We start from the raw sequence: 57,671 nt of genomic DNA, 5'->3' as shown, positions 1-57,671 counted from the left end.
CTGGCCCACACATTGGTGGATGCCCATCCCGAAGCCGACGTGGCCCGACGGATCGCGGTGCAGGTCGAAGGCATAGGGATCGGTCCAGCGACGGGGATCGCGATTGGCCGCACCGAGGAACATCAGGATCTTCTCGCCGTCCGGGATGATCGTCTCCCCGATCCGGACGTCGCTGGTGGCGGTGCGGAAGAAGGTCTGTACCGGCGACTCCCAGCGCACCGCCTCGTCGAATGCGGTCCGCGCGCGGGTCGGGTCGGCGCGCACCCGTTGCCACTGGTCCGGATGGGCGGCGAAGGCGTAGAGGACTGCGGCCAGACCGTTCACGGTCGTGTCGACGCCGGCGGTCAGCAGCGATCGGACGATGAGCGGCGCCTGCTCGGGCGTGATGTCGCCGCGGTCGCTCGCCGCCCAGATCTGGGCACCGAATCCGTCGTCGGTCAGCATGGTGCGCGCGCACTGGGCGTTCACCCAGCCCGAGAGCTCGGCAACCCGGGCCTGTCCCGCCTCGACCAGCGAGTTGTGCGGCCCGAAGGCGTTGAACGTGTGGTTTCCGTAGGGCAGCAGGTTCTCTCGGCCCTCCTGCTGGAGGCCCACGGCATCGGGAAAGACACGCAGCGGGAAGGCCTGCGCGAGCGCTGGGACCGCGTCGACGGTGTTCGACGTCGCGAGAACGTCGTCCACCAGCCGGTCCGCGTCCTCGATCCACTTCTCCCGAAGCCTCGTCAAGGCGCGTGGACCGAGCACCTTGGTCAGCACGCGGCGCGGTGCGTCGTGATGGGGCGGATCGGCCTCGAGGAGAAGACTCCGTGGGCGCCAGGGCTTTTCGAAACGAAAGTTGCTCAAACCCACGCCGGCAGCGGATTGAAAGGATTGCCAGTCGGTCAGGGCGGCATGGACCTGCTCGTATCCGGCCATGCCGTAGACACCCAGGGAGTCGAGGTAGACCACGGGTCCGGCGTCGCGGAGCTGTCGATGGAACGCGTGCGGGTCGGCCAGGATGTCCAGGGCGAACGGATCGGACCGGTTGATCGGAGTGGCCACGTGATCGGCGGCGAGAGTTGACATGTGAAGGTTTCCCAATCTGTCAGAGGTCCAGGACCAGACGATCCGAGAGCGAGCGGGAGACGCAGACGAACATGCAATCACCGGCTGCGCGTTCGTGATCGTCGAGGATCGAGTCGCGATGATCGGGCTCGCCGTCGAGCACCGTGATCTCGCACGTGCCGCAGACGCCTTCGCGACATGAGGTCAGCACGCTGACGCCCTGGGCGCCGAGTGCGTCGAGAATGCTCTCATCCGGTGCGATCGACACCACCCGCTTCGATCGTGCCAACTCGACGTCGAACGGCTCGGTGCGCGCCGGCCGCAGGGCGTCGGTCGCGGAGAAGCGTTCCATCCGCAGTCGCCCCGCGGGCCACCGACCCGCATACCGGGCCAGATCGTCGAGCAGACCTTGCGGCCCGCAGGCATAGACGCGGGTGCGGTCGTCGACCGCGGAGACACAGGCGCCGATGTCGGCGCGACCGCCCTGGTCGCTGGTCACCACGGTCACCCGCTCGCCGTGTCCGGACAGCTCCTCGAGGAAGGGCATCGTCTCGCGATGGCGACCGAGATACAACAGATTCCAGTCCGCTCCGAGCATCTCGGCCTGAGTGATCATCGGGATGATCGGCGTGATGCCGATCCCGCCGGCGATGAACAGGTATCGATCGGCCGGCACCATCGGAAAATTGTTGCGCGGCCCGCCGATCGGCAGCCGGTCACCAACCCGAAGGTGATCGTGGATGTAGGCCGATCCACCGCGGCCGTCGGCCTCGCGCCGTACCGCGATCCGATAGGTCGTCGCATCCCAGCGATCTCCACACAGTGAGTACTGGCGGCCCAGTCCGTTCGGCAGCATCACGTCGATGTGCGCGCCGGGCGCCCAGTCGGCGAGCCTGCGCCCGTCCGGATGTCCGAGGGTGAGGGCCACCACCGTGGGGGACACCCATTCCTTGCGTCGGACGGAGAGCAGGTTGCCCTCGGTGTTCGGATCGTTCATGTTCCATCCTTGCTCGGCGAATGGATACACACTCCATCCGCGGCAAGGACGACGGATACGGCATTCTCAATGATTGAGAGACAAACCGTGGTTCAGATCACTTCGATGCGGCGTCATCTCGTGCCATCACACGCGAGATACCGCGCGCCGCCGCCCGCAACGCCGGAATCCGTCCGAACGCGGACTCATCGTTCGGAACGATCAGACCCAATGCCGCCACCACCGCACCGTCGCGCCCCCGGATCGGCGCCGCAATCCCCGTCGTCTGCGGATGAATGTGACCGGCGCACAACGCATAGCCCTCGCGGCGCACATGCGCGAGCGCCACTCGCAGCTGGTCGGGCGTCCTGATGGTCTGCGGCGTGTACGTCGTCAACGGCTCGGCCGTCACCACGGCTTCGAGCTCTGGCCCCGCGTAGGCGAGCAGCACCAGCCCCGACGACGATGCGTGGAGCGGGAGGCGACCGGCGATCCGCGAATAGTTGACGACCGGACTCGGCGATGTCAGCCGCTCCAGGATCAGGACCTCGACCCCTTCGCGCACCGCCAGCTGGATGTCGTTGCCGATGACGTGGCGAAGGTCCTCCATGAACGGCATCGCGGCCTCACGAAGCCCGACGGCCGGTGATGCACGGGAGGCGAGCTCCCAGAACCGGACACCGATACGAACCGACCCGTGGTCTCGCTCCAGCCACCCGGCGCCGACCAACTCACCGATCAGCCGGGATGCCGTGGCGACATGCAGCCCCGATCGACGAGCGATCTCCCCCACCGTCAACGCGTCGTCGTCGATGCCGAAGGCCTCCACGATCCGCACGACGCGCGCGAAGACCGACTCGCCAGTACTGACCCGGGGCATGTTTCCACCATAGCCAGCAGGTGTCCGGTCACCGCCCCGTCGTCGGACGACGCCAGTTCGGGCCGTGAATCGTTGTCCCGCTTGACCCCGGGCGCAGGTGAACGAGTATGAACCCGGGGAAGGGGAACGCTCATGGCGCATCGAGGACCCGACCGACCAGAAGCCCGTCCCGGCATCACCGCCGGGACCCTGTGTCGACGGTCACCGCAACCACGCACCCCAGCCGGCGCCGTGACCACCACTTCTTAAGCCACACTGAGAACTTCCTGTCAGCGATGCGGTCGGCCTCCGATCTCCGTGATAGACATTCAGCCGTTAAGTAAGGCTAAGCTTTCCCGTTGGGATGGCTATGCTCCGCGCAGGAGAGAGGTCCCTTGTTGTTACGCAGGAAATTGTTCGCGCCGGTACTCCTCGCCGGGCTCACGCTCGGTGTGATCACAGCGTGTGGCGCGTCCGAAGAGGTGCACGACAAGGCCACAAATGCCACCGGCGAGGGTACGACGACCTATCCCCTGACGATCGACAACTGCGGTGTCACAGAGACTTTCGATGCGGCACCGGATCGAGTGGTCTCCCTCGACCAGGGTTCCACCGAGATCCTGCTGTCACTGGGCCTGGCCGACCGGATGGTCGGCACCGCGTCCTGGACCGACCCGATTCGGGAGAACCTCGCGCAGGCCAACTCCACGGTTCCCCGACTGGCCGACAATGCGCCCGGCTTCGCGGCCGTCATGGACACCGATCCCGATTTCGTGACCGCCTCGTTCGGTCGGCATTTCAAGAAGGAGGGCGGCGTCGCCGAGCGTGCCCGATTCGCCGAGAGCTCGGTTCCCACTTACCTTTCCCCCACCGACTGTGACGGCGACATCTCGGTCAATGCCAACGGAGGCAAGCGCACCAAGCCATTTGCCATCGACTCGCTGTACGAGGAGATCACCCAGCTGGCCGCGATCTTCGACGTGCCCAGCCGCGGCGAGACGCTGGTGAACGACATCAAGAAGCGCATCGCCGACGCACAGGCCACTGCGAACGGCGACGGCCGCACCATCGCATTCTGGTTCGCCGACACCAAGACCCCGTATGTCGGTGGTGGCATGGGTTCGGTCCAGTACATGTCCGACCTGCTCGGCCTGAAGAACGTCTACGCCGACCTCACCGACGACTGGCCTGCGACGACGTGGACCTCGGTGGTCGAACGCAATCCGGACATCCTGGGCCTCGGCGACCTCGCCCGTAACCGGTTCCCGGGCGACAAACTCGCCGACAAGGAAGAGTTCCTGGCGACCGACCCGGTCACCAAGGCGATGCCGGTGGTCACGCAGAAGCGCTACATCCCACTGCACGGTGCGGAGATGAATCCGTCGATCCGGATGATCGACGGCATCGAGAAGATGTCGGCCTGGCTGGCTCAGAACCCGCAGTGACGACGGTCCATCGGTGAACCAGAACATCGCGGAAGCACCACCGGTCTCCGGGGCACACGACGCGCCCTCGCAAGGCCGCTCCGCCCTGACCCTTGTCGCCCTGATCGTCGGCGGGATCATCGTGCTCCTGGCGTCGATCGTGGCGGCAGCATGCATCGGCGGCGAGAGCATCAGCCTCGTCAACGTGCGTGACATCCTGAGCAATCACCTGCACCTGACCGATATCCGGGTGCTGCCGTACAAAGAGGTGATCGTCTGGGAGGACCGTGTCCCCCGGTCGGTCGTCGCCGCCGCCGTCGGCGGTGGGCTGGCGATCTGCGGTGTGATCCTGCAGTCGCTGCTCCGCAACCCACTCGCCGATCCGTTCCTCCTCGGGATCTCGTCGGGCGCCTCCACCGGGGCCGTCGTGATCGGAATCCTCGGCCTCGGCAGTTTGGCGATCGGCCTGTCGGGCGGTGCGTTCATCGGAGCACTGGTCTCCTTCGGTGCGGTACTGCTGCTGTCGTATCTGGCCGGCGGCAGCACCGACCGGGTGATCCTCGCGGGTATCGCGATGACACAACTCTTCTCGGCCCTGACGTCGTTCGTGATCTTCGCCTTCGCCGATTCCGACGAGACCCGCGGCGTGATGTTCTGGCTGCTCGGCTCGCTGGACGGGGTCCGGTGGAACGACGCGCAACTCACCGTCGTGGTGACCGTCGCCGGACTCCTGTTGTGCTGGGCCGCGGCACGCGCCTTGGACGCGTTCACCTTTGGCGACGAGGTCGCCTCGTCGTTGGGGATCGACGTCACCCGGGTGCGAGGTGCACTGCTCGTGCTGACCGCACTGATCACCGCCGCACTCGTCAGCGTCGCGGGCGCGGTGGGCTTTGTGGGACTACTGATCCCGCACGCCGCCCGGTTCCTCGTGGGCCCCGGGCATGTGCGGCTGCTGCCCGTGAGTGCGATCTCGGGTGCGGTGTTCCTGGTCTGGGTGGATGCGATCTCGCGTCAGGCATTCCATCCCACGCCGCTTCCGCTGGGTGTGGGAACGGCGCTGATCGGTGTTCCCGCCTTTGTGCTGATCATGTTCTCGAGGAGGGCACGGGCATGAGCCTCTGCGCAGACCGTGTCACCTGGAACCGCAGCGGCAACCTCGTGGTGGACGGTGTCAGTGTGTCTCCCGAGCCCGGGCAGACCATCGGCCTGCTGGGTCCGAACGGGTCGGGCAAGTCGTCGCTGCTGCGCCTGCTGTCGGGATTCGTCAAGCCCACTGCGGGTGTGGTGACCCTCGACGGCGACGTCATCTCCGAGCTGAAGCGCCGTGACGTCGCCCGCAAGGTGGCCGTCGTCGCACAGCAGGTCGACACCGACGTGGATGTGTCGGTGCGGTCGGTGGTGAGCCTGGGTCGGCTTCCCCATCGAGGCGCATTCGGCTCGGACCCTGGCGCCGACCACGGTGCGATCGTCGATGCGCTCGCCCAGACCGGTCTCACCGACAAGGCCGACCGGCTGTGGCATCACCTGTCGGGCGGGGAGAAGCAACGCGTCCAGATCGCACGGGCACTGGCCCAGCAACCGCGAGAACTACTGCTCGACGAACCGACCAACCACCTCGACATCCATCACCAGATCGAACTCATGTCGCTGGTGTCGCGGCTGCCGATCACCTCGATCATCGCCATCCACGACCTGAATCTCGCGGCGATGTTCTGCGACCAGCTGATGGTGCTGCAGAACGGCCGGGTCGTCGCCGCAGGCACTCCGGGGTCGGTGCTCACCGAAGAGTTGATCGCGGAGGTCTATCGGGTGCAGGCGGTCATCACCGATACCTCCGAGGGGATGAACATCCGATTCGTTCCGACTGTCCGGGAAGCCGATTGAGCAGTCGGACCACCAGGACCGGAGGCCTCGTCACCGGGTTCGCACGCGCGAACCCGGTGGTTCGGCTTCTCGTCCTGACCCAGTTGGCGTTCAACGTCGGGTTCTTCATGGTGCTGCCCTACCTGTCGGTGCATCTCACCTCCGACCTGGGGCAGGCGGCCGCGGTGGTCGGTGCGATCCTCGGGCTGCGGACGGTGGCCCAGCAGGGGATGTTCTTTGTCGGCGGCACCATCGCCGACCGGATCGGCACCCGGCGGACGGTGCTGGTGGGCTGCGCGGTCCGCGTGTCCGGACTCGTGTGCCTCGGGATCAGTACCTCCGTCCTCGGCGCTGCAATCGGTGCAGTGCTCACCGGGTTCGCCGGCGCACTCTTCTCCCCCGCCGTGGAGGCCGAACTCGCCCGCAGCTCGGACACCGACGACGCCTCCCACGCGCGGATCGACGCCTTCGCGCTGTTCAACGCGTTCGGCCAGATCGGCGCGTTCACCGGACCGCTTCTCGGCGCCCTGCTACTCAATGTCGACTTCCGCACCGTGGCGTTCACCGGTGCCGCGGTGTTCGTGCTGATCGGCGCCGCACAGTGGCGATGGCTACCCGCGCACCGTCCGCCCCCGACGCGCGGCTCGGTCCTGTCCGGCTGGCGCGACATCGCGAGAAACCGTGTGTTCCTGTGTTTCTCCCTGGCGGTCGGCGTCTCGCTGGTCGCCTACAACCAGCTGTACCTGCTCGTGCCCATCGAACTCGACCGCGGTTGGGGCGACCAGGAACCCCTCGGTGTCCTGCTCGCCGCCTCGTCGCTGGTCGTGGTGATCGCGCAGATGCGGGTCACGGCCTGGGCCCGTCGACGATCTCCCACACGCGCGATGACTCTCGGCCTCGGCAGCGTCGCCCTGGGGCTGGTCGCCGTCGGTACCGCAGCTGCCGTCGGCTCCCGGCCGGCCACACTCATCGGTGCACTGCTGTTCGTGCTGCTCCTCGCGATGGGGCAGATGATCACCGGTCCGACGGCGCGAGCGGCGATTCCCGGCTTCGCACGCGAGCAGCATCTCGGCTCCTATTACGGCGTGTACGCGTCTATCGGCGGAATCCTCGTACTGCCCGCGTCGGCGGCGGTGGGTGCCGTGGTCGACGCCGTGCCCGACACCGCCCTGGGACGGGCCGCGCCCTGGGGTCTGCTGGCCGGGCTGGTGCTCGTCGCCGCGGCGTCACTGGGACCGATCATGCGACGGCAGGACCGACGCGGACAGACCGCCGCCCACCCCTGACCCCGGCCCGGAACCCGGCCGGGTGCCTCACACCGTCACGCCGGCGCGATCTGGTGCTGGGGCCAGAACACGTCGGCGAGCAACGTGGGCTGGACCGACTGCTCCGGCGAGGCCGACCAGCACACTCACCGCAGATGGTTTCGAACACTCGGTATGCATGCCATGATCGGATTCATGGCTCAGGACTGGTTGTCGGTGACGGTGGAGCTACTCGGGGGCCCTCGCGAGGATGTGTGGCCGCGCCCGGCGAGAGTGCTCGCCGTCAGCCCATCACACACATTCGCCGAACTGGCGACCGCCATCAGTGTCGGCTTCGGAAGGTGGTCCACGCCGCAGCCCGGTGGCTTCACGTTGCCCGACGGGCGGACCCAGGACGTCGACCACTCCGCCGTCGCCGAGCTGCTCTCGCGCGGCGCGGTCTTTCGTTTCGTCGACTCCGCCGGGGGCTGGACGCACGCGTGCACCATCGCGGACCTACCGATCGATCCTCGCGATGTGCTCGGCGGCGAACCGGATACTCCGACCCCCTATCAGGGATGGGGCACGATCCCCGACCCCTTCGGTCGCAGGTGGCTGGACTACGAGGAAACCATCGAGATGCCACCCCGGCTCGCCGGCACGCACCCGATGCTCCGTCCGGACTGGCCGGCTGTGGACACCTCCGATCCGGTCGATCACCGCGAGGTCCGGGGAGCGGTGTACATGAAAGACATCGACCGGTTTCTCGCCGCCGTGCTCGGCCGCGACGTGACCCCGGCGCTGCAGCACGTGGGGTCGGGGGTCGTCTTGGCGTTGCGGGCGGGACGAGACGCGGCCGAACCGATCGCCCGCGCGGTCATCGACGGACTGACTGACCGCGAGGGCCCCGGTGACGCGATCCTCGCCGAGGATCTGCAAGCACTCCTGCGTGGCGAACCACTCCCCGGGAAGGTGGTGCCGGTCCAGCTCGACGAACTCGAATACACACTCCACAGCAACAGCAGGGAGTGGACTTACGGATTCATCGACCTCCAAACCGGCGCGGTGCGCGACGGCGGTGCCACCGACCCGGGAATGGTCGGCGAAGATGCCGCGATCGATGTCGACGAGGACATCGACCGCTGGTTGATGTTCGACAAGGTGTCCTCGCGTGAGGGCTGGAAAGACATGGCCGCCTTTGCCGAGCAACAGCGTGACGCGGACGTGCGCCAACGCATGGAACGTGCACTCGAGGGCCGCGGCGCATTCCGCAGATTCAGGGACCTTGTCTCCGACGAGGGGCTGCTCGACGAATGGCGTACCTTCTCCGACGAACGCAAGATCGGACACGCCCGAGAGTTTCTCGCCTACAAGGGAATCCGAGTCGGCTGACGCGGGCACCGGCAGGCGCCCGCCGCCGCCTCTTGACACACCGAACTCCGCGGGGATTCACTGAAAAAGCTCGTGCTCGTCCACTCGACCTCGATGAGGCGCCCCATGCGACACATGGCCTCCCCGGAACCGGCTCGTCGACCACGACTGCGAGAACCGCGGCGCCGGCGCTCCGCCGGTGTGGTCGTGATGGTCGTCGCGCTGGTGGGGCTGACGCTGTCGACGTCGGCGACAGCGGTGGCCGCCCCCGGCGGATCGGCCACCGGATTCGCCCAACCGTTCGCGGGTGCACCTGCTTTCGAGGCTGTGGCGCCGCAAGAGATGACGAGCCCAGCACAGCTGAACCAGCCACTCGGCCAGGCTGCGACCGAGCGGATCGCCGCAGCAATCGGACTCTCACCCCGAGATGCCCTGTCCGAACAGCAGTATCGGGCACTGCTCAGCGGGGGCGGCGTGGGCGGTGATCGCGATGCCGCGAAGACCATCGACGCCTGCCTGATCATCCTCACCAACACCGTCGGCCGGCCGATGTACGGCGGCTCGGTACTCGGCAGCTACGGCCTCTACGTCGACAGCCACGGTATGTTGCAGAGTCCGGCCAACGCGAGTGCGCCGACCCGACAGGTCAACACGCTGCTCGCACCGGGCGCCTACATCGGCACATGGATGCGCAACAACGGTGCGACGCACAGCCTGCTGGCGCTGTACCGCTCGGCCTATTCCGTTCAGGTTCCCTTCGGCTTTGCCTCACAGCAGATCTCAGGAACCGCACAATTGGTCACCAACACCCGGGGCGGGATCACGACGACGGTCGGGATGTCGATGGCACCACCGCTGTGGGTGGTGAACTTCGCCCTCATCTACATCGTGAGGCCGGCGCTCGCCGCCACGATGCCCGCCTACTGGGCGCCGATCCCCCAGACGGTGGTGAACGCGATCGAGGCCAGCCCTTCCGGCCAGGTTCCCTACCATCAGTTCGCCTCGTACTTCGACTGAGATCGACTGCGTTTCAAGCGAATCACCGCACAACGACCGACCACCTCGCGGTGGGCGGGACGTGACCGTCCCAGTGCCGACGCTTGCGTGAACACCGATCGCATGCCATTCTTGGCAACCGTGATGACATTCCCCATCGGAAAGGCGCACTCCGCCACCATCAGGTGACCGCGGTGCGCACACGAGCGACCTCAGGTCGCCAACCCCTCATCGAATCCACCGAGCATCGTGTCGATCAGGCATGGCAGCTCTGCACGTTGCGTGACGGCTGGCTCGCGCACGGGTTACAGACCGCATCGTCCGACCGGGCAAACGCCGAAGATGCGGTGGCCGAACTCTATCGGCGTATCGGGCAGGCTCCCCCGGCCTTCCTCTGGGCAGACTCGCCCGCCGCCGCCCACGCCATCATCGACGCAGAGAACCACCGGTACTCGGACTCGACCGCGAACCTCGTCGACGAGGCATCCGGTCGGATCGCCGACCTGTTCCGGACGTCACGAAACCGCCTGCACCGCCGGAGTCGTCGGCCGCATCCCACGTCGTTCGCCCAGACCTGGAGACACTTCCAACCGCCACCCGAGGCCGCGGCCGACGGCGTCGAGCTCTCCGAACTCGTCTGGCAGACGATGTGGAACTCGTTACGTACCAGCATGGTCGACGGTGTGGTGGCCGCAATCCGCGCACAGCTGCTGCCACTGCCCACCGTGATCACCTGGTTCGGCCAGCAGGACGCCTACCGGGTCGGCACCGACGACGCATTCATCCAACTCGGATTGACCAGGTGCGGAGCCGACGACGCCGCTCTCCTCGACATCCGGTCGAGATTGGTGCAGTCGACCGGATGGTGGTGGGCCTTCGACGGTCTCTGTGTTCTGGCCGAACGCCCCGTTGAATTGTTCACCGAGCCGATCCCCGGCGGTGTCCATCACGAACGACGACTCCACCACGACCACCGTCCGGCGATAGAATTCGCCGACGGCACAAGTACTTTCGTGCTCCACGGCACTGTCGTCCCCGAGTGGGTGATCGATGATCCCACCGTCGCACGCATCGATGCCGAACGTAACGTGGAGATCCGTCGATGTGCCATCGAACGACTCGGATGGGACCAGTACCTCGACGCCGCAGGACTCGACCCCGTCGACCGCACCGACGACCCCGGCAACCCGGGCTGTGTGCTCGAGTTGTACAGCTCCCCGTCACAGTGGCGTACCAGCAAACGAATCCTGTTGACCACCAACGGCTCGACAGAGCGGGATGGCACTCGCCGGCGGTACGCCATCGGTGTCCCCGGATTCGACTCCGCGCTCGAGGCCGCCGGCTGGACCTATGGTCTCACCGGCGCCGACTACGCCCGGCTCGGACGGCGCACATGAGCCACGCCGATCCCGTTGCCACCACATCCTGTCCAGCCCTACGACCCCACAGGTGATCCCATGTCCTCAGCGATGACCCTCGACCGACTCACGACGCTTTCGGGTCTCTCCGTGCTCGACCATCTCGACCGGTCGGTGTCGATCCCGATCCTCGACGGACCACAGGCACAGGGCGATCTCATCGTCCTCCCCCGTGATCTCACACCCGATGTCCATTGCCATGCCCAGTACTTCACCCGCCCTGTTCCGACCACCGGACTGGAGCTTCTCCGCAGCACCGGCGGGGGCAACCCGCACACCCTGGTCGCCGAGGGCCCCGGATGCAGGTGGGGACGATTTGTCATCGATCCCACCGGACTCGCACTCGGGATCGTCGAGACCACCACGGTGGCGTATCTGATCCACCCCGAGCACGGTGCCACCGGCATCGCGCCGGGAAGCTATGTCATCCGGCGCCAGCGTGAGCACGGCGTGGGCGGTCCCCGGTTCGGTACGACGCAGTTCGTCGTCGACTAGAGCCTGTCTCCTCAAAGCTGTAGCCACCCGAGGATGGGGTTGAGGCCGCCGTCTCCACTGTGCTGGACCTCGTACGACAGGCACGACCGATCGTCGTCACCACGCCGGGCGACGCACGGTTGCCGGTCAGTCCAGGCAGAACTCGTTGCCTTCGGGGTCAGCCATCACGATGTGGCCACCCTCGAGGGGCGGCGCGGGTTCGATGCGGGTGAGCCGGGTGGCGCCGAGCCCCACGAGCCGCTCGCCCTCGACCTCGAGTGCGTTCATCCGCGCATCGCCCTGCAATCCCGGCGCGGCACGAACGTCGAGATGCAGACGGTTCTTGACCGACTTGCCTTCAGGGACCTTCTGGAAGAACAACTTCGGCCCACGACCCGCCGGGTCGATGATCCCCGAGGCATCGTTGCGACGATCTTCGGGAACGCCGAAGGCGACCAACGCCGCCTCCCACGTGTCGAACCCCGGGGGCGGATCGAGGAGTCGGTATCCGAGCACCTGAGCCCAGAACTCCGACAGTCCAGCCGGATCGGCACAGTCGATGGTCACCTGGAATTCCGCTGCCATGACAAAGGTCCTTTCGTGGTCGACGAGTACCCACAGGATGCACCCGATCGCGGACAGGCGGGGTCCGCAATCACCGTGCCGGGACCAGCATCGGGACCACGCGCACGTAGATCACCATCCCGATCACCTCCACGAGCGTCTGGGTGACCACGACCGCCGCGGCGAGTTCGAAGCCGGCCGGCAGAGCAAGCGCCAGCGGCAGCACGACCAGCGAGTTCCGGGTCGCCCCGGAGAACACCACCGACCGCCGGGCAGGCACATCCAGGGCGAAAAGCCGACCCACGAGCAGCCCGACGATCGGCATCACGACGAGGAACACCACGTAGATCGGAACCACCCGGAACACCGAGCCGAACCCGTCGTCGATGGCGGGCACCTGCGAGGCGACCACGAGCCCCAACACCGCCATCATCAACGGCACCATGGCCGCCGAGACCACACCCGAGAACTGCTCACCAGATCGGTGTCTTGACGACCACCACTGAGTGAGCCACGCCAACGCCAGAGGGATGACGATGAGCTTGACGAACGCCGAGATGAACGGCTGCACATCGACGACGTCGACAAGATCGGAGCCGAGGAAGACGAACAGGAACACGGGAAGCGTCAGGAACTGCAGCAGGAGCAGAACCGGCGTCGCCGCGAGCAGGCGGCGACTGTCCCCACCGGCAAGACCGGAGAACACGATCACGTAATCCACACACGGACACAGCAATACGAGCAAGATCCCGATTTGCACCGCCTGATCGGCCGGCGCAAAGAGAAAGAGGACGGCGACCACGACGGGTACTGCGACGAAGTTCACCAGGACCACCGAGCCGAGAAACCGGACGTCCCTCACAGCGCGGAGCAATGCCGACGCCGGAACCTGGAGGAACGTGACGTACAGCAAGGCACCGAGCACCGGATCGATTCCGCGCGCAAGCCCCGGGCCGGCGCCCGGGGCACTCAGTCCGACGAGCAGGCCCACCACGATGGCCACCAGGTACAGGACGACCTGATGACGTTCGAGACGGTCGGCTACCGCATTCATCATGGTGGGAGTCAATCACACGGCAAGAACCCGGCCGAGACGGCGACGGCTCCTGACCTCGCGTCGGGTCACGCTGGAGGTGACCCGGTTGCGATTCGAGGTCGGCCGGCGGAGATTTCGACACGTCTCGTCGCTCCGCTCCTCGTCGGCTCAATCACCGTGCCACGCGCGCCCCACAATCTGCCCGACTCAATTGCCGTGCCGCACAAGCCGCACAATCTGCCCGGCTCAATTACCTTGCCGCGCACGCCGAACACGCCGGACGGTTCCGTCGTCGCCGTGGTTACCTCTCGAAGTCGGCCGGCGGAGATTTCGACACGCCTCGTCGCTCCGCTCCTCATCGGCTCAATCACCGTGCCGCGCAAGCCGCACGATCTGCCCGGCTCAGTTGCCTTGCCGCGCACGCCGAGCGTGCCGGAGGCTTCCGTCGTCAGCCGTGGTTACGTCTCGAAGTCGGCCGGCGGAGATTTCGACACGCCTCGTCGCTCCGCTCCTCATCGGCTCAATCACCGTGCCACGCGCGCCCCACAATCTGTGCGGCTCAATCACCGTGCCACACACGCCGCACGATCTGCTCGGCTCAATTGCCTTGCCGCGCACGCCGGGAGGCTTCCGTCGTCAGCCGTGGTCACCTCTCGAAGTCGGCCGGCGGAGATTTCGACACGCCTCGTCGCTCCGCTCCTCATCGGCTCAACCTGAATCCACCGATCCAGATGGAAAAACCTGGGCCCGAAACGGCGTGGGAAACACGAAATGCCCTGTCCGAGTGTGAGAATCAGACTTATCGAAGGTTCGACCCACACACAAAGAAAGGGCATCTCGCAGATGCGATCCTGCCACACCTTGCCGGTAAAGTCAGCATCATTCGATGACCACAACCTGATCGGGCCGGCCGGGGTGGTACCGGTGATGCGTCTGGCCCAAACGTGTGGCCTGCAAGAACTCGGCGATCAATGGTTGACCATCCCCACCGATACCGGCGCCAACGCCGGCCGGAAACTCTCAGCAATCGTGATGGGCATGGTGATGGGCGCCGACACCATCGACGGATTGTCGATCATCGGCCACGGCGGGATGGGCACGATCTACGGCCACACCCACGCCCCGTCCACCCTGGGCACGTTTCTGCGGGCCTGTACCCGCGGCACGGTCGCCCAGTACGAGGCGATCGCCACCCGCCTGTTGGCCGGCCTGATCGAACACACCCACCTCCTCAACCCTGCAGGTGAACGGGTACTGGTCGATCTCGACGACACCATCAACCAGTGTTACGGCCACCAGAAACAAGGCGCGAAATACGGCTACAGCGGGGTCCGTGGGATCAACGCCCTCATGGTGACGGCCACCACCGCCGATCGGGCCCCGATCATCCTCGGTCACCGCCTGCGGGGCGGGTCGTGTAACTCGGTGCGCGGAGCCGCCGACCTGTTGACCCGATCGTTGAACACCCTGCGTCGGGCGTGGCCGGCCGGACGAGAGGTGCCGGTGTTGGTTCGGGGTGATTCCGCGTTCTACTCCCACGACCTGGTCGCCGCAGCCCACCGGGCCGGGGCACAGGTGTCGTTGACGGTGCGGTTGTACAGCAACGTGACCACCGCGATCTCCACGATCGATGACTCGGCATGGACCACGATCACCCTGGCCAACCCCACCCAGGTTGGTACAGACGGGCAGCTGGTGCGTACCGCCGAGGTGGCCGAGGTTCCCTTCGACGGGTTCGTCGGTAAACCCTCCACACCGGTCAAACCCGGGCGTACCCGGGCCCCGATTCCGGGTCGGTTGATCGTGCGGCGGGTCCTGGCCCTCAATCCTGATGGTGACTCGTTGTTCGATGTGTATCGTCACCATGCGTTCTTCACCACCGACATGACCACCGACAAAGTCGTCGCTGATCGTGTGCACCGTCATCACGCGATCATCGAGCAGGTCCATGCCGATCTGAAGGCCTCGGCGATGGCCCACATGCCCTCGGGGAAGTTCTCTGCCAACGCCGCGTGGTTGGCGTGTGCGGTGATGGCGTTCAACCTCACCCGGGCAGCGGCCACCGTGGCCGGTGGATCATTGATGCGTGCGACCACGACCACGATCCGGCGTGCGTTGATCGGGGTACCGGCGCGGACTTCGTCGTCGGCACGTCGTTTGTCGTTACATCTACCGGCTGGGTGGCCCTGGGAAGTGGAGTGGAATCGGTTGTATGCCAATACTGTTCATTGAAATCCTGGTGTTTGACCTGACCATTCGGCCGTGTGTGGCCCTGATCTGAAACCTGGTGAAACAGGCCGACGTTGGAGATCGGCGGTACACACACGTCTTTATCGGGTTGGTATCGGGGTCAAGGGCTCCAACATCATTCATCCGACCGTTGAAACCGGATCGGTGGATTCAGGCTCAATCACCGTGCCACGCGCGCCCCACAATCTGTGCGGCTCAATCACCGTGCCACGCGCGCCCCACAATCTGTGCGGCTCAATCACCGTGCCACACACGCCGCACGATCTGCTCGGCTCAATTGCCTTGCCGCGCAAGTCGAGCACGCCGGGAAGGTTCCGTCGTCAGCCGTGGTTACGTCTCGAGCTCGGGCTGCGGAGATTTCGACACGCCTCGTCGCTCCGCTCCTCGTCGGCTCAATCACCGTGCCACGCGCGCCACACGATCTGTCCGGCTCAATCACCGTGCCACACACGCCGCACGATCTGCTCGGATCGATCACCGTGCGTGGCACGCACGGTGATCGACGATCGAACTCAGATGACGCCGAGTGCGAGCATCGCGTCGGCGACCTGGGTGAAGCCCGCGATATTGGCGCCGAGCACGTAGTCACCCGGGGCGCCGTACTCGTCGGCGGTCTGCAGGCAGGTGTTGTGGATGCCCCGCATGATCTTCTGCAGTCGCTGTTCGGTGTGCTCGAAGCTCCAGGAGTCGCGGGAAGCGTTCTGCTGCATCTCGAGTGCGCTGGTGGCCACACCGCCGGCGTTGGCCGCCTTACCCGGCGCGAACAGCACGCCGGCCTGCGCGAAGGCCTTGATGGCATCCGGGGTGGCGGGCATGTTGGCGCCCTCGGCGACCGCGCGGCAACCATTGCTGATCAGGAACTTCGCATCCTGGTCGTTGAGCTCGTTCTGGGTCGCGCACGGCAGCGCGACATCGGTGGGCACCTGCCAGATCGAGGAACCGGGCTCACCGAGGTGTGCGCTGGACCGGGCATCGGCGTACTCGCCGATCCGGCCGCGGCGGACGTCCTTGATCTCCTTGAGGAGCTCCAGATCGATGCCGGCCTCGTCGACGACGTAGCCACCGGAGTCGGAGCAGGCCACCACGGTGCCACCGAGCTGATGAATCTTGTCGATGGCATGGATGGCGACATTGCCCGAGCCGGAGACCACGACGCGCTTGCCCTCGACGGACTCACCGGCAGCGGTCAGCATCTCCTGGACGAAGAACACCGCACCGTAGCCGGTGGCCTCCGGACGCACCTGCGATCCGCCCCACGACAGCCCCTTGCCGGTCAGCACGCCCGACTCGTAGCGGTTGGTGATCCGCTTGTACTGGCCGAACAGGTAACCGATCTCACGACCGCCCACACCGATGTCGCCGGCGGGGACGTCGGTGTACTCACCGATGTGGCGGTACAACTCGGTCATGAAGGACTGACAGAACCGCATGATCTCGCCCTCGGAGCGGCCCTTGGGGTCGAAGTCCGACCCGCCCTTGCCGCCACCGATCGGCAGTCCGGTCAGCGCGTTCTTGAAGATCTGCTCGAAACCGAGGAACTTCACCACACCGAGGTAGACGCTCGGATGGAACCGCAGACCACCCTTGTAGGGCCCGAGCGCCGAGTTGAACTCGACACGGAAGCCGCGGTTGATCCGGACCTGTCCGTTGTCGTCGACCCACGGCACCCGGAAGATGATCTGGCGTTCGGGCTCGCAAAGCCGCTCGATGATGCCGGCGTCGGCATAGTGCGGGTACTTGGCCAGAACCAGGCCAAGACTGTCGAACACCTCGCGTGCAGCCTGGTGGAACTCCACCTCACCGGGATTGCGCGCGACCACCTCTTCGTAGAGGTCCTGCACCTTCTCATCGAGCACCGACACCTGGCCCGTCCTTCCCCTTGCGACCGCACCGCGCGGCCGGATGCCCCCACACAGTCGTGGCGGGTCCGGCCGCCAGCCTATCGCTCGACAGAAACGACGGGAATGCCGGATACCTGATGACCGATCCGGAGTGCCGCCGGGGATCGGCGTTCTCAGACCGAGATCGGCACCGAAGCGGTCAGGTCGAGGCACGGATGGACGCGGGCCAGGCGACGCCGGGTCACATCGTCGACGCTCGTGGTCAACGTGAGAATCCACGGCACGACCTCGGCGCCGGGTCCCGGGTCGGCCTCGACGTCGGCGAGGATGTCGCGCGAGAGACTCTCCAGCCGCGCCGGGGTTAGCCATCCGGATCCGGTGAATGCGACGTCGACGTCGAAACTCCCCGGCGACCGCTTCGACCCTGCCGCCGCACGGTTGGCCGCTGCCCATTGCCTGGCCAGCAGCACCGAATCCACGGGTTCGACGACGATCGAATACCGCACCGGTACAGGGATGGCGTCCGTCACCACCCGACGCGCATTCTCGACGAAACGACGGACTCGGTCCTCGCTCGCACACACCCGTATACGACATTCCATGACAACCGCTTTCACGGCGCACTCACTCCTTTGTGAACACTCGTTTGGAAACGATGTGCCATGGACTGTAGCCCAAAAGAAAAAATAGTCCAGTCGCGCTGGTCAAGCGCATCCGCAGTTCCGAAATATATTCCGGAGAAAGAAATTTCACGCCCGTCGTACGCCCGGAGTTTTTCGGTCCGATGCGCCCTCGACACGACCCACGTGGCCGCACAGAAAAATCAGGGAACCGGCGAATTGGCCGGCGCAGAAAAGACGTGTAATACAGATCAGCGCAAAGCGGCACCGTACACGTGGGTGATCGCCAGGCTCATCAGCACCCGACGATCGGCGACCATCACGCCGCGGTACTCCGCCCAGTCCGGGTGCTCTCCGGCGCCGAGCCGGTAGTAGTCGACCAGCGCGTCCGCCTCCGGACCGTTCGGGTCGGTGGCCGGGCCGACCAATGTGGCCGTTCCCTCGGCGGTGGCCCAGGTGTAGCCGTCCGGCGAGGTGAACTCGATGGCCGCCCGCGGATCGCGGCGCAGGTTGGCGGTCTTCGCACGGCCCTCGGTCATCGAGACGTGGATGACGTCGGCGTCGGCGTCGTAGACGGCGGTCACCGGAGACAGTTGCGGCAGACCGCTCGCCCTGATCGTGGCGAGGATGCCGATGCGGGACGACGCGATGAGTGTGCGGGGGTCGAAGGCGGTGTCGCTCATGCGTCCGACAACCACCTGCTGTTCGTCAGAATTCCCGATCGATCCACGGCCCGGACCCCCCGTGGCCCCGTAGGGTCGTCGGTGATCGACACCGACGACGACGGAGGCCGCAACCGACATGGGTGATCGCAGGCTCGGCCGCGGAGAGAACACGACGCTGTCGGCCGAGGTGCTGACCGTCGCCGTCGCCGGACCGGCTGTGGATGTGGTGGCCTTCGTCTTGCGTCCGGACCGCACGGTGCGCACCGATGCGGACTTCGTGTTCTACAACAATCCGCAGAGCCCGTCCGGCGAGGTGACCCTCACCGGTCCGGCGACGCTGACCGTCGATCTGCGGCGGATCCCGGCCGAGATCGAGCGCATCGCCGTCGGGATCTCGATCGACCCACCGGCAACCCTCGGTGGCGCACGCATCGACACCACGGTGACCGCCGGTGACACCACGATCATCGCCCCTGCCGAGGGTCTGACCGTCGAGCGTGCCGCCGTCCTGGTCGAGATCTACCGCCGGGGTGGCGACTGGAAGCTGCGCAGCGAATCCGCCGGGTGGGAAGCAGGTTTCGCGGCGCTCGTCCGGGAACACGGTGTGGCCGTCGACGACGAACCCGCTGCGGTCGGGTCCCCGGCGTCTGCCCCGACTCCCCCGCCGGCCGCCACCGCACCCGCCACTCCCGGAATCCGGATGGTCAAGGGTGAGGAGAAGCTGTCGCTGGAGAAGCGTCAGAAGCTCGACCTCCGCAAGGAGCAGGTACACAAGGTCCTGCTCACCAAGGGGGCTGCGGGAGCGGTGGCCCGGGTGATCATGGTGATCGACAAGACCCTGTCGATGCGCCGTCTGTTCAAGGAGAAGACCGTGCACCGCGTGGTGGAACGGATGATCCCGGTGGCCACCCAGCTCGACAGCGACGGCAACCTCGAGGCCTATCTCTACGGCAGCAGCTATGCGCAGCTGCCGGATGTGACCGTCGCCGCCGCCGAGGAATGGATGGACACCTACATCCATCTCAAGGGCAGACATGGCGCCCCACTGGGACCGCAGATCGACTACGACCGGCAGATCGGCGGGGTCAACGAGGAACTCCCGATCATGAACGCCATCCTCGAGGCCGTCGCCGAGGCCGGCGACAGGCAACCGGTGTTGGTGCTGTTCTTCACCGACGGCGGTTTCCACAGCAAGGTGCCGCAGATCCGCCGGCTCATCCACGATGCGGCGGCACAGCCGATCTTCTGGCAGTTCATCGGACTGGGCCGCAACCGATTCGGAGTTCTCACCGAACTCGACACCCTGTCGGGTCGGGTCGTCGACAATGCGGGGTTCTTCCCCATCGACGACATCGACACCGTTGCCGACGGGGCCCTGTACGAACACCTGTTGTCGGAGTTCCCGGACTGGCTGCGTGAGGCCATCCGACTCGGGATCGTCGACGCACGATTCGGAGGACGCTGACATGACCGACACCGTCGACGAGGTCCACCCCGATCTGCGGCTCGCGGCGCGCGTGCTGCCCCGCAATGCCGTGATGTCGGCGACCGTCCCGGTGCTGCAGAAGATCACCGGTCTGGCCGCGATGCGTACGCCCGCCGGCGTCGAGGTCCACGATCTCGGTGACGGGGTGACGGTCCGACTGCATCGTCCGCCGGTTCCGTCGACGTCCGGGCATGCGATGCTCTGGATTCACGGCGGCGGCTACGTGATCGGGTCGGCAGCCCAGGACGACAAGCTCTGCGCCGGGTTCGCCCGGCGCCTCGGGATCACCGTGGCCGCCGTCGACTATCGACTCGCCCCGAAACACCCCTATCCGGTGCCGCTGCAGGATTGCCACCGCGCACTGGAATGGCTTGCTCGACAACCAGATGTGTCGGCAGATCGGTTAATCATCGGCGGCGCCAGCGCCGGTGGCGGACTCACCGCCGCACTCGCGTTGCGATGCCGCGACATGGGCGATCTGTCGCCGGTGTTCCAGCTGCTGGTGTATCCGATGCTCGACGACCGGTCGAGCAATGCCGGCCACGATGACCAGAACCATCGGGTGTGGAGCATCCGCTCGAACCGTGTGGGCTGGTCGGCCTATCTCGGTGACGCCGACCGGGATCTCGCGGTCCCGGCCCGCCGCCACGATCTCGCGGGGCTGCCGCCCGCCTGGATCGGCGTGGGCACCCACGACCTGTTCCACGACGAGGATCTCGAGTACGCCCGACGTCTTCGGGAGTCGGGGGTGGCGGTGACCGTGGACACCGTTCCCGGGGCATTCCACGGCTTCGACCTCGTACTGCCGCGTGCCGGGGTGTCCCGGGAGTTCTTCGCGCGTCAATGCGAGGTGCTCGCCGCCGTCATCGGCTGACGCCCGGGTCCTCTCCGTCGAGCCGTTCCTGCGCGGCGGCGACGGCCTGCCGGGCGTTCTCGAGACTCTGGTGGGCGGCCCGTTCGGCGGCCTCGGCACCCTCTTGCCGACGGCGCGCGAACCCGAGTTCCTGCTCGAGGCGCGCGACGTCGGCGCGCAGACGGTCGAGTTGGTCGGTGATGACCTCGACGGAGTGGGTGGCCTCCGCGCTCGCCAGTGCGGCGCGGTCGGTGCCACGGCGGGCACGGGTTTCGTCTGCCCGGGCGCGTGCGAGGCCGGCCTCGGCCGCCGCCCGTCGCGCTTGGGCATCTCGGCCCGGATCGGCCGCCGCGGCGTCACCGGACGAGGCGGCGGTCGGTGGGTGCGCGTCCGCGGCCGGGTCCGGGACGGCGAACACCGCTGCGGGACCGAATCCGGAGTACTCGCCGGCCGCCGTGAGCCGGCCGCGTGCCAGTCCGTCGGCGATGTCGGCATCGGCCATCGCGGCGCGCAGGGTCTGCACGATCTCGCGTTCGGTGCCCGCACTCACCGGCACCCCGAGATCGTCGGCGAGGTGGCCGACCGCGATCGCGGCGGCGGTGACCACCTCTCGCCGCCGGGCCGACAGATCCCGGACCTGCCCGGCCGCTCCGCGACGCTGGGCCTCGCGGAGTCGACCCCCGAGTTCGGTGAGGTCGGTGACGCCGTCCGGGTGGCGGCGCACCCACTGGTTGAGCAGCCACGCGGAGACCGTGGGCCGGCGCAGGGCTCCGATCTGCGTGGCCAGTGCTCGATCGCCACCGCGGCGGACGAGGGTGGCGAGGATCTTGCGGCGGGCGACGAAGTCGCCGGGCGCCAGCCCGTACAGTTCGTCGGCCGCCGCCTCGAGCGAGTCGGGCCGCGACTCGGATTCGGGACGACCGGGGTGATCAGCCGCCATACCCGCACCGGATCCGATGGTGACACGCCATGTACCGATCCAAGCACGTGTGGCGTGTGTGGGGTCACTCTCGGCGCGTCACTACGCTGACCGGGTGTCGTTGTCGTCCTGGTCGGCGTTGTTGGCGGCGTGTCTGCTGATCAGCTTCACGCCGGGTGCCGGCGCGATCTACACCATGTCGAATGCGATCAACGTCGGACATCGCCGGACGATCTGGGGAGTTCTCGGTCTGCAGGCGGCGCTGATCATCCAGCTGGCGATCGTGGCCGCCGGACTCGGTGTGGTGGTGGCCGGTTCCCCGACCGCCTTTGCCGTGATCCGCTATCTGGGTGCGGCCTATCTCGTCTATCTGGGCATCCGGCAGATCCTGCGGACACCGGTCACCGCCACCGACACCGTCGTGGGCGACACACCGCAGTCGGCGGGCTCGTTGTTCGTCCGCGGTGTCGGGGTGAACCTGCTGAACCCGAAGGCGATCGTCTTCTTCCTGGCGTTCATCCCCGGCTTCGTCAAACCCGAGCACGGATTCGTCACCCAGTACGCCATGATCGGCGCGACCATCGTGGCCGTCGACATCGCGGTGATGTGGCTGTTCTTCGCCGTCGTCGGCCGTGGTTTCGCCCGGTTGACCGGTACGGTGACCGGTCAACGTCGGCTCAACCGCATCTTCGGTGCCCTGTTCATCGGCGTCGGCATCCTGTTGGCGGTCGTCTAGGGCGGCTACCGCCGCACACACCTACCGATAGGTTCGCAGGGGTATCGACGACGGCTCTGGCCCGTCCGGGACGGGGATGCCCTCGAATCGGAATCCGAGCCGGTCGGCGAGGGCCTCCTCGACGAGCGCGGGCGGCGACGGCCAGGACCCTCCGTCGTAGCGTTCGTAGCTGTCGACGGCGGCTTCGAACGGCAGCGCCGGACCGAGGTTCTCGGACAATCCACCGTCGTCGCTCCCGCCGAATCCACGGACGAGGTGACCATCGGGATCCCACCAGCCGAACGACCCCCACCCGCTGACGCTGTGCAGCCCGAAGAGATACATGGTGCGGCCTTGCGCCGCGGAATGGAACCGCAGGTCCAGATCGAGCGGCCCCACCCCCACCGATTCGGTCGCGAGAACGGTGACACCGTCGAAGCAGGCGGCGGCCACCTGCCCATCACGGGGGTCGGCGGACTGCAGGAGGTTGCTGTCGGAGAGGAAGCGGCACGGGCCGAACAGTCCCCGGACGAGGGTGTCGGTGGCGGCGATGTCGATCGACGGCGGGCGCCGCAGCACCTCGGGTGTGTCGGCGTCGGTGTAGACGAGGAACCAGCACTTCATGCCCATGGGGCGTGACGCTACCCAGCGGTGAGCGGAATGGACGTGAGGCGTCGTTCGGCGAACCGACCGAAGCCGAGTCGTTGCAGGATCGGCGACGAGGTCTGTTCGGCGTGGATGATCGCGAGCCCTGCACCGAGCGTGCGGGCGTCGTCGAGGCGGGCGGCCACCAGCGACCGATAGGCGCCACGACCGCGGGCTTCGGTGACGATGGCCGCTCCCCACATGCGGGCGACGTCCCGGACGTGTTCGTAGCCGCCGGCACCGACCGGCTCGCCGTCGATGCGGGCCACGAACAGTCGGATGCGCTCGTCGTCGACCCGAAAGCCCGGATCGCGCAGGGCGTGCGGTTCGAATCCCCATGCCTGTCGGGAGATGCGGGCGAACTCGGCGACGTCGGCATCGGTGGCGACGCGGTGCACGGTGACGTCGGCCGGCAGTGGGATGGATGCCACGAACGTCTCGGTGGGTTCGCCGGCGATGACGTCGACGACGGCGACGATGCGGGCTGCCCGGCGGGCCAGCTCGGTGTCGGTGAGTCCGCCGAACACCCCGACCCCGGCGGTGAAACGCAGGGTGTCGGCCCCGTGTGCGCGGGTGGTGGCGGCGGCCTCGTCGAGTGCGGCGACCGGGTCGACGGGCGAGTCGGTGTGGTACTGCAGCAGCGTCGCGACACCGTCGGCGAGATAGAACTCGCACGGCCCGTCGACGATGTGCTCGGAGCCGTCCGGATGCCAGGACGACTTCCATGCCACCGACTCTTCGACGATCCGCTCCGCTGTCCACGACACGGCACTAGACTTTCATGTGTGTGACCTGTCCGACTTTTCGGGGACCGAAACACCTGGTGGCGGTCTACCCAGGCGGCATCGAGCGTCTCAATTCGAGCAAAAACCTGAACGATTCCAGAAAAGGGTGCATACTGGTCTGCGTGACCTCCTCACCGGATTTCACCGCACTGCTGCGGGAAGCAGCACTCCGCGTCACCCGACCCCGGGTGGCGGTACTCGAGGCCGTCCACGCGCATCCGCACGCGGACACCGACTCGATCTACAGGGCAGCGCGGATCGAACTCCCCGAGGTCTCCCTGCAGGCCGTCTACGACGTACTGTCCGCCCTCACCGAGGTCGGTCTGGTCCGTCGGATCCAGCCGCAGGGCCACCTGGCCAGATACGAGGCGCGCGTCGGCGACAACCATCACCACGCCGTGTGCCGTGCATGCGGCACGATCGGCGACGTCGACTGTGCCGTAGGCGAAACCCCCTGTCTGACAGCGTCAGACAGTCACGGTTTCATCCTCGACGAGGCCGAGGTCATCTACTGGGGGCTGTGTCCGACCTGCGCAGCCTCGCGTCCACCAGAGTCAACACCGTGATCGCAGCCCGCATCACTCATCACCGAAAGGACTGTCGTGTCTGACGAAACCGCAACCGAACATCCCCCGATTGGCGCGGCGAACACCGACGCCGGAGAACCTCCGGCCGGCTGCCCGATGCACATCCGTCCCCCGGTGGAGGGCGGCGGCAACGACCAGTGGTGGCCGGAACGCCTGAATCTCCGTGTGCTGGCACATAATCCGGATGTCATCCGCCCGCGTGACACCGATTTCGACTACGCCGAGGCACTCAAGTCGCTCGACGTCGACGGCCTCGTCGCCGACCTGAAGACGCTCATGCGGGACTCGCAGGACTGGTGGCCCGCCGACTTCGGTCACTACGGCCCGCTGTTCGTCCGCATGTCCTGGCATGCCGCGGGTACCTACCGCGTCGAGGACGGCCGTGGCGGCGCCGGCACCGGCATGCAGCGGTTCGCGCCGCTCAACAGCTGGCCGGACAACGTCAGCCTGGACAAGGCCCGTCGTCTGCTGTGGCCGGTCAAGAAGAAGTACGGCAAGTCGATCAGCTGGGCGGATCTGATCGTGCTCGCCGGCAACGTGGCCCTCGAGGACATGGGCTTCAAGACCAAGGGCTTCGCCTTCGGTCGTCCGGACGAGTGGGAGCCGGAGGAGGTCTACTGGGGCGCCGAGTCGACCTGGCTGGGCACCAATGCCCGCTACTCGGGTGAGCGTGACCTGGAGAACCCGCTGGCCGCCACCACCATGGGCCTGATCTACGTCAATCCCGAAGGCCCCGAAGGAAAGCCGGACTACCTCGCCGCCGCGCAGGACATCCGCGACACCTTCGGCCGGATGGCGATGAACGACGTCGAGACCGCCGCGCTGATCGTCGGCGGGCACACCTTCGGCAAGACCCACGGCAACGGCGACGCCGACAAGCTCGGTCCCGAGCCCGAGGCCTCACCGCTGGAGAACGTGGGCCTGGGCTGGGCCAACCCGCAGGGCACCGGCGTCGGCCTCGACGCCATCACCTCGGGCCTCGAGGTGATCTGGACCCACACCCCCACCAAGTGGGACAACTCCTTCCTGGAGATCCTCTACGGCAACGAGTGGGAGCTCACCAAGAGCCCGGCCGGTGCCTTCCAGTGGCAGCCCAAGGACGGCGGCTGGGCCAACTCGGTCCCGCAGGCGTTCGGTACCGGCAAGACCCATCCGTCGATGCTGACCACCGACCTCACCCTGCGGTTCGATCCGGTCTACGGCGAGATCACCCGCCGCTGGCTCGATCACCCGGAGGAGCTGGCCGAGGAGTTCGCCAAGGCCTGGTTCAAGCTGCTGCACCGCGACATGGGTCCGGCCGCCCGCTACCTCGGACCGCTGGCCCCCAGCGAGACCTACCTGTGGCAGGACAACGTCCCGGCCCAGGAGGGTGCGGTCGTCTCCGACGCCGACATCGCGAACCTCAAGAACTCGCTGCTCGAATCCGGACTGACTGTCGCACAGCTGGTCTCGACCGCATGGAAGGCCGCCTCGACCTTCCGTGGCAGCGACTACCGCGGTGGCGCCAACGGCGGCCGGATCCGCCTGCAGCCGCAGTTGGGCTTCGAGAGCAACGAACCCGACGAGCTGGCCCAGGTGATCCGCGTGCTCGAGGAGATCCAGGGGTCGTTCACCGGTGAGGCGGGCGCCAAGGTGTCCTTCGCCGACCTGGTGGTGCTCGGTGGCGTCGCCGCGATCGAGAAGGCCGCCAAGGACGCCGGCATCAGCGTGTCGGTGCCGTTCACCCCGGGCCGTACCGACGCCACCCAGGCGGAGACCGACGCCGATTCGGCCGCCCACCTGGAGACCAGGTACGACGGTTTCCGCAACTACGAGGGCAAGGGCAACGAGCTCTCCGCCGAGTACAACCTGCTCGACAAGGCCTCGCTGCTGACCCTGTCGGCGCCGGAGATGACCGTGCTGGTCGGCGGTCTGCGCGTGCTCGGTGCGACCTACCAGGGCTCGAGCCTCGGTGTGCTCACCGAGAACCCGGGCACGCTGACGAACGACTACTTCGTCAACGTCCTGGACATGGGTGTGAAGTGGGCCAAGAACGAGGACGGGACCTTCGTCGCGACCGACCGCAAGTCGGGCGAGAAGAAGTGGACCGGCAGCCGGGTCGATCTGGCCTTCGCCGCCAACTCCGAGCTGCGTGCCCTCGCCGAGGCCTACGCCGAGGACACCTCCGCGGAGACCTTCGTGGCCGACTTCGTCGCCGCGTGGACCAAGGTGATGGAACTCGACCGGTTCGACCTGGTCTGATCAGCTGCTGACCACCCGGTGGCTCCGGTCACCGGAGCGTAACGGAAGCCGAATATCGATGGCGCCCAGGGATTCCCTGGGCGCCATCGCCGTCTCGGCCGAAGGCGCGGGTAACGCGGTGATGTCGGGACGGTGATCGTGCGATTGCATATCCGGCGCATCGATGTGGATGTGATTATGCTGGCGGTTTCCCGATGAGGGGAACGGCGCCGGCATCATCACCTGCGGCGGGTCGTTCACCACTGGACGCAAAGGAGTGGCCATGTCGACCGCATCCGAGAGTTCTGCCCCCGATACGGTGCGCACCACGCCCCGATCCCCCGGCCACATCCGATTGACCTCGCACAGCGCCGGATTCGGTGCGCCGCAGATCTCCTGGGGTGCGGCCACCGCCGCTGAGCGCGGCCCGGTGATCGCCACCACCACCGATCGGGCGCATCGCAACGTGATCGGTACCCACAGCGGCTCCTACAGCGTCTACCGGGCCCTCGCCGTCGCCGCGGGGGCACTGTCACGTGATCATCGCGCGGACCTCACCAACACCTCACCCACCGACGTGATCGGCCCACATCGGCAGTGGGCCGATCCCAATGCGATCGTCAGCCTCGACCCGTGGGGTGCGACCGTGGCCGAGTCGTTCCCCGAACTGCTCGCCTCCGGATACGACATCCGCCCGACGATCGCGGTCACCAAGGCGCACGTGATCCTGCCCGAGATCGCCGAGGCGATCTCCCGCGGCCGCCTGACGCCCGACGGCGAGTTCCTGCTGTCGACCGGTGCGGCGCTGGTCACCAAGGCGGCGGTGGAACCGGTGTGGTGGCTGCCCGGCGTCGCCGCACGCTTCGGGTGCAGCGAGACCGACCTGCGGCGCACACTGTTCGAGGAGACCGGCGGGATGTACCCCGAGCTGGTCACCCGCTCCGACCTCGAGGTGTTCCTGCCGCCGATCGGTGGCCAGACCATCTACATCTTCGGTGACCCGCAAGACCTCTCGAATCCGGCGGTCGAACTGACCGCCCGCGTCCACGACGAGTGCAACGGGTCCGATGTGTTCGGCTCGGACATCTGTACCTGTCGCCCCTATCTGACCCACGCCATCGAGGAGTGCATCCAGGGTGCCCAGCGCGGCGGGGTGGGGCTGGTGGCCTACTCCCGCAAGGAGGGTCGCGCCCTCGGTGAGGTCACCAAGTTCCTGGTCTACAACGCACGCAAGCGGCAGGTGGGCGGCGACACCGCCGACCAGTACTTCGCGCGCACGGAATGTGTTGCGGGCGTACAGGACATGCGATTCCAGGAACTCATGCCCGATGTGCTGCACTGGCTGGGGATCACCAGGATCCACCGTCTGGTGTCGATGAGCAACATGAAATACGACGCGATCACCGGCTCCGGGATCGAGGTGGGGGAACGCGTCGACATCCCCGACGAACTCGTCCCCGAAGACGCCCGGGTGGAGATCGACGCCAAGATGGCCGCCGGATACTTCACCAGCGGGGCGGTGCCCACCACCGACGACCTGCGACAGGTCAAGGGCCGGGGGTTGTCCGGATGAGCATCACCACCGACACCACCGACGCCGAGGCGGCCGCCATCCTGCGTCGTACCGGCGAGATCCGATCACGGGCCGGTCTCCTCACCGAGCGGGCACGCGCCGGCGACTCGGAGTGGTTTCGCGTCGACGACGACCGGCTCGACGACGCGGTGACACTGGTCGCCGAGGTGACCCGACGTCGCTACCCGACCCTCGACATCCCGTTCCACAGTCGCTGGCGGCATGTGGAGGCCGGTGGCGTCGACCGTGCCGCCGACCTCGACCGCCGCCTGGACACCGCCGACACCGGCCGGCGGGCCCGCGCCCAGATCGATCTGGCCGTGGTCAGCGTGCTGCTCGACGCCGGGGCCGGCCCCGACTGGTACTTCGACGAACCGGGAACCGGGCTGCGATTCACCCGCTCGGAAGGGCTCGCCGTCGCCGGCGTGCACGCCTTCTTCGACGGGGTCTTCTCGAGTGATCCGGCCGACCCGTTGCGTGTGGACGCCGCGGGTCTGCGCGCACTGACCGCCGACCGGCTCGCCGCGGCATTCGGTGTCACCGACCGGACCCCGCTGGTGGGGCTCGAGGGACGCACCGCACTGCTGCATCGACTCGCCGACGCCCTCGACACCCGGTCGGAGGTCTACACCGACACCCGTCCCGGCGGCCTCTTCGACCACCTGGGCGGTACGGATTCGGTTGGCGCGCACGATATCCTGTCGGTGCTGCTCGACACCCTCGCGCCGATCTGGCTCGCCGGGAACCAGATCGGCGAGGTCCCACTGGGTGATTGCTGGCCGCATCCGGTGGTCCGCGGTGAGCAGATCCCGGCCGGTACCGCCGGGTGGATGCCGTTTCACAAACTCTCGCAGTGGCTCACCTACTCACTGCTGGAACCGTTCTCGTGGGCCGGCGTGGAGGTGACCGGGCTCGACGAGCTGACCGCACTACCCGAGTACCGCAACGGGGGGCTGCTGATCGACACCGGGGTGTTGACCCCTCGCCCGGCCGATGCCGCCGACACCGTGTGGCAGGTCGGCGACGAACTGGTCGTCGAGTGGCGCGCGCTGACCGTCGCCCTGCTCGGCGAGCTGGCACCGCGCGTCGCCGATGCACTCGGCGTGGATCCGGCGTCGCTGCCCCTGGCCTGCGTCCTCGAGGGCGGCACCTGGGCTGCCGGTCGCGAGTTGGCGGCGGTCCGGCGAAACGGACTGCCCCCGCTGCAGATCGCCAGCGACGGCACCGTGTTCTGAGCGCCCGCAGCACCGGGCCACCCCACGACACCAGGCCACCGAAGAGTCTCATCCCCGCAAACGTCTGCCGGACCCGAGGAGAACGCCATCATGAGCGACGTATACGTCATCGATCATCCGCTGGTACAGCACAAACTGACCCTGATGCGCCAGAAAGAGACCTCCACCAACGACTTCCGGCGTCTGCTCAACGAGATCTCCACGCTGATGGCCTACGACGTACTCGCCGACATCCCGATGCAGGAGATCAAGGTGGAGACCCCGATGGAGGTCACCACCGGCATGGTGATCGACGGCAAGAAACTCGTGTTCGCCTCGGTCCTGCGGGGCGGCACCTCCATCGCCGACGGCATGCTGACGGTGGTACCGGGTGCCCGCATCGGGCACATCGGCCTCTACCGTGACCCGAAAACCCATGTGGCGGTGGAGTACTACTTCAAGATGCCCAAGGATCTCGACGAGCGTGACGTGGTGGTGGTCGATCCGCTGCTGGCGACCGGACATTCGGCGGTCGCCGCGGTGGACCGGATCAAGGAGTACCGGCCCCGGTCCATCCGGTTCGTCTGCCTGCTGGCATGCCCCGAGGGGTTGGCCATGTTGCAGGGCGCCCATCCCGATGTACCGGTGTTCACCGCCGCGGTCGACCGCGAACTCGACGCGAACGGCTACATCCTGCCCGGCCTCGGCGATGCGGGCGACCGGATCTACGGCACCGCCTGATCGCGGGCGAGGACCAGCATCCGCTCCTCGATGGTGCCCGGTACCTCGTCGACGTCGGCGGTGACGGCGTGCGCCGACAACACCGCGGCCACCTGATCGGGCGGCGTGGCCGCGACACGGATCGTGGTGCCGGACAGGATCACCGGCAGTCCGGCGTCGGCGAGCACGGTGAACGTCGCCGACCAGTCGTCGGACCGCACGCGCGTGGCCTGCAGTCCGCCGATCACATCGGCCTCGGTGCCCTGCGCCACCAGCCGCCCCGACGACATCAGCAGCAGCCGGTCACACTCCTGCGCTTCCTCCATGTAGTGGGTGGTGACCAGCACCGCGACCCCCGCCTCCGCCTGCTCGCCGATGGTGTCCCACAGGCGTGAGCGCGACAGCGCGTCCACCCCGGAGGTCGGCTCGTCGAGCACCAGCACCTCCGGATGATGCGCCAGTGCGACGGTGAAGGCGGCCTGACGTTGTGCGCCCAGGGCGAGGTCACCGACCAGCGTGTCGGCGTGGTCGGCGAGATCGGATGTCAGGGCGGGCACCTCCACACCGTAGATGTCGGCGGTGAACGCGAGGTTCTCGGCGACGGTGAGATCCCGGTAGAGCCCGAGGTTCTGTGGGACGTACCCCAGGCGTGCGCGTGCACGGCGCGCGGGCGGACCGCCGAACAGCCCCACCGAGCCGGCACTCGGTGCGAGGAGTCCGAGCAGCATCCGGATCACCGTCGTCTTGCCCGCGCCGTTGGCACCGAGCAGTCCGACCACCTCCCCCGGCGAGACCGTGAAGGTGACGTCGTCGACGGCGGTGAACGACCCGAAGCGGCGGGTCAGTGCCGAGGCGGTGACGACCGGCGTGCTCACCGTGCACCGCCCTGGTGACCGCCCGAGGTGCCGACCGCCACCCGACGCCGCAACGACAGGGCGACGACGATGTCCTCCAGATCCGGGGCGACGGTGGCCTGCGGGGTACCCGGGGCGAGACCGTCGGGCCAGTACTCGTGCCGGGTCCGGCCGCGACGCCACGACCATTCGGGGCGCACCGGATGCGGGCCGGCGGTGACCGCGCCGGCGAAACCGGCGCGCACGTCGTCGAAGGAGCCGTCGGTGAGGATCTGCCCGTCGTCGAGGACGACGAGTCGCGACGCCCGCTCGGCCTCGTCGAGGTAGGTGGTCGACATGATCACCGCCGCACCGTCGGCGGCGGCGTCGGAGATCATGCGCCACAGTTCGATCCGGCTGACCGGGTCGACACCGGTGCTCGGTTCGTCGAGGATCAGCAGCGCCGGACGGTGGATCATCGCCATGGCGGCGCCGAGTTTGCGGCGCATCCCACCCGAGAGCGCCGACGCGCGCCGGTCGGCGGCACCCCGCAACCCGCTGCGGTCGATCAGCTCGTCGCGGCGGCCGGTCAGTGACTCGCCGTGGAGTCCGTAGCAGCCGCCGACGAAGTCGAGGTTCTGGGTGACCGTGAGCGCCCCCCAACTGCCCGGTCCGGCGCACAGATAGCCGATCTGGGCCTTCGGCGGGAGGTCGGTGTGTCCGTCGTCGGGAACGATCTCACCGGCGAACACGCGCAGCAACGTGGTCTTGCCCGCCCCGTCGCCGCCCACCACCGCAACGACCGCACCGTCGGGCACATCGACGTCGACCCCGCCGGTCCCGGCGCCACCGAGGGCGCGTCGAGCACCGAAGCACACCCCGATGCCGTGGGCCGACGCGCTCATGTCCGGCCCGATCCGGGGGCGAGGTCGCGGCGGAACCGGAGGGTCGCACCGACGAACACCACCACCGCCATCCCGGCGAGCACCACCAGCGGCAGCCACAGCGACTGGACGGGTGCACCCCGCAGCATCACGCCCTGCGAGATCATCGTGAAGTACGTCAGCGGCAGCAGATAGCCGATCCAGCGGACCCCGGCGGCCATCGCATCGAGCGGAAAGATCATCCCCGACAACAGGATCTGCGGGATCAGGAAGAAGAATGCGGTCTGGATGGCCTGCCCGGTGGTCTGCGAGATGGTCGAGATGAACACCCCCACACCGAGTACCACGAACAAGAACAGTGCGGCCCCGAGGACGAACACCGCGGGGTCACCGTTGAACGGAACGTCGAACAGCACCATCCCGAGCACCGTGATGATGCCCATGTCGATCGCGGCGAGCAGGAAGTACGGGGCGATCTTGCCGAGGATGACCTGGGTGGGGCGGATCGGCATCACCGCGAGTTGTTCGAGGGTTCCGGCCTCCCGTTCGCGGACCAGACCGATGCTGGTGATGATCGTGCCGATGAACAGCAGGATCAGTCCGATGATGGCCGGCACCATCACCCAGGCGGTCTTGAGGCCGGGATTGAACAAGACCTCGGTGTGCACCGTGTCGCCGAGCCGGTTGAGCACCCCGACGGTCGATTCCGCGGCGAAGAGATTGGATCCGTCGACATAGACCACCGGCGGATTCACCCCGGTCACGATCCCGACGTCGACGGTGTTGTCCTGCAACATGTCCCGAACCGCGGAATCACCTTGTCCCGGATCGGTACGGGTGACGTCGAAATACGGGGGCAGTGCCGCGGCGACCTGCTGCGCCTGCGGACCCGCCACCGCGGTGTCGACCGACGACACGTAGAAGTTGGCGGCGTAACCGAAGATGATCAGCAACAGCAGCGGCATCACCACCAGCATCGCCAGGGTGCGTCGGTCCCGGAGGAGTTCGCGGAACTCCTTGACGATCATCGCCCGCATGGATCGAGGCTAGGGGACGCCCCGGTCACCGGGTCGGCGATTCACCGAACACATCCCCCGCTCGCACCGGATGTGTCCGGGATGTCCGCTATTTGTGTGGGACGTCCGCGGAGAGGCCGCCGTCCATCACGAATTCCGAACCGGTGGCATACGACGACTCGTCACTGGCGAGGAAGACGACGAAGGTCGAGACCTCCGCGGATTCGGCGGCACGCCCGAGCGGCACCTTCACCATGTCCTCGGGCAACCCTTCGGTCATCGGCGTGCGGATGAGTCCCGGGTGGATCGAGTTGACGCGCACATTGTGTGGCGCCAGCTCGAGCGCGGCCGACTTGGCCAGTCCCCGGACACCCCACTTGGACGCGACGTAGCCGTGCGCCCACGGACTGCCCCGTAGACCCTCGACCGACGACACGTTGATGATCGATCCGCCGCCGGCCGCGATCATCGGATCGGCGACGGCCTGGATGCCGAGGAAGGTTCCGGTCAGGTTGACGTCGATGATCTGCTTCCACTTGTCCAGGCGGAACTTCTGGATCGTCGAGCCGTTGACGATGCCGGCATTGTTCACGAGCACGTTGAGCTTGCCGAACTCCCCGGTCGCCGTCGCCACCGCGGTCTGCCAGTCCTCGGGCGAGGTCACGTCGAGGTGGAGATAGCGCGCCGATTCCCCCAACTCGTCGGCCAGGGCCTTGCCCGGGTCGTCGAGGATGTCCCCGATCACCACCTTCGCACCCTCGGCGACCAGGGCTCGCGCATGCTCTGCGCCCATGCCGCGGGCACCCCCGGTGATCACTGCAACCTTGTCGTCAACACGTCCCATGGCAGGGACCTTACAGCGCAAACAGCCGAATGAGAACACGTTCTAGAAAGAATGTGGTCTACTGTTTGGACAGAAGTCCGGACAGGTGTTCACGCAACAGGAGGCAGGCCGACGATGGCGATCCGTGTAGGGCTGGTCGGGACCGGAAATGCGGGCAGACTCGCCCTCACCCAACTGATCGAGGACCCACGCTTCGAACTCGTCGGGGTCGTGGTGCACAACCCGGACAAGGTCGGCGTGAACGCCGGCACGCTGGCCGGACTCGAGCCGTCGACCGGTGTCGCGGCCGGCAACGACCTCGATGCGCTGATCGCCGTCGAGCCCGAGTGCATCGTGTACTGCGCCATGGGTGACACGCGGCCGATCGAGGCGTTCAGCGACGTCAGCCGCATCCTGGCCGCCGGGATCGATGTGGTCGGATCGGCGCCGGTGCCGTTGCAGTACCCGTGGGGTGCGGTGCCGGAGAAGGCCATCGACCGGCTGCAGCGCACCGCCGCCGACAACGATGCCGCCATCTTCATCACCGGGGTCGATCCCGGCTTCGCCAACGACCTCATCCCGCTGGCATTCACCGGCACATGCCAGCGCATCGAGCAGATCCGCTGCATGGAGATCGCCGACTACGCCACCTACGACGGCGCCGAGGTGATGGTCGACGTGATGGGCTTCGGCAAGCCCATCGACGAGACCCCGATGCTGTTCCTACCCGGCATCCTCGCACTCGCCTGGGGCACCACCATCCACCAGCTGGCCGGCGCGCTCGGCGTGACCGTCGACGAGATCACCGAAAGTCATGAAAGTGCCGCAGCCCCAGAGGCTCTGACGATTGCCACCGGCACCATCGCGGCCGGCACCCGTGCGGCGGTACGGTTCGAGATCACCGGGATCGTCGACGGCCGACCGGCGATCGTCGTCGAGCACGTGACCCGATTGCGCGAAGATCTGCGACCCGACTGGGCACAGCCCGCGCAACCGGGCGGGTGCTACCGGGTGGAGATCGTCGGCGAACCCTCGTATCGGGTCGACATCTGCCCGACCAGTCGCAAAGGCGACCACAACCATGCCGCGATCGTCGCCGCGGCGGGACGCATCGTGAATGCGATCCCGGCCGTCGTCGACGGTCCCCCCGGAATCCGCACCACCATCGACCTACCGCTGATCCCAGGACCCGCACTCACGGTGAGCTGAGCGCGCCGGGCCCATCGAGGGCAAGAACGGTCAAGCGCCAGGATCGCCCCTGCGCCGATACTGACTGTCATGACGACCAGACCTGCTGTCATGACGACCGCGAGTCCGCGATGACCGAGAAAGGCGCCGACCGACTCCGGGAACTGCTCGACGCCGTCCTCGGCGAGGACGGCACGGAACTGGCCGGGATGGCCGCCGATGCCCACGCCTCGTCATTCCACTTCAGCCGGCAGGTCTCCCGGAGCACCGGCGAGGCACCGGTCGCGCTGCGGCGTCGCGTCACACTCGAACGGGCCGCCTGGTATCTGCTGCGCGGCCGCAGCGTCACCGACGTCGCCTTCGACTCCGGGTACGACTCGGTGGAGGGATTCAGCCGGGCGTTCACCCGGGCCTTCGGCCATCCGCCGAGCACCATGGCCGCGGCCTCCGAACGCGGACACTGGCTTCCGGCACCGAACGGAATCCACTTCCACTCCCCGACCGTGTTGTATGTCGATGCCGGGGAGACCGTGGAGGAGACCGCCGGGGACGTGGTGACGATGATGGTGCGCCATGACCTCGACGACGTGACGGCCCTCCTCGAGGCGGCCGCAGCGGTGCCGGAGACCGAGTACCGACGAGTCCGACTGCCGCGCAATCAGATCACGGCATGGCAGGAACCTGACGAATCGATCGCACAGGTCCTGCACCATCTGGTCACCGACAAACTTCCGTGGCTGGCGTCCATCGAGGGTGGCGACCACCCCGACCTCGGGAGCGACGATCTCGACGCGCTGACGCTGATGCATCCGACGGTGGCCGGCCGCTGGCTCGCACTCGTCCGCGACATCGAGCGGCGGCAGGCCTGGTCGGATCGGGTGATCGACGCACTGTGCGAACCACCCGAGTCATTCCTGTTGTCGCAGATCGTCACCCATGTGCTCACCTTCGCCGCACATCGTCGGCTCCTCCTGCGCATGTTGCTGCGCGAGGCCGGGGTGGACGTCCTGGCCCCAGCGCTCGATCCCGATCCCATCATCTGGCACCGCAATCGATCCGGAGGATTCTGATGACCCGCTTCCGCTACTACACCGCCACCACCCTCGACGGGTTCCTCGCCGACGAGCACGACGACCTCGGCTGGTTGCTGAGTCAACCGCACGACGAGGACGGGTTCGGCAACATGAACGACTTCGGCAAGCAGGTGGGGACGGTCGTCATGGGTGCCACGACATACCAGTGGCTACTCGACAACGAGCTGTCGGAGGCCCGGCCCTGGCCATACACCGAACCGTCGTTCGTGTTCACCCATCGCGAGATCACCCCGGTCGCCGACTCCATCCGGGTGGTGGCCGGCTCCCCGAGCGAGTTCCGGGACGAACTGGTGGCAGCCGCCGACGGCAAGGACGTCTGGGTGGTCGGCGGTGGGGATCTCGCCGCCCAGTTCGCCGACGCAGGGATGCTCGACGAGATCGAGGTGTCGATCGCGCCGGTCACTCTCGGTAGCGGACGTCCACTGTTCACCCGGCCGTTCGACCTCGAGCTGATCGAGTACGGTCGCAACGCCGCATTCCTCTGTGCCCGATATGCGGTGAAGGGCGCGCGAGATGCAGGCTCCCGCGAGACCTGATCGATGAGCGAAGCCTTCGTCGCTCCACTCCTCTACGCCCGTTAGATGATTGAGCCGGGACCGAGCATCGCGAGGACCCGAGTCGAAATCTCCGCAGCCAACGTCGGGCGGTGACCACCTCCGACGTGGTCACGTACCGAGCCCGGCCGGCGGAGGTTTCGACACGCCTCGTCGCTCCGCTCCTCATCGGCTCAACCACCAACGGCCGGTTGGCGATTGAGAATAGACTTAACGCAACTCGGCTCCACCCCTCAACGCCCGATTGATGATTGAGCCGGGACCGAGCATCGCGAGGACCCGAGTCGAAATCTCCACAGCCTACGTCGGGTGGCGACACCTCCGACGTGGTCACGTACCGAACCCGGCCGGCGGAGGTTTCGACACGCCTCGTCGCTCCGCTCCTCATCGGCTCAACCACCAACGGCCGGTTGATGATTGAGCCTGAACACTGACGCAAATCGGCCCCACCCCTCAACACCCGATCAATGATTGAGACCAGACACTGCCGCGTCTCGACGCTCCACCCCTCAACACCCGCTTGATGATTGAGCCGGGACCGAGCATCGCGAGGACCCGAGTCGAAATCTCCACAGCCTACGTCGGGTGGTGACCACCTCCGAGATGGTCACGTACCGAACTCGGCCGGCGGAGGTCTCGACACGCCTCGTCGCTCCGCTCCTCATCGACTCAACCACCAACAGCCAGTTGGTGATTGAGCCTGAACACTGACGCAAATCGGCCCCACCCCTCAATGCCCGATCGATGATTGAGCCGGGACCGAGCATCGCGAGGACCCGAGTCGAAATCTCCGCAGCCTACGTCGGGTGGTGACCACCTCCGAGGTGGTCACGTACCGAACTCGGCCGGCGGAGGTTTCGACACGCCTCGTCGCTCCGCTCCTCATCGGCTCAACCACCAACTAGCCGTGGACATTTGAGACCAGACACTGACGCGATGCGTACACCACAATCCGACGTGGTCACGTACCGAACTCGGCCGGCGGAGGTTTCGACACGCCTCGTCGCTCCGCTCCTCATCGGCTCAACCACCAACAGCCGGTTGGCGATTGAGACTGGACACTGACTCGACACGTCGCTTCGCTCCTCATCGACTCAACCACCAACGGCCGGTTGAAGATTGAGTAAGGATCGATCGCGTACCCCGCGAATGGTCAGCCGTCGGACAGGGCCTTGCGGATCTTGTCGGCCGCGCCGCTCTCGCGGGCCCAACGCGGCAGGATGAAGATCCCCTCGGCCTCGGCGGTGGTGCCGTCGGCGGTGCTGATCCGACCGACGGCGATCGACTTGACCCCCTCGACGCGATCGAGGCGCGCCTCGGCGCGCACCTTGCCGAGTTTGGTGCCCTGCCGGTACCGGATGGTGAGGGTGCCGGTCATCCCGGGTGCACCGGCATGCTCGGCGGCCGATCCCAGGATCTGGTCGAGGATCGCGGCCAGGATGCCGCCATGCACCAGACCGGCGGGACCCTCGTACGCCGGGCCCATCTCGAACTCCGCCCAGGCGAGGCCGTCGTCGTCGAAGACGACATCCAGCGGTGGTGCGATCGGGTTGCGAGTACCGATGACGGCATTGCCCCACGTGCGCTTGGTGCCGTCGGTGTTGAAACGCACGCCGAAGGAGTCGTCCGGCAGTTGGCGCGAGCGCAGGATCTCCGCCGCGGCTTCGATGTGTTCGATCGCGGTGGCCGCCGCCGATGCGTCGACCTCGGTGAGCACCGTGTCGGCGATCAGGGTGCGTACCGCCTCTGCGATGTCGGTGGCGACGGCAGTGCGTTCCTGCAGCTCCTGGGCCCCGATGTCCTCGGTGAAGTAACCGCTCATGGTTTCAGTGCTCCGCTCGTCGGGTGGGCCGGAATCGGTACCGCATCCCATCAGTTGTAACAGGCCGACCCCGGCCATACCCGGTCTCGCGTCCAGTTCTTCCTACCAGCGAGTAACCTCCCTCGTATGAGCGAACAGTGGAACGCATTCGACGTCACGGTCGACGACGGCATCGCCGAGGTGTCGCTGATCGGCCCCGGCAAGGGCAACGCCATGGGTCCCGACTTCTGGCGGGAACTGCCCGAATTGTTCAAGGGCCTCGACACCGACGATGCCGTGCGCGCGGTGATCCTGCGCGGCGCCGGCAAGCACTTCTCCTTCGGCCTGGACCTCGTGTCGATGGCCGGCGATCTCGCACCAGTCCTCGCCGACAACGCGAAGGCCAAGCCGCGCACCGAATTCCATGACATGGTGCGCAGCATGCAGGCGGCCATCACCGCTGTCGCCGACTGTCGCAAGCCGGTGATCGCGGCGATCAGCGGCTGGTGCATCGGCGGCGGCGTGGACCTGATCACCGCCGCCGACATCCGCTACGCGAGCGCCGACGCCCAGTTCAGCGTGCGTGAGGTGCGCGTGGCGATGGTTGCCGACGTGGGCAGCCTCGCCCGACTGCCCGGACTGATCGGCGACGGCCACCTGCGCGAGCTCGCCCTCACCGGCAAGGACATCGACGCCGCCCGCGCGGAGAAGATCGGCCTGGTCAACGACGTGTACGCCACCCCCGAGGAACTCCTCGAGGCCGCCCGCGCCACCGCACGCGAGATCGCCGACAACCCGCCGCTGGTGGTGCAGGGCATCAAGACGGTGCTCGACCACAGCCGCGCCCCGGCGCAGGCCGACAGCCTGCGCTACGTTGCCGCGTGGAACTCCGCCTTCCTGCCCAGCAACGACATCGGCGAGGCCGTGGCCGCCGTGTTCGAGAAGCGCAAGCCCAAGTTCAGCGGATCCTGACGCCCGGGAGCCGAGGGCCGCACGGCCCTCGGCTCTTTGGCACTTAGGCTTCGGCTCTGTCGGATTGTCAGGGCACCGGCGTCAGTTCGAAGACCGGGATCGTCCGCTCGGTGCGGCGTTCGTAGAGATCGAAGTTCGGCCACACCGACCGGAGGGTCTGCCAGGCCGCCGCACGGTCGTCGTCGTGTAGTTCCCGCACCCGCACCGTGCGGGTCACCCCTTGGTCGATGATCGCGGCGGTGTCTGTGGCACGGAGGTTGAACACCCACTGCGGGGTGTTCGGCCCACCGAAATACGAGCCCGCGACCAGCCAGGAGCCGTCGTCACGCGGTACCGCGAGCAGTCGCGTCCGCCGCACCACACCGCTCTTGCGGCCGGCCACCACCACCGTCGTATTGGGCAGCCCCGCGATGTCGAGCAATCCGTAACGCTCCCGGGTGATCTTGCGGATCGCGTTGTCACACTGGACGATCCGCGGAAGGTACTTCGGCAGCCACGCGATCGAACCGACCCGGATCGCAACGGGGGTGAGCAGACCCATACCGACCAGTCTGTCATGCCGGTCCGTCATGCCTCAGATGTGGCACAGGCCCGACCGTCGATACTCCCCGGGTCGCCGTGACCTGTCAACGGCGCCCTCCACAGGTGTGGAGCAACGATCGCCGGTCGCGGTGGTACGGCCGCACGATCGGTGCATGACACCACATCACGTCCCCGCCCACCACATCCCGCCGGCCGAACCCATCCCGCACATCGACACCGCCCGCCTGCCCTTCGACGGAGCCGACGAACTCCGGCAGCGATGGCGCGCGCTGATGGGCCCGCTCGGCTTCTCCGAGTCGCTGCTCTGGTTCGTGTTCGTCCTCGACGACCGCGAGTTCATGCAGACGATCAACCAGATACCGCTGCCGACCACACCCAACGTCCACCTGATCGACGGTCTGATGGCGGAATTCGCGCGGGCGACCGAGCAGTTCACACGGGTCAGCGTCGCATGCCTGTACACCCGACCCGGTTCCGACGGCATCACCGCGCGTGACCGTGGATGGGCGCAGGTGATCACCGACGGCGCGGCCAGGCACCGCGTACCGATCCATCCGTTGTTCCGGGCCAACGATCTCGCGCTGGTCCCGTTGGGTCCCGACTCCGGGATCGAGTCGTCAGGTCCGTTCGAGCAGGCCTCGTAACCGAGACAGTTCGTCGTCGATCTCGTTCAGTTCCGAACCCCGATCCACCGAACCCGCGGCATCCGAATCCCGATCACAGGTCACGTCGAGTCCGTCACCGGAACCCAGTCCGACGATCCGTTCGGCGAGCACGGCAGCACGGTCGACATCGGGCGGGTAAGTCCCCGCCAGTCGTTGCCCGGCGTACACGGTTACCGCATCGGCAAGCCGGCCGGTGGCCGTGGCCACCGGAATCCACGCCATCGCAGTGGTTCCGGCCGGTGGCGGCTCGGCCGATGCCCGCTGCATCCGGGTCTGCAGATCCGACAGCGCCCGGTACGCGTCACGACGCGCGGCCACGAGTTCGTCGTGACGTCGTCGCGCGGCGCTCGCCTCGTCGGGAATCGGGGTGGCGGCGATCCGCAGATGCGCTGCGACACCCGACATCGCGGTGGCGAAGGTCTCGGCGACCCAGGCACGGCGTGAATGCGGCCAGATCAGGTAGCCGAAGACGATTACCACGAACCCGCCGACGACAGTGGCGCCGATGCGTTGCCAGCCGTAGTTCGCAGAAACGTCGCCGGGGCTGATCACGTCGACGAGCAAGATGACCACCGGCGCGATCGCGACCGCCTGGAGCGCATACGACCGCATCATGAACCATGGCACGCACGCCGACAGCAGCCCGATCGCGACGCCGATTTCCCACCCCTTCGGCACCAGCAGGATCACCCCCGTGGCGATCGCGACGCCGATCACCGTTCCGACGACCCGCAGGATGGCCCTGTCGAACACCGATCCGAAATCCGGCTTCATCACCAGACAGACGGTGAGCGGGACCCAGAACCAGTGGCTGAACGGAAAATACGCCTTGGCGCCCACCGCGATCCCAAAGCAGAGGGACAACCGCACGGCCGCGAAAACGACCTCGGAGCCGATGGCATGGAAGGTGAACCCGCGACGGGGCGCCAGAACCGAGCGATGCGTACCACCCAGCGCATGATCGAGGGCACGGACTCGTCGGCAGAGTGGGGACGTCGAGGTCTGCACCACCGTAGGTGGTGGTGTCGGCTCCTTCTGCCGTCGGCCAACCGATCCGGCCAAATCGGTGAGATGCCCGCCGACGGCCGCCAGCTCCGAGGTGTCGGTCGAGGCCAGCACCAGCGCCTGCACGCGATCGGCGGCACCCACGACATCGGCGTCGAGCGACCAGTCGCCTGCCGATCCCATCCGGTGGACGCGGACCTCGGAGACCCGGCCGGCGGCGTTGCGGTGGGCGGTTGTCGCGGCGATCCGGGCCCGCCCCGTCCGATCGCTCCCATTCCGATCCTCGGGGTCGGCGAGGTCAGCAATCCGCGCGGTGGCCAGATCGGCCAGCGACTGCAGCAGCGCGACCAACACGATCCGTTGCGGCCGACGCGGTTCGACGAGCATCTCGATCGCGAGCAGCGCGGCATACAGCGCGCCGCCGACCAAGTACAGCCAGATCGGGGTCCACCAGTCGATGCCGTCGACACCGATCGCGATGGACGCAACCAACAAGAACTGCATCCCCGCGACGGAGAACTCCGGCCCGAATCCGGCGATCAGTCCCGCAAGCAGGGCGACGGCCGCCATCACCGGGATCAACGCGGCCAGCGGGATGTTCTGCACGAACCCGAGGAGGTAACCGCACGCCGCTATCGGCGTGGAGATCGCAATGATCCGGAAGTTCAGCCGGTACGTGCCCTCGCGTTCACCGGCGGCGAGCAACAACGTGGCCAGTCCGATCCACATACCGATGAGCACATGGCCGGTCAACGACCCGATGACGAACGGTCCGCCGACGGCGATGCCGGATCGGATCGAGTGGCCGATCGGGATCGCCGCGGGCTCGATCCGCATCATCTCGCCGAGCCACGATGCCGGCCCCACCGGACCGCGGGATACCGCCGGCTCACGACTTGGACCCCCGGGTGAGATCTCCCCGATCGGGCGCCGGCCAGGTGGTATCTCATCAGACGGTGTTCGATCGAGCATGGTACTCCCCACGATTGGCCACCACGAAAAAGCCTGACTGTGAATCTAGTCCATCGAGGCGGTGAAATGCGGAACCGGCAGCGCCGCGAGATCGACCGTGCCGTCCACGATCTGGTCGACGGTCGCCGAATGGTCACCGCCGTAGGTGGCCGCATACTCGGCAGTCCAGGTGACGCTGCCGAACACCGGCACCCGCAGCGGCGTGGGCTTGTCGATCTCGATCAGCAGCTCGGCGAGATCGTCGGGAGGAGTCCATTGCACGGAATCGGTTGTGGCCGAACGGAACAGACGTTGAGTGCAGCCGGGCCGATCGGTGGAGGCGTCGGCTTGCCGCGACCGGGCGCACTCGGTGAAATAGGCGGTCAACGCGTCGTCGACGGCGTGCGTGCCGGCGTCGGTCAGGCTCACCGCCAGATCCGGGGTGGGCGATACGGACCCGACACCGCCTCTCGCCTGACCACCGGAGTCGGCGATCGCGAGATAGCGGGTGCCGCTCCCCCACACCAGCGGGCCGCCGAAGATGTGGGCGGTGCGGATTCCGGTGGTGGCGTGACCGAGCAGGGACAGACCGGCGAGTGCGCGTTGGGTGTCCGGCGGGATGGTGACCGGGATGACCGCACCGTCGATCACCCAGCGCCCGGGAGCCCCGGACAGGCGGTAGGTCACCTCGACCGGCTCGGTACCCGAGCGGAATCGAGCGGTCACCGCGATCGGCCCGCCCGACTCGGCGCCACCGGCTCCGGTGGTGTCGGGGCCGGTGGTGTCGGGGCCGGGTGTGACCACCTCGATCGCGGTGATCGGTGCGGCCCGACGCTGGACGGCGATCGCGGTGTCGGACAGGAACGCCGTCGAGGGCGGTGTGACGATCAGCTGTCGGGCCCGGGTGCCGTCGGCGTCGGCGAGTGCATGCAGGAAGGTTCGGACCGTGTTCTGCGGGGTGTCACGGGAATCGTCGGATCCCGAGGGCCAGAACACGATGGTCCCGATCACCGCGACCAGCACGAGGGTGACGAAGACGGCGGCACCCGCCACCACCCGGTTGACGGATGGGGACGGGCGCCGCCGCTCGGGAACGGTCACTCCGCGGCGGCGGTCCCACCCAGCGACGAGGTCAGCTCGTCGGCGAGCAGCCGGGCGAACCCGGCCGGGTCGTCGAGTTCGCCGCCCTCGGCGATCAGCGCCATGCCGTGCACCAGCTTGGCCGTCGGCACCAGCGGCGTGTGGTCGTCGGCGGCCGCGAACGCCTTGTTCAGCCCGGCGACCAGCGGGTGGTTCGGGTTGAGTTCCAGGGTGCGCTTGGACTTGGGCAGTTCCTGACCCGAGGCCCGGTACAGCTTCTCCAGCTGCGGCGACATCGAGAAGTCGTCGCCGACGAGGCAGGCCGCGGACTCGGTGAGCCGCTTGGACAGCCGCGCTTCGGTGATGTCGTCGCCGAGTGCCTCACCGAGCCACCCCAGCAGACCCTCGAACTCCTCGGCCTGGGCCTGGTCCTCGGCGTCGTCGGCGATCTCGGCATCGTCGAGCTCGTCCAGGTCGACCGATCCCTTGGCGATCGACCGGAACGCCTTGCCCTCGAACTCCAGACCCGAGGTCACCCACATCTCGTCGACCGGGTCGGACAGGATCAGGACCTCGATCCCCTTGGCGCGGAACGCCTCGAGATGCGGCGAGTTCTCGATCTGCTGCCGCGACTCGCCGGTCATGTAGTAGATCGAGTCCTGCTTCTCGGGCATCCGGCCGACATAGTCGGCGAGGGTGACCAGATCGGTCTCGCTCTGGGTCGACGAGAACGACGACGCCTTGAGCACCGCGTCGCGGTTGTCGAAGTCGTTGACCAGGCCTTCCTTGAACACCCGCCCGAAGGTCGACCAGAAGGTCTGGTAGTCCTCGGCCCGCGAGCCGCGCATCTCGGTGATGGTGGAGATGACCTTCTTGGTGAGGCGGCGGCGGATCGCACGGATCTGCCGGTCCTGCTGCAGGATCTCACGGGAGACGTTGAGCGAGAGGTCGGCGGCGTCGACCACACCCTTGACGAAGCGCAGGTACTCGGGCATGAGTTCCTCGCAGTCGTCCATGATGAACACGCGCTTGACGTAGAGGTGGATACCGGAGTTGTGCTCCCGCATGAACAGGTCGAACGGCGCCTGGGTGGGGATGAACAGCAGCGCCTGGTACTCGAAGGTGCCCTCGGCCTTGAGGGTGATGGTCTCCAGCGGCTTGTCCCAGGCGTGCCCGACGTGGCGGTAGAACTCCTCGTACTCCTCGTCGGAGACCTCGTCGCGGGACCGGGCCCACAGCGCCTTCATCGAGTTGACGGTCTCGGTCTCGACGGTGGTGACGGTGGTCGGCTCACCGCCCTCCTCCTCCGCCGGGGTGGTGGTGGTCTTCTCCACGTCCATCCGGATCGGCCAGCCGATGAAGTCCGAGTACTTCTTCACCAGCGAGCGCAGCGTCGCCGGGTCGGTGTAGTCGTGCAGATGGTTCTCGGTGTCGACCGGCTTGAGGGTCAGGATCACCGAGGTGCCCTGCGGGGCGTCGTCGACGTCGGCGATGGTGTAGGTGCCGTCGCCGGTGGAGCTCCAGCGGGTACCGGTCTGCTCGCCGGCCTTGCGGGTGATCAGGGTGACGGTGTCGGCGACCATGAACGTCGAGTAGAAACCGATACCGAACTGCCCGATGAGCTCCTCGGTGGTCGAGGAGTCCTTGGCCTCGGCGAGCTTCTTGCGCAGCTCGGCGGTGCCCGACTTGGCCACGGTGCCGATCAGGTCGACGACGTCCTCACGCGACATGCCGATTCCGTTGTCGCGCACGACGAGTGTGCGGGCGTCGCCGTCGGTCTCGGTGTCGAGGGTGATGTGCAGATCCGACGTGTCGACGTCGAGATCCTTGTCCAGCAACGACTCCAACCGCAGTTTGTCGAGCGCGTCGGAGGCATTCGAGATCAGCTCGCGCAGGAAGCTGTCCTTGTTGGAGTAGATCGAATGGACCATCAGATCCAGCAGCTGCCGGGTCTCGGCCTGAAATTCCCTGACTTCGGATTCGGTACTCATCGGCGACCTCCACAATGATCACTGATCGGCTACGACTCGACCTGCGCCGCCCGGTCCGCACGACCGCGGGCCGCGGGCCGGCGGCACAGATTCTGACGGCCAGAATTCTATCCAGGCGCACCCAGTAGGCTGGAACAGGGTGCCGCTCCCGAGTACGACCGACCACCGGGCACCGGACACCGGGAAACAGGAGGACGTCGGGCCGATGACAGTCCCGCGCTTGATGTGTGTGCATGCCCATCCCGACGACGAGTCACTGTGGACCGGCGGGACCATCGCCCGGCATGTGGCGCTCGGTGGCGACGTGACGGTGGTGACCACGACCTGGGTGCCGGGAACCTCACGACACGGGGAACTGTGTCAGGCCCTCGGCGAGCTCGGGGTGACCCGCGAGCCGATCATGCTGGGATATGCCGACGAGGGGGTACCGCTCTCGGCGCCGAACAGCCCGCGATTCTGCGACGGCCGATTCGACAAGCAGGTCCGCGAACTGGTCACGCACATCCGGCGGTTCAAGCCGGAGATCATCGTCACCTACGACCCGGCCGGCATCTACGGCCACCGCGACCACGTGCACACCAACCGGCTGGCATGTGCGGCCGCCGACGCCGCGGCGATCCCGATGTTGCACCGCAGTACCGGTCCGTCCTGGCGGGTGCGGTCGCTGTATCTGTCGACCATTCCGGAGTGGATGATCGAGGACGTCGCCGACGACTTCTTCCCCAACATCTCCCGCTATGCGCTGCCGGGTACGCCGACGGCGCTGGTGGATCTGAGTCTCGATGTCTCGGAGTGGATTCCGCAGAAGACCAAGGCGATCCTGTCGCACCGCAGCGAAGTGGAACGCAGCTACATGATCTCGTCTCTGATGAAGCTACCCGAACCCCGCCTGAGCCGGCTGCTGGGCACCGAGTGCTACATCCGCCGCGACCTCGTGCCCGGCGGCAGCGACCTGTAGGCCGGGTCCGGTGTGGACCGGACCCCGTCAGCGCTCGTACGGGGCATCGGGATAGGGGTGCAGTTCCGAGCGCAGTCCGCTGGCGCGATGGACACGACGTTCCACCGCCGCCTGCAGGCTCTCCGGCGTCCCGACGATGCGCACCCGCGACTTGGCGCGGGTGATCGCGGTGTAGAGGAGTTCTCGGGTCAGCAAGGGTGAGTCGGCCGGCGGCAGCACCACCGTCACCGCCCCGAACTGGCTGCCCTGACTGCGATGGATGGTCATCGCGTAGGCCCACATCGTCTCGGCCAGCCGGGCCGGTGACACCTGGACCGGATCACTGAACTCGCTGCGTCGGAACGCCACCGACAGGCTCGGCTCACCGTCGTCGTCGAGGCGTCGGATCACCACACCGCAGTCGCCGTTGAAGACCTTGTTCTGGCGGTCGTTGGCGGTCACCAGGATCGGGGTCCCCGGCTCCCAGCGGATCATGTCCGGCGACACCGGCGGATGGCCCGGGACCTCCGAGAGCCACTCCATGATCTGACGGGACCAGCCCTGCACACCCCAGCTGCCCTCGCGGTGGGCACACAGCACGCGGTGCCCGTCGAGGGCGTCGAGGGCGTCGACCGCCGATCCGGTGCGGCCCGCCTCCCACAGCGCGCGTCCCCAGGCCACTACGTCGCGGGCGATCGCCGGATCACCGGGTTCGACCAGTTCGACGTCGTCGACCTCCGGTAATGCCAGTAGTTCCAGTACGGCGTCGGCGTCACCGCTGTTCACCGCGCTCGCGATGTCGGCGATACCGCCCCGGTTGCGGTAGTTGCGGGTCAGCGCGACGATCCCGTCACCGAGTCGCGGCAGCTCCGGTCCGGACAGCTCCGCGGTCGCCAGATCGGCGAGGTCGGTGCCCGGCATCGAACCGCTCGCCGCGCGCTCGACGAGGTCGGCGAGCACCGCACCGGCCTCCACCGACGCCAGCTGATGCGGGTCGCCGACGAAGATCAGGCGGGCATCCGGGCGGATCGCCTCCAGCAGGTGACTCATCGCGGTGATCGACAGCATCGACGTCTCGTCGACCACCACGACGTCGTGCGGCAGCAGATTCCCGCTCCGATAGCGCGGGGCCGACCCCGGTCGCCAGCCGAGCAGCCCATGCACGGTGACCGCATGCACCGTCGGGGTGTGGGTGTCGGGGATGTCGGTGTCGGGGGATGCGGCGGCCCGCCGCATGCCGTCCAGGGACGCCTGCAGCTGGGCGACGGCACGCCCGGTGGGCGCACACACCGCCACATGCGCCGGTCCCCCGGCGATCTGCTCGAGGACCGACAGGATGCGGGCGACGGTGTAGGTCTTGCCGGTCCCGGGCCCGCCGGTCAGCACCGAGGTCCATCGGGATGCGGCCACCGCGGCGGCGAGGCGTTGGCGCGGTGAGGCATCCGGGCTGGCGGCGAAGGCGGCGTCCACCGCGGCGCGCACGGCGTCGGCGTCGACGTCGGGGCGGCGTGCGCTGCGCTCGGCGAGGATGGTGCGGATCACCTGCTCCTGCTGGAAATACTTGCGCAGGTAGAGAAGTGGGCCGTCGTCGGAGTCCATCACCACCAGTGGCCGCAACGGTCCGCCGCTGGCGCCGACGATCAGCGGACCGGCCCGCAGCGCGGTGAGCATCGCCTCGGTACCCGGCAGTGCCAGCACCGGTTCACCGTTCTCGTCGGCGGGTACGGCGATGTCGGCGAGGGCCAGACAGGTGGAGCCCTGCCGCACCGCGCGGACCGCGAGCGCGGTGGCGAGCTGTTCGATCTCGCCGACCCGGTCGCCCGACATCCGGACCAGCCGGCCGGTGATGTGGATGTCGGCGGCGTCGAGGACCCCGACGCGATTGGCCTCGCGCAGCAGACCGGCGGCCGAGTGCACCTGCATGCCGTTGCGGTCGTCGGTCACCGCAGGCGCGTCGCCGGCCGCGGAGGTGCCGGAACCGGCAGGTGCGTCATGTGTGGTGCTCATCGGTCTCCCCCGGCCAGCAGATCCGACAGCGTGGTGACCAGCTCGGCCGGTACATGCCACTCGAACACCCCACATCCCGGTGGGGTGTCGGGTCCGGCCATGCCGCGGACGAAGTGATACTGCACCGGCCCGAGATGGGTGGCCGGATGGTAGCCGGGTAGGCGCCAGCGCAGGTACCGGTGCAGCGCAACCGAATACAGCAACGCCTGCAACGGATAGTGCGATCGGATCATCTCGGCGGCCATGGCGGCGGTGGAGAAGTCGTCGACGGCGAGTTCCCCGGGGTGCAGCCGGTTGGTCTTGTAGTCGACCACCACGAACCTCCCGTCCGGGGTGCGCAGCACCGAATCGATACTGCCGGTGAGGAATCCGCGCAGTTGCTGATCGGGGACGGTGCGCAGGACGTCGGCGTAGCCGGCCAGCGGGTCGTCGGCGGGCAGGAGTCGATCGAGATGTCCGGCGATCGCCGCGAGGGTGGCACCGTTGCCGTGCCCGTCGCCGAGGGGTAGCTCGAAATCCAACTCGGCCAGGCGGTCCCGCGGTCCGATCCCCCACAGGTCACCGAAGCCCAGCGGGGTGGTCAGCACACCGTCGAGGGCCGCGGTGAGCGCGTCGATGTCCACCGGAGAGGCGTAGCGGGCGGCCGATTCGACACACAGCTCGCGGATGTGTGCGGTGCGATCGGGTTGTGCGGTGTCGACGTATTCGAGCACCTCGTGCACCAGGGTGCCGAAGGCCGCACCGAACGGCATCCCGTTCATGGGTGACGGGCGTCGGCCGTCCATGCCCGCGACCGCGTCGACCGGCTCACCGCCGTGGTCGACCGGCTCACCGCCGTGGTCGACCGGCTCGTCGGTGACCGTCCCGGACTCGGATTCACTGCCTGCCGACGGTTCGGCGTGACCGTGCCCGGCGTCGGCGACGATCGCCGAGTACGACGTGCGCCGCCACCCGCGGTCGATGGTGCCGGTGAACGATGCGGCGGCCAGTTCGATCTCGTCCGAGCCGGTCTCGGCGGCCGACCGACGAGGCGGGGTGAGACCACCGGCCGATTCGACGCTGATCGTGTCGGTCCCCGCGGCGAACTGCTGTAGCCGGGTGGCGCACTCGTCGGGCGCGGGTACCGGCACCTTCTCGGGCAGGTCGGTACCCATCGGCAGGAATCCGACCGTCTGGCGGGCGAACAGCAGCCGGTGCAGCGACGACTCGGCGGTGCCGTACGACGGCGCCCACCACATCACCACCTGTGAGGCGGCGCGGGTGAGTGCCACGTAGAACTTGCGGAGGTCCTCGCCCGCGTCCTCGGAGATACTGCGCGACAGCCGTTCGCCCCGACCGGTCGATCCCTGACCGCCGACGTCGAGATGCCGGCGGCCCTCGTCGTCGTGGTAGTGGAAGGTGGGCGGCTGCCGATAGCGTGACCCGTCCCAGCCGAACGGGACATAGACGATCGGGAACTGCAGCCCCTTGCTGGCGTGCACGGTCATGATCTGCACGACGTGGGTGTCGCGGTCGAGGCGCCGGGTCTGTTCCTCCGAGCGGCGCCACCGGGAGACGTCGGCGATCCGGTCGGCAAGCCACTCCTGCAGTGAGGTGAGGCCGCAATCCTGTTCCACCACATGGCGATTGCAGACCGTCGACACCTGCATCAGATCGGTCAGGGTGCGTTCGCCGTCGTCGGTGGCCAGGACCCGGGCGGCGACCCCGCCGCGGGCGAGCACCTGCCCGGCCATCGCGGCGAAGCCGCCGTCGGTGAACACCCGGGCGAGATCGGCGAGGTCGGCGGCCAGTGCGGTCAGCCGGTCGTCACCGGCCGAGGCGACCTCGGCCGGCGTCCACCCGATCAGCGGGGTGAGGGCGGCCAGGGCGACCCGGTCGGCGCGTGAGGGTTGTTCGACGGCCCGGAGCAGCCACAGCCAGTGCAGGGCGCTCATCGTGCTGAACACGCTGGTGCCGGTGCCGACCACCGATCCGATGCCGTGCCCGGCCAGGGCGCGTTGCAGGGGTTCGATGGTCTTGTTGGCCGACACCAGGATCGCGATGTCGCCGGGGTGCACCGGCCGCGGACCGTCCACCGAGTCCAGGCGTGCGTCGGAGGCCAGCAGGGCGGCGATGTCGGCGGCGACGTCGGCGATCACCCGGTCGCGGACCGGCCCGATCGAGGCGAACTCGCCCCTCCCCGACCGCACCGGGAAGTCGTCGTGGGTGAACCACCGCAACCGCAGTGCCGGCGCGCCGGTCAGGCGGCTGCCGGTCCGGCCCGCCTTGACCTCGTGCACGGTGATGTCGGCATGGCCCAGGTTGGCACCGCCGTACACCCGGAACAGAGCCTTGACCAGCTCTTCGTCGGAGCGCCAGTTGGTGTCGAGGGCGAGCAGGTGGTCGGCGACCCGCACCGCCTGCAGGTAGCTGAGCACCTCGGCGCCACGAAAGGCATAGATCGACTGCTTCGGGTCACCGACCAGCACCAGCCGCACACGACGGGCGGTGCGCTCGGTTCCGGGGCCGGTTCCGACGTCGTGGAAGCAGCGGCGCAGGATCTCCCACTGATAGGGATCGGTGTCCTGGAACTCGTCGACGAGCACCAGGTCGAAGGCGTCGCGGATCCGGGCGCAGGCCTCGGCGCCGATGGTCGGGTCGGTGACGATACCGTGCAGGATCGTCTGCAGGTCGTCGTAGGTACGCAGGCGCGAGACACGTTTGCGGCGCTCGACGATCTCACGAACCTTGGCGCTGAACCGGACCCGCCGGGTCGCGACGGTGTCGGCGGCACCGTTGCCGGCACCCGGCGCCGGGGCGAGGATCGCACCGGGGCTGCGCACCGACTCCTTGGCGATGGTCATCGCATCGCCGAAGCCGAACGCCGGCTCCTCGGCGTCGCGCGCGAATCCCCGTAGATAGAGATCGAGAGCGGCCTCTTCCACGAGATCGTCGACGTCCTCCACGATCTCGTGCACGAGTTCCCGCTCGCCGAGGAAACCCAGCGCCTCGAGCATGCGGTTGCAGAAGGTGTGGGTGGTGGCGATGGTGGACGCATCGAAGTCCGAGAGTGCCCGCGTGAGTCGGTCACGGCGCGTGGCGATCTCCGCCTCGCTACCGGTCCTCAGCACGCGGAGCAACACGTCGTCGCCGCTCGGCTCATCGGTGTCGAGCGCGCGGACGAGACCGGCGAGCCGGGCACGCATCCGATCACGCAGCTCGGCGGTGGCCGACCGGCTGAAGGTGACCAGGAGCAGTTTGTCGATCGGGATGCCCTCGGCGATCTGACGTGCGGCGATCCCGACGATCGCGTACGTCTTGCCGGTTCCGGCGCTCGCCTCGAGCACGGTGGTGCCGTCACCGAGGTCGGCGGACAGGTCGAACGGACGCGGTACCCCGGGGGCGGCGGCCGTCTCGGCGGCCCCGGTGGTGTCGGTGCGGGCGGGAGACGTGGTCATCGGGGTGTCACCTCATGTTCCACGATCGGCGTCCAGAGACGTTGCGCCAGGGCACCGAACAGCTTCTCCCCGACCTGTAGACCCATTGTGGCCCAGGGGGACTCGTCGGTGACCGTCGCCACGGTGACGACGTCGAAGCCGACCGGGGCGGTGACGTCGTTGCCGAAGACGTATCGGATGTAGGGGTCGGTGGTGTCGCCGTACATGTTGTCGAACCGCTGGGCCGCCGCCCGCAGCGCGATGGACGGGGAGCTGCCGTCGGCCAGCCTGCTCCCGTAGACCTCGCCGGCGTCGAGCGGCAACGGCAGGACCTCGAGCAGGCCGAGCCGGCGGATCTCGACGAGGTCGGCGAGCAATGTCGTGGCGTCATCGGGTGCCCGCAGGTGCACCGACGACACGCCCGGCGCCCGCTGCGGGGCGCGACCCACGACGATCCCCGCGGTCGGGACCGGCCCGGCAGCCGCACCCGACTGCGCCGCGGCGGTCAGGGCGAGCAGGCGGATCCACAGGGCCAGGCGCTGTTTGGGCCGGATCTTGGAATAGGTCGCCTCGACGACGGAGGTACCGAAGACATCACCGACGCTGCCGTGCAGGCGTCGTCCGCCGGGCAGTTCGAGGACGAAGTCGCGGGTCACACCGGCGTCCCGACGCAGGGATGCCGCGGTGGATCCGACCGCGCGGACCTGCCCGGAGATCCGTTCGAGATCACGGCGGCCGAACTCGGCGGGCGGCAGCGTCCCGCGGCGCAGCTCGGCCATCAGGCAGTCCCGCAGGTCGGCCCCGGCGAGAGTCCGGTGCAGCAGCCGGTTGCCGATCGCCCACTCGGCGAGTCCACCGAGGGTGACGTCGAGACCGTCCTCGTCGGCGGTCTCGTCGTCGGGCATGCGGGCGCCGAGTCGTTGGCGGACGAAGCCCTCGATCGGGTTGGTGAAGAACGAGATCAGCGACGTGAGCTCGATGTCGGTGTCGGGATCGGCACCCGGATCGGCGGTGTCGGGGGATGCCGCGGGTGCGATCACCGCGTCGGCGATCCGGACGGCCGGGGTCTGTGGCCCGCGCAGGGCACGGGCACCGTCGAGGAGTCCGGTGTCGAATCCGAACGGTCCGGCGATGCCGGCAACCGCACCCGGGACGAAGTTGCGTGTGTCGAAGCCGTGCAGGGTGTGCCGGATGATCACCTCGTCGGCGTCGGTGGCGCGCAGGGCGGCCAGGGTGTCGGCGAGTTCGCTCACCACCACCGCGGGCGGGACGGGCGTACCACTGACCGGGTCGGCTCCGGTGTAACACACGAGCAGGTGCTCCTCGGCCGCCATGATCGCGTCGAGGAACAGCTGGCGGTCCTCGTCGCGCGGATTGCGTTCACCGACAAGCGGGACCCGACCGAGGACGTCGTCACCGTCGACACGCAGTGCACGCGGGAACGACTCGGCGTCGATGCCGAGCAGGACCACCACCCGGTGCGGCACCGAGCGCATCGGGACCAGGGTGCACACGGTGAGCTCGCCGGTGCGGAAGTTGGCGCGGGTCGGCCGGCCGGCGATCATCAGGGCGACCAGGTCACGAACGTCGGAGAGCCGTAGCGGCCGGGTGGGGTCGCCGGAGCCGAGTTCCTCGGTGATCATCCGGACGGTCTGGGCGACCTGCCATTCGTCGCCGGTCGCGGTGTCGACGAGGTCGTCGACGATGCCGATGAGGGTCTGGGCCCAGACGGTGGCCGGATGGGTTCCGGTCAGCCGGGTGAGCAGGTCGCCGAGCCGGTCGACGAATTCCATCAGACGTCCGGCGAGGTCGATCTGGGTGCTCTCCAGTCCCTCGATCGGCAGGGCGGTGCCCAGCCATTCGCCGTCGTCCTCCTCGGCGACAGCACCGAGTGCGATGCGGTCGAGGCCGGCGTCGAAGGTACCCTGCGCGAATCCGGCGAGCTCGAACCGGGACCGTTGGGTGTCGTCGATCCCCCAACGGATTCCGCTGCGCGACAGCCATTCCCGAATCCACTCGAGATCGTCGTCGGACATCGCGAAGCGGTACCGGACCGGCGGCCGGGACAGCAGGTCGGCCACCTCGCTCGCGGTGACGCGGCCGACGGCGAGTTCGACGACGGTGGCGACGACGTCGAGGACGGGGTTCACGTGACGGAGTCCGCGGTCGGCCAGACGTACCCGCAGCCGGGCGGCTGGGTGGTCGAGCCCGGACTGGCCGAACGACCCGCGGATGAGCGGGGCGAAGGTCTCGACGTCCGGGCACATGACGATCACGTCGCGGGGCGCCAGCGTGGGGTCGGCGTCGAACAGGTGCAGCAACCGGTCGCGCAGGACCTCGACCTGCCGTTCCGGGCCGTGGCAGGCATGGATCTCCACCGAGGTGTCGGCCGCGGCCGGTGCCGACCGGTCACGGGGTGCGGTGTCGTCGCGGATGCCGCGCTGTACGCGCTGCAGAAGCGTCGGCGTGTCGGTCGGGGTGCTCGTCGCCGCCTCGTGGTGGAGGTCGGCGTGGACCATCGGCTGCAGGTTGATCTGCAGTTCGCGGATGTCGTGGGACAGGCCCGCCAGCAAGGGATTCCGCAACGCGGGTCCGGTGTGCGCAGCCCGGCGGGGGTCGGCGGGGTGAGTGGATCCGGCCAGTACGTCCCACAACGCCGGCGAGGCATGCGGGATGAACAGGTGCACGTCGCGGTGGGTGGACACCGCCGCGGCCACCCGCCGGAACGACTCGGTCAGACGGGTCGGACCGAAGACCGCCGAGCGGGGCGGAAGGTCGATCACATCGGCGTCGGCGCGCAGTCGCGCGCAGACGTCGTCGAGTGCCTCCACCGGATGCGGTACCCCGATCCGCGCACGGACCTCACGCCAGACCAGCGGCTGCCAGGCCATGTCGGCGGGTAGGGCACCCCCGGCACCGTCCCCCTCGTCGCCGCGTGCCCACCCGGTGAGCATTCCCGGCCGCTGCCGGGCATACCGCTCGAAGAGATCGGCGATGTGGCGTGCCGTGGCGTACCGGCGACCGGCACGCAGATCATCGGCCGCGCCGGTCGCGGGTGTCGCGGACCCGCCGGGATCGGCGCCCCCGACACCGATGTGGCGGGCCAGCATGCGCAGCGCCGGGTGGGTGATCAGCTCGTCCAGCACGGCGAGCACCGACCACACCAATGCGTTTGCACCCCACGCCGATGCACGGTCGGCGGCATATCCGGGATCGGCGGCGAGCACCTGCTCGACGACACGATCGGTCACCGCCGCGGGCGACGAGAAGTCGATGTTGGCGGCGATGCCGTCACCGCCGGGTCCGGCACCGAGCCGGGTCGCGAGCCGCTGCTGCAGCCAGCGCTCCACCCCACGGGCGGGGACCGCGACGATCTCGGTGGCCAGCGGGTCGTCGAGCGGCACGAGCAGGATGTCGCCGAGGGCGTCGGCGAGGGTGTCGGTCCGCTCGGCGCGGTGCAGGACGAACATCGGCGTCCGGTGTCAGCGAGCCGGCCGCAGGGCCGGAACCTCACCCTGGTAGGCCGAGAGCACCGCCCGCACGCCGTCCGGGATCGGGATCGGCCGGCCCGATTCGGGGTCGATCACGACCATGGTGGTGCCGGCGAGGGCGGAGAGAACACCGTCGGCAGCAGTGATCGCGGCACCGATGGTGTACGAGCTGGTCCCGAGCCGGGTGATGGCCATCGCCACGCTCACCGGCTCCTCGGTGTAGAGGATCGGTGCCCGGAACTCGATGTCCTGGCGGGCCACCAGCAGGTGCACCTGCTCGCCGCGACCACGGAACCAGCGGCTGAACGCACGGACCCGGCCCTCTTCGAACAGTCGCGCCACCTGCACGTTGTTGATGTGGCGGTTGACGTCCATGTCACCCCAGCGCAGCTGGGCCTCGACGACGACCACGTCGTCGGCGGGCGGCGCGGCAACGGGTGCGACGGGAGCGGAATCAGGTGTATCGGCGAGCACGACGGCAAGCCTAACGCCCGGTTCCGACATCGCCGGCAACACGCGGGGTGAAGTCGGCGGTATCGGTCGTACCGACTCCGTACACTCATGACCGCACAGGCGCGTGATGCACCGGCCACCCCTCTCCACGGGCGGCGGGTGCATCCCGGTGGGCGCGCCGCCCGATCCGGTTTCGCGTCGGGCGAATGTCGGAAGAGCCAGGGTATTGGGGGTCGAGTGATCGTTCAGACATCGCGGATGGTGCTGCGACCCGTGCAGCGCGATGATGTCGCCGATCTCGTCCGGCTCGACGCCGATCCGCACGTGATGCGCCATGTCAGCGGCGGACTCCCCACCCCGCGCGCGACGATCGAGGACTGGGTGGTCCCCCGTGCACAGGCCGAACTCCAGATCGGGCGGGGCGGCATCTGGGTGACCATCGACCGGCGGTACGGCGAGTTCTTCGGCTGGGTGTCGCTGCGTGCCCCACGCCACTCCCGACGACCCGAACTCGAACTCAGTTACCGGTTGCGGCGCGAGTACTGGGGTCGCGGGCTGGCGACCGAGGCGGCGCGCGCCGTCGTCGACCTCGCATTCACCGATCTCGGAGCCGCTCGCGTGTTCGCCAGCGCATCGTCGACCAACACGTCGTCACGGCGGGTGATCGAGAAGCTCGGGATGCGGGTGTCGGGAATCCATGTCTCCGACGAGCACGCGATCGACGGGATCGGCGAGGTCGAATACGACCTGCTGCGCGAACACTGGGAGATCAGGGCCCTGCGCCGACGGTCCGCGGAGGCCCCGTCGACCGACCTCACCGCCTGACCGAACCGGCCGGCGCGGCGTCGTGGACGTCGGTCGTCGGATCGGCCCTCGAGCGGGTGACGCGCCGGGAATTCACGCCTCATCGAGACCGAACCCCCGGCGGGGACTACCGTATGAGGTGCCCCAGACATGCGCTCCCCAGCCAGTTAGGAGACCTCCTCGGATGAGCAGTCCCACTCCGACGTCGGCCCGTCCACATGTCGTCATCATCGGGTCCGGATTCGGCGGGCTCTTCGCCGCCCAGCGCCTGGCCAAAGCCGATGTCGACGTCACGCTCATCGCCAAGACCACCCACCACCTGTTCCAGCCGATGCTGTACCAGGTGGCGACCGGCATCGTCGCCGAAGGCGAGATCGCGCCGGCCACCCGGGTGGTGCTGCGCAAGCAGAAGAACGCCACCGTGCTGATGGGTGACGTCTTCGGGATCGACCTGGCCGGCAAGAAGGTGACCTCCCGGCTCCTCGAGCGGATCACCGTCACCCCGTTCGACAAGCTGATCCTCGCCGCCGGTGCCGACCAGTCGTACTTCGGCAACGATCACTTCGCCGAGTACGCACCCGGCATGAAGACGATCGACCATGCCCTGGAACTGCGTGGCCGGATCCTGGGCGCCTTCGAGCAGGCCGAGCTCTCCGACGACCCGGAGGAGCGCGCTCGGCTGCTGACCTTCGTGGTGGTCGGCGCGGGTCCGACCGGTGTGGAACTCGCCGGGCAGATCGCCGAGATGAGCGACAAGACCCTCAAGGGCGCCTTCCGCAACATCGATCCCACCGAGGCCCG

At 67.8% G+C, this 57,671-nt stretch carries 51 protein-coding genes (2 of these 51 running past the window's edge); 26 read left to right on the top strand and 25 right to left on the bottom strand.

The window, feature by feature from the left end; genetic code table 11:
- The 3 genes from Q9K23_RS25000 to Q9K23_RS24990 form a co-directional block, all read right to left on the bottom strand.
- Positions 1-1,065, bottom strand: partial view of a cytochrome P450 gene (locus tag Q9K23_RS25000; RefSeq protein ID WP_020789687.1) — the 5' portion only. The gene continues 144 nt to the left of window position 1, outside the view; only the first 1,065 of its 1,209 coding nucleotides appear in the window; the start codon lies at positions 1,063-1,065; the stop codon falls past the left edge of the window.
- A gap of 19 nt (positions 1,066-1,084) precedes the next feature.
- Complete coding sequence (locus Q9K23_RS24995; protein ID WP_053776236.1) at positions 1,085-2,041, bottom strand: PDR/VanB family oxidoreductase; 957 nt, start codon at positions 2,039-2,041, stop codon at positions 1,085-1,087.
- Between the two features lie 97 nt (positions 2,042-2,138).
- Entirely contained in the window at positions 2,139-2,900 is a 762-nt protein-coding gene (locus Q9K23_RS24990) for an IclR family transcriptional regulator (RefSeq protein WP_020789683.1), read from the bottom strand.
- Between the two features lie 431 nt (positions 2,901-3,331).
- On the opposite strand from Q9K23_RS24990, the gene Q9K23_RS24985 reads away from it, so the two are divergent.
- The 8 genes from Q9K23_RS24985 to Q9K23_RS24950 all read left to right on the top strand — a co-directional run bounded on the left by Q9K23_RS24985 (position 3,332) and on the right by Q9K23_RS24950 (position 11,690).
- Entirely contained in the window at positions 3,332-4,324 is a 993-nt protein-coding gene (locus Q9K23_RS24985) for an ABC transporter substrate-binding protein (protein WP_020789680.1), read from the top strand.
- A gap of 127 nt (positions 4,325-4,451) precedes the next feature.
- The gene (locus Q9K23_RS24980) at positions 4,452-5,417 is read left to right on the top strand and encodes an iron chelate uptake ABC transporter family permease subunit (protein WP_082365689.1); all 966 of its coding nucleotides are present in this window, start codon (positions 4,452-4,454) and stop codon (positions 5,415-5,417) included.
- Positions 5,414-6,187, top strand: a complete 774-nt coding sequence (locus Q9K23_RS24975; protein ID WP_020789685.1) for an ABC transporter ATP-binding protein — start codon at positions 5,414-5,416, stop codon at positions 6,185-6,187. Before Q9K23_RS24980 ends, Q9K23_RS24975 begins: the two co-directional genes overlap by 4 nt.
- 56 nt (positions 6,188-6,243) lie before the next feature.
- A complete protein-coding gene (locus Q9K23_RS24970; RefSeq protein WP_261977659.1) occupies positions 6,244-7,452 on the top strand; it encodes an MFS transporter in 1,209 nt (402 codons plus the stop codon).
- Between the two features lie 174 nt (positions 7,453-7,626).
- Entirely contained in the window at positions 7,627-8,802 is a 1,176-nt protein-coding gene (locus Q9K23_RS24965) for a UPF0158 family protein (RefSeq protein WP_053776238.1), read from the top strand.
- 189 nt (positions 8,803-8,991) lie between these two features.
- On the top strand, positions 8,992-9,798 hold the full coding sequence (locus Q9K23_RS24960; protein WP_261977660.1) for a hypothetical protein: 807 nt from the start codon (positions 8,992-8,994) through the stop codon (positions 9,796-9,798).
- Positions 9,799-9,971: 173 nt separating this feature from the next.
- The gene (locus tag Q9K23_RS24955) at positions 9,972-11,174 is read left to right on the top strand and encodes a DUF6745 domain-containing protein (RefSeq protein ID WP_152972591.1); all 1,203 of its coding nucleotides are present in this window, start codon (positions 9,972-9,974) and stop codon (positions 11,172-11,174) included.
- A 60-nt stretch (positions 11,175-11,234) separates the two neighbouring features.
- Positions 11,235-11,690 carry a hypothetical protein gene (locus tag Q9K23_RS24950; protein ID WP_053776233.1) on the top strand — a complete coding sequence of 152 codons (456 nt, stop codon included), beginning with the start codon at positions 11,235-11,237 and terminating at the stop codon, positions 11,688-11,690.
- A 126-nt stretch (positions 11,691-11,816) separates the two neighbouring features.
- Here Q9K23_RS24950 and Q9K23_RS24945 read toward each other — a convergent pair whose 3' ends face one another.
- On the bottom strand, positions 11,817-12,254 hold the full coding sequence (locus Q9K23_RS24945; protein ID WP_020790982.1) for a VOC family protein: 438 nt from the start codon (positions 12,252-12,254) through the stop codon (positions 11,817-11,819).
- A 70-nt stretch (positions 12,255-12,324) separates the two neighbouring features.
- Positions 12,325-13,287 (bottom strand): bile acid:sodium symporter, encoded by a 963-nt coding sequence (locus Q9K23_RS24940; protein WP_053776239.1) that lies wholly within the window; start codon positions 13,285-13,287, stop codon positions 12,325-12,327.
- Here Q9K23_RS24940 and Q9K23_RS24935 point away from each other — a divergent pair.
- Together Q9K23_RS24935 and Q9K23_RS24930 are read left to right on the top strand one after the other, a co-directional pair.
- Positions 13,255-13,986: a hypothetical protein gene (locus Q9K23_RS24935; RefSeq protein WP_305950328.1), complete on the top strand. Its 732-nt coding sequence runs from the start codon at positions 13,255-13,257 to the stop codon at positions 13,984-13,986. The two genes, Q9K23_RS24940 and Q9K23_RS24935, sit on opposite strands and share 33 nt — an antisense overlap.
- 126 nt (positions 13,987-14,112) lie before the next feature.
- Positions 14,113-15,501, top strand: a complete 1,389-nt coding sequence (locus Q9K23_RS24930; RefSeq protein ID WP_305950327.1) for an IS1380 family transposase — start codon at positions 14,113-14,115, stop codon at positions 15,499-15,501.
- A 530-nt stretch (positions 15,502-16,031) separates the two neighbouring features.
- On the opposite strand, the gene gdhA is transcribed toward Q9K23_RS24930, so the two are convergent.
- From gdhA to Q9K23_RS24915, 3 genes are all read right to left on the bottom strand, one after another.
- Positions 16,032-17,381: an NADP-specific glutamate dehydrogenase gene (gene gdhA / locus Q9K23_RS24925; RefSeq protein ID WP_020792636.1), complete on the bottom strand. Its 1,350-nt coding sequence runs from the start codon at positions 17,379-17,381 to the stop codon at positions 16,032-16,034.
- Between the two features lie 152 nt (positions 17,382-17,533).
- A complete protein-coding gene (locus tag Q9K23_RS24920; RefSeq protein WP_261977591.1) occupies positions 17,534-17,890 on the bottom strand; it encodes a hypothetical protein in 357 nt (118 codons plus the stop codon).
- A gap of 341 nt (positions 17,891-18,231) precedes the next feature.
- The gene (locus tag Q9K23_RS24915; RefSeq protein ID WP_053776028.1) at positions 18,232-18,663 is read right to left on the bottom strand and encodes a PPOX class F420-dependent oxidoreductase; all 432 of its coding nucleotides are present in this window, start codon (positions 18,661-18,663) and stop codon (positions 18,232-18,234) included.
- 118 nt (positions 18,664-18,781) lie between these two features.
- Between Q9K23_RS24915 and Q9K23_RS24910 the strand changes: the two genes are divergently transcribed.
- Positions 18,782-20,110 (top strand): VWA domain-containing protein, encoded by a 1,329-nt coding sequence (locus Q9K23_RS24910; RefSeq protein ID WP_053775993.1) that lies wholly within the window; start codon positions 18,782-18,784, stop codon positions 20,108-20,110.
- A 1-nt stretch (position 20,111) separates the two neighbouring features.
- Complete coding sequence (locus Q9K23_RS24905) at positions 20,112-21,005, top strand: alpha/beta hydrolase (RefSeq protein WP_020792639.1); 894 nt, start codon at positions 20,112-20,114, stop codon at positions 21,003-21,005.
- On the opposite strand, the gene Q9K23_RS24900 is transcribed toward Q9K23_RS24905, so the two are convergent.
- Complete coding sequence (locus tag Q9K23_RS24900) at positions 20,995-21,924, bottom strand: hypothetical protein (protein WP_053775994.1); 930 nt, start codon at positions 21,922-21,924, stop codon at positions 20,995-20,997. The two genes, Q9K23_RS24905 and Q9K23_RS24900, sit on opposite strands and share 11 nt — an antisense overlap.
- 94 nt (positions 21,925-22,018) lie before the next feature.
- On the opposite strand from Q9K23_RS24900, the gene Q9K23_RS24895 reads away from it, so the two are divergent.
- On the top strand, positions 22,019-22,639 hold the full coding sequence (locus Q9K23_RS24895; protein ID WP_020792926.1) for a LysE family transporter: 621 nt from the start codon (positions 22,019-22,021) through the stop codon (positions 22,637-22,639).
- Positions 22,640-22,660: 21 nt separating this feature from the next.
- Here Q9K23_RS24895 and Q9K23_RS24890 read toward each other — a convergent pair whose 3' ends face one another.
- Together Q9K23_RS24890 and Q9K23_RS24885 are read right to left on the bottom strand one after the other, a co-directional pair.
- Positions 22,661-23,248 carry a hypothetical protein gene (locus tag Q9K23_RS24890; protein WP_020792925.1) on the bottom strand — a complete coding sequence of 196 codons (588 nt, stop codon included), beginning with the start codon at positions 23,246-23,248 and terminating at the stop codon, positions 22,661-22,663.
- A gap of 11 nt (positions 23,249-23,259) precedes the next feature.
- Complete coding sequence (locus tag Q9K23_RS24885; protein WP_053775995.1) at positions 23,260-24,030, bottom strand: GNAT family N-acetyltransferase; 771 nt, start codon at positions 24,028-24,030, stop codon at positions 23,260-23,262.
- A gap of 140 nt (positions 24,031-24,170) precedes the next feature.
- Here Q9K23_RS24885 and Q9K23_RS24880 point away from each other — a divergent pair, with 140 nt between their 5' ends.
- Positions 24,171-24,614, top strand: a complete 444-nt coding sequence (locus tag Q9K23_RS24880) for a Fur family transcriptional regulator (protein ID WP_020789884.1) — start codon at positions 24,171-24,173, stop codon at positions 24,612-24,614.
- Positions 24,615-24,650: 36 nt separating this feature from the next.
- A complete protein-coding gene (gene katG, locus Q9K23_RS24875) occupies positions 24,651-26,876 on the top strand; it encodes a catalase/peroxidase HPI (RefSeq protein ID WP_020789886.1) in 2,226 nt (741 codons plus the stop codon).
- On the opposite strand, the gene Q9K23_RS24870 is transcribed toward katG, so the two are convergent.
- Positions 26,877-27,140, bottom strand: coding sequence for a hypothetical protein (locus Q9K23_RS24870; RefSeq protein WP_152972566.1), 264 nt, complete (start codon positions 27,138-27,140; stop codon positions 26,877-26,879).
- Here Q9K23_RS24870 and Q9K23_RS24865 point away from each other — a divergent pair.
- The 3 genes from Q9K23_RS24865 (at position 27,139) to upp (ending at position 30,383) form a co-directional block, all read left to right on the top strand.
- Positions 27,139-28,428 carry a GTP cyclohydrolase II gene (locus Q9K23_RS24865; RefSeq protein WP_053775996.1) on the top strand — a complete coding sequence of 430 codons (1,290 nt, stop codon included), beginning with the start codon at positions 27,139-27,141 and terminating at the stop codon, positions 28,426-28,428. The genes Q9K23_RS24870 and Q9K23_RS24865 overlap by 2 nt on opposite strands.
- Positions 28,425-29,663 (top strand): URC4/urg3 family protein, encoded by a 1,239-nt coding sequence (locus Q9K23_RS24860; RefSeq protein WP_305950326.1) that lies wholly within the window; start codon positions 28,425-28,427, stop codon positions 29,661-29,663. Before Q9K23_RS24865 ends, Q9K23_RS24860 begins: the two co-directional genes overlap by 4 nt.
- Before the next feature lie 90 nt (positions 29,664-29,753).
- Positions 29,754-30,383 (top strand): uracil phosphoribosyltransferase, encoded by a 630-nt coding sequence (gene upp / locus Q9K23_RS24855; protein WP_020793410.1) that lies wholly within the window; start codon positions 29,754-29,756, stop codon positions 30,381-30,383.
- Here the strand turns inward: upp and Q9K23_RS24850 are convergent.
- The 4 genes from Q9K23_RS24850 to Q9K23_RS24835 all read right to left on the bottom strand — a co-directional run bounded on the left by Q9K23_RS24850 (position 30,368) and on the right by Q9K23_RS24835 (position 33,939).
- The gene (locus tag Q9K23_RS24850) at positions 30,368-31,237 is read right to left on the bottom strand and encodes an ABC transporter ATP-binding protein (RefSeq protein ID WP_053775997.1); all 870 of its coding nucleotides are present in this window, start codon (positions 31,235-31,237) and stop codon (positions 30,368-30,370) included. The two genes, upp and Q9K23_RS24850, sit on opposite strands and share 16 nt — an antisense overlap.
- Complete coding sequence (locus Q9K23_RS24845; RefSeq protein WP_053775998.1) at positions 31,234-32,100, bottom strand: ABC transporter ATP-binding protein; 867 nt, start codon at positions 32,098-32,100, stop codon at positions 31,234-31,236. Before Q9K23_RS24845 ends, Q9K23_RS24850 begins: the two co-directional genes overlap by 4 nt.
- A complete protein-coding gene (locus Q9K23_RS24840; RefSeq protein ID WP_020791698.1) occupies positions 32,097-33,116 on the bottom strand; it encodes an ABC transporter permease in 1,020 nt (339 codons plus the stop codon). Before Q9K23_RS24840 ends, Q9K23_RS24845 begins: the two co-directional genes overlap by 4 nt.
- A gap of 88 nt (positions 33,117-33,204) precedes the next feature.
- Positions 33,205-33,939 carry a glucose 1-dehydrogenase gene (locus Q9K23_RS24835; RefSeq protein WP_053775999.1) on the bottom strand — a complete coding sequence of 245 codons (735 nt, stop codon included), beginning with the start codon at positions 33,937-33,939 and terminating at the stop codon, positions 33,205-33,207.
- Between the two features lie 114 nt (positions 33,940-34,053).
- On the opposite strand from Q9K23_RS24835, the gene Q9K23_RS24830 reads away from it, so the two are divergent.
- The 3 genes from Q9K23_RS24830 to Q9K23_RS24820 all read left to right on the top strand — a co-directional run bounded on the left by Q9K23_RS24830 (position 34,054) and on the right by Q9K23_RS24820 (position 36,736).
- On the top strand, positions 34,054-35,127 hold the full coding sequence (locus tag Q9K23_RS24830; protein ID WP_305950325.1) for a diacylglycerol kinase: 1,074 nt from the start codon (positions 34,054-34,056) through the stop codon (positions 35,125-35,127).
- 110 nt (positions 35,128-35,237) lie between these two features.
- Complete coding sequence (locus tag Q9K23_RS24825) at positions 35,238-36,176, top strand: helix-turn-helix domain-containing protein (RefSeq protein ID WP_020791695.1); 939 nt, start codon at positions 35,238-35,240, stop codon at positions 36,174-36,176.
- Positions 36,176-36,736 (top strand): dihydrofolate reductase family protein, encoded by a 561-nt coding sequence (locus tag Q9K23_RS24820; RefSeq protein ID WP_020791704.1) that lies wholly within the window; start codon positions 36,176-36,178, stop codon positions 36,734-36,736. Before Q9K23_RS24825 ends, Q9K23_RS24820 begins: the two co-directional genes overlap by 1 nt.
- 1,171 nt (positions 36,737-37,907) lie before the next feature.
- Here Q9K23_RS24820 and Q9K23_RS24815 read toward each other — a convergent pair.
- Positions 37,908-38,576: a PaaI family thioesterase gene (locus tag Q9K23_RS24815; RefSeq protein WP_053776001.1), complete on the bottom strand. Its 669-nt coding sequence runs from the start codon at positions 38,574-38,576 to the stop codon at positions 37,908-37,910.
- A gap of 126 nt (positions 38,577-38,702) precedes the next feature.
- Here Q9K23_RS24815 and Q9K23_RS24810 point away from each other — a divergent pair, with 126 nt between their 5' ends.
- Positions 38,703-39,527 carry a crotonase/enoyl-CoA hydratase family protein gene (locus Q9K23_RS24810; protein WP_053776002.1) on the top strand — a complete coding sequence of 275 codons (825 nt, stop codon included), beginning with the start codon at positions 38,703-38,705 and terminating at the stop codon, positions 39,525-39,527.
- Between the two features lie 67 nt (positions 39,528-39,594).
- Here the strand turns inward: Q9K23_RS24810 and Q9K23_RS24805 are convergent, their stop codons facing one another.
- A complete protein-coding gene (locus Q9K23_RS24805; RefSeq protein ID WP_020792999.1) occupies positions 39,595-40,068 on the bottom strand; it encodes a nitroreductase family deazaflavin-dependent oxidoreductase in 474 nt (157 codons plus the stop codon).
- Positions 40,069-40,222: 154 nt separating this feature from the next.
- Between Q9K23_RS24805 and Q9K23_RS24800 the strand changes: the two genes are divergently transcribed.
- On the top strand, positions 40,223-40,714 hold the full coding sequence (locus tag Q9K23_RS24800; protein ID WP_053776029.1) for a hypothetical protein: 492 nt from the start codon (positions 40,223-40,225) through the stop codon (positions 40,712-40,714).
- Here the strand turns inward: Q9K23_RS24800 and Q9K23_RS24795 are convergent.
- The 3 genes from Q9K23_RS24795 to htpG form a co-directional block, all read right to left on the bottom strand.
- On the bottom strand, positions 40,688-42,580 hold the full coding sequence (locus Q9K23_RS24795) for an FUSC family protein (protein WP_305950324.1): 1,893 nt from the start codon (positions 42,578-42,580) through the stop codon (positions 40,688-40,690). The two genes, Q9K23_RS24800 and Q9K23_RS24795, sit on opposite strands and share 27 nt — an antisense overlap.
- A gap of 177 nt (positions 42,581-42,757) precedes the next feature.
- Positions 42,758-43,792: a hypothetical protein gene (locus Q9K23_RS24790; protein WP_305950323.1), complete on the bottom strand. Its 1,035-nt coding sequence runs from the start codon at positions 43,790-43,792 to the stop codon at positions 42,758-42,760.
- Positions 43,789-45,762: a molecular chaperone HtpG gene (htpG, locus tag Q9K23_RS24785; RefSeq protein ID WP_187343495.1), complete on the bottom strand. Its 1,974-nt coding sequence runs from the start codon at positions 45,760-45,762 to the stop codon at positions 43,789-43,791. The genes Q9K23_RS24790 and htpG overlap by 4 nt, the downstream gene beginning before the upstream one ends.
- 205 nt (positions 45,763-45,967) lie before the next feature.
- On the opposite strand from htpG, the gene Q9K23_RS24780 reads away from it, so the two are divergent.
- Positions 45,968-46,720, top strand: coding sequence for a PIG-L family deacetylase (locus tag Q9K23_RS24780; protein ID WP_053776030.1), 753 nt, complete (start codon positions 45,968-45,970; stop codon positions 46,718-46,720).
- A 27-nt stretch (positions 46,721-46,747) separates the two neighbouring features.
- Here Q9K23_RS24780 and recD read toward each other — a convergent pair whose 3' ends face one another.
- The 4 genes from recD to Q9K23_RS24760 are packed head-to-tail and all read right to left on the bottom strand — an operon-like array spanning position 46,748 to position 56,087.
- Complete coding sequence (gene recD / locus Q9K23_RS24775; protein ID WP_082365644.1) at positions 46,748-48,706, bottom strand: exodeoxyribonuclease V subunit alpha; 1,959 nt, start codon at positions 48,704-48,706, stop codon at positions 46,748-46,750.
- Positions 48,703-52,143, bottom strand: coding sequence for a UvrD-helicase domain-containing protein (locus Q9K23_RS24770; RefSeq protein ID WP_305950322.1), 3,441 nt, complete (start codon positions 52,141-52,143; stop codon positions 48,703-48,705). Before Q9K23_RS24770 ends, recD begins: the two co-directional genes overlap by 4 nt.
- The gene (recC, locus tag Q9K23_RS24765) at positions 52,140-55,592 is read right to left on the bottom strand and encodes an exodeoxyribonuclease V subunit gamma (protein WP_305950321.1); all 3,453 of its coding nucleotides are present in this window, start codon (positions 55,590-55,592) and stop codon (positions 52,140-52,142) included. Before recC ends, Q9K23_RS24770 begins: the two co-directional genes overlap by 4 nt.
- A 12-nt stretch (positions 55,593-55,604) precedes the next feature.
- Positions 55,605-56,087: a thioesterase family protein gene (locus tag Q9K23_RS24760; RefSeq protein ID WP_244882672.1), complete on the bottom strand. Its 483-nt coding sequence runs from the start codon at positions 56,085-56,087 to the stop codon at positions 55,605-55,607.
- A 216-nt stretch (positions 56,088-56,303) separates the two neighbouring features.
- Between Q9K23_RS24760 and Q9K23_RS24755 the strand changes: the two genes are divergently transcribed.
- The gene (locus tag Q9K23_RS24755) at positions 56,304-56,891 is read left to right on the top strand and encodes a GNAT family N-acetyltransferase (protein WP_020791654.1); all 588 of its coding nucleotides are present in this window, start codon (positions 56,304-56,306) and stop codon (positions 56,889-56,891) included.
- A gap of 163 nt (positions 56,892-57,054) precedes the next feature.
- Positions 57,055-57,671 carry the start of an NAD(P)/FAD-dependent oxidoreductase gene (locus Q9K23_RS24750; protein WP_053776008.1) on the top strand. The gene runs 853 nt beyond the window's last position, so the window shows 617 of its 1,470 coding nt (coding positions 1-617); its start codon is at positions 57,055-57,057; its stop codon lies off the right edge, out of view.

Source organism: Gordonia sp. NB41Y (assembly GCF_030718915.1).
GTDB lineage: Bacteria > Actinomycetota > Actinomycetes > Mycobacteriales > Mycobacteriaceae > Gordonia > Gordonia desulfuricans.
This window is presented reverse-complemented; position numbering and strand designations above follow the sequence as displayed.

Excerpts from the sequence above, each read along its gene's own strand:
- Q9K23_RS24995 (WP_053776236.1), bottom strand. The coding sequence starts at position 2,041 with ATGAACGATCCGAACACCGAGGGCAACCTGCTCTCCGTCCGACGCAAG.
- Q9K23_RS24990 (WP_020789683.1), bottom strand. The coding sequence starts at position 2,900 with ATGCCCCGGGTCAGTACTGGCGAGTCGGTCTTCGCGCGCGTCGTGCGG.
- Q9K23_RS24975 (WP_020789685.1), top strand. The coding sequence starts at position 5,414 with ATGAGCCTCTGCGCAGACCGTGTCACCTGGAACCGCAGCGGCAACCTC.
- Q9K23_RS24965 (WP_053776238.1), top strand. The coding sequence starts at position 7,627 with ATGGCTCAGGACTGGTTGTCGGTGACGGTGGAGCTACTCGGGGGCCCT.
- Q9K23_RS24960 (WP_261977660.1), top strand. The coding sequence starts at position 8,992 with ATGGTCGTCGCGCTGGTGGGGCTGACGCTGTCGACGTCGGCGACAGCG.
- Q9K23_RS24950 (WP_053776233.1), top strand. The coding sequence starts at position 11,235 with ATGTCCTCAGCGATGACCCTCGACCGACTCACGACGCTTTCGGGTCTC.
- Q9K23_RS24945 (WP_020790982.1), bottom strand. The coding sequence starts at position 12,254 with ATGGCAGCGGAATTCCAGGTGACCATCGACTGTGCCGATCCGGCTGGA.
- Q9K23_RS24935 (WP_305950328.1), top strand. The coding sequence starts at position 13,255 with ATGACGTTCGAGACGGTCGGCTACCGCATTCATCATGGTGGGAGTCAA.
- Q9K23_RS24940 (WP_053776239.1), bottom strand. The coding sequence starts at position 13,287 with ATGAATGCGGTAGCCGACCGTCTCGAACGTCATCAGGTCGTCCTGTAC.
- Q9K23_RS24930 (WP_305950327.1), top strand. The coding sequence starts at position 14,113 with ATGCGATCCTGCCACACCTTGCCGGTAAAGTCAGCATCATTCGATGAC.
- Q9K23_RS24915 (WP_053776028.1), bottom strand. The coding sequence starts at position 18,663 with ATGAGCGACACCGCCTTCGACCCCCGCACACTCATCGCGTCGTCCCGC.
- Q9K23_RS24910 (WP_053775993.1), top strand. The coding sequence starts at position 18,782 with ATGGGTGATCGCAGGCTCGGCCGCGGAGAGAACACGACGCTGTCGGCC.
- Q9K23_RS24905 (WP_020792639.1), top strand. The coding sequence starts at position 20,112 with ATGACCGACACCGTCGACGAGGTCCACCCCGATCTGCGGCTCGCGGCG.
- Q9K23_RS24900 (WP_053775994.1), bottom strand. The coding sequence starts at position 21,924 with ATGGCGGCTGATCACCCCGGTCGTCCCGAATCCGAGTCGCGGCCCGAC.
- Q9K23_RS24890 (WP_020792925.1), bottom strand. The coding sequence starts at position 23,248 with ATGGGCATGAAGTGCTGGTTCCTCGTCTACACCGACGCCGACACACCC.
- Q9K23_RS24865 (WP_053775996.1), top strand. The coding sequence starts at position 27,139 with ATGTCGACCGCATCCGAGAGTTCTGCCCCCGATACGGTGCGCACCACG.
- Q9K23_RS24870 (WP_152972566.1), bottom strand. The coding sequence starts at position 27,140 with ATGGCCACTCCTTTGCGTCCAGTGGTGAACGACCCGCCGCAGGTGATG.
- Q9K23_RS24860 (WP_305950326.1), top strand. The coding sequence starts at position 28,425 with ATGAGCATCACCACCGACACCACCGACGCCGAGGCGGCCGCCATCCTG.
- upp (WP_020793410.1), top strand. The coding sequence starts at position 29,754 with ATGAGCGACGTATACGTCATCGATCATCCGCTGGTACAGCACAAACTG.
- Q9K23_RS24845 (WP_053775998.1), bottom strand. The coding sequence starts at position 32,100 with ATGAGCGCGTCGGCCCACGGCATCGGGGTGTGCTTCGGTGCTCGACGC.
- Q9K23_RS24840 (WP_020791698.1), bottom strand. The coding sequence starts at position 33,116 with ATGCGGGCGATGATCGTCAAGGAGTTCCGCGAACTCCTCCGGGACCGA.
- Q9K23_RS24835 (WP_053775999.1), bottom strand. The coding sequence starts at position 33,939 with ATGGGACGTGTTGACGACAAGGTTGCAGTGATCACCGGGGGTGCCCGC.
- Q9K23_RS24830 (WP_305950325.1), top strand. The coding sequence starts at position 34,054 with ATGGCGATCCGTGTAGGGCTGGTCGGGACCGGAAATGCGGGCAGACTC.
- Q9K23_RS24825 (WP_020791695.1), top strand. The coding sequence starts at position 35,238 with ATGACCGAGAAAGGCGCCGACCGACTCCGGGAACTGCTCGACGCCGTC.
- Q9K23_RS24820 (WP_020791704.1), top strand. The coding sequence starts at position 36,176 with ATGACCCGCTTCCGCTACTACACCGCCACCACCCTCGACGGGTTCCTC.
- Q9K23_RS24815 (WP_053776001.1), bottom strand. The coding sequence starts at position 38,576 with ATGAGCGGTTACTTCACCGAGGACATCGGGGCCCAGGAGCTGCAGGAA.
- Q9K23_RS24810 (WP_053776002.1), top strand. The coding sequence starts at position 38,703 with ATGAGCGAACAGTGGAACGCATTCGACGTCACGGTCGACGACGGCATC.
- Q9K23_RS24805 (WP_020792999.1), bottom strand. The coding sequence starts at position 40,068 with ATGGGTCTGCTCACCCCCGTTGCGATCCGGGTCGGTTCGATCGCGTGG.
- Q9K23_RS24800 (WP_053776029.1), top strand. The coding sequence starts at position 40,223 with ATGACACCACATCACGTCCCCGCCCACCACATCCCGCCGGCCGAACCC.
- Q9K23_RS24795 (WP_305950324.1), bottom strand. The coding sequence starts at position 42,580 with ATGATGCGGATCGAGCCCGCGGCGATCCCGATCGGCCACTCGATCCGA.
- htpG (WP_187343495.1), bottom strand. The coding sequence starts at position 45,762 with ATGAGTACCGAATCCGAAGTCAGGGAATTTCAGGCCGAGACCCGGCAG.
- Q9K23_RS24780 (WP_053776030.1), top strand. The coding sequence starts at position 45,968 with ATGACAGTCCCGCGCTTGATGTGTGTGCATGCCCATCCCGACGACGAG.
- recD (WP_082365644.1), bottom strand. The coding sequence starts at position 48,706 with ATGAGCACCACACATGACGCACCTGCCGGTTCCGGCACCTCCGCGGCC.
- Q9K23_RS24770 (WP_305950322.1), bottom strand. The coding sequence starts at position 52,143 with ATGACCACGTCTCCCGCCCGCACCGACACCACCGGGGCCGCCGAGACG.
- recC (WP_305950321.1), bottom strand. The coding sequence starts at position 55,592 with ATGTTCGTCCTGCACCGCGCCGAGCGGACCGACACCCTCGCCGACGCC.